The sequence below is a fragment of the Fictibacillus fluitans genome, assembly GCF_030418125.1.
Classification (GTDB): Bacteria; Bacillota; Bacilli; order Bacillales; family Fictibacillaceae; genus Fictibacillus_C; species Fictibacillus_C fluitans.
The window spans coordinates 1-57,671 of record NZ_JAUHTR010000018.1 but is presented as its reverse complement, the minus strand read 5'-3'; the positions used below and the strand labels follow the sequence as shown (position 1 = coordinate 57,671).

General features: G+C 45.3%; 58 protein-coding genes and 5 tRNA genes (1 of these 63 running past the window's edge). 19 read left to right on the top strand and 44 right to left on the bottom strand.

Features of this window, described 5'->3' with window-relative positions; all coding sequences use genetic code 11:
* Nucleotides 1-401, top strand: partial view of an endo-1,4-beta-xylanase gene (locus tag QYB97_RS21910; protein WP_301168159.1) — the 3' portion only. 763 nt of this gene lie to the left of the window's left edge; the window shows 401 of its 1,164 coding nt (coding positions 764-1,164); the start codon falls outside the window, past its left edge; its stop codon occupies nucleotides 399-401.
* Between the two features lie 788 nt (nucleotides 402-1,189).
* On the opposite strand, the gene QYB97_RS21905 is transcribed toward QYB97_RS21910, so the two are convergent.
* Together QYB97_RS21905 and QYB97_RS21900 are read right to left on the bottom strand one after the other, a co-directional pair.
* Nucleotides 1,190-1,462: a DUF3986 family protein gene (locus QYB97_RS21905; RefSeq protein WP_301168158.1), complete on the bottom strand. Its 273-nt coding sequence runs from the start codon at nucleotides 1,460-1,462 to the stop codon at nucleotides 1,190-1,192.
* 14 nt (nucleotides 1,463-1,476) lie between these two features.
* Nucleotides 1,477-1,908, bottom strand: coding sequence for a MarR family winged helix-turn-helix transcriptional regulator (locus tag QYB97_RS21900; protein ID WP_301168157.1), 432 nt, complete (start codon nucleotides 1,906-1,908; stop codon nucleotides 1,477-1,479).
* Between the two features lie 167 nt (nucleotides 1,909-2,075).
* Between QYB97_RS21900 and QYB97_RS21895 the strand changes: the two genes are divergently transcribed.
* Together QYB97_RS21895 and QYB97_RS21890 are read left to right on the top strand one after the other, a co-directional pair.
* A complete protein-coding gene (locus QYB97_RS21895) occupies nucleotides 2,076-2,477 on the top strand; it encodes a CidA/LrgA family holin-like protein (protein WP_301168156.1) in 402 nt (133 codons plus the stop codon).
* Nucleotides 2,450-3,142: an LrgB family protein gene (locus tag QYB97_RS21890; RefSeq protein ID WP_301168155.1), complete on the top strand. Its 693-nt coding sequence runs from the start codon at nucleotides 2,450-2,452 to the stop codon at nucleotides 3,140-3,142. The genes QYB97_RS21895 and QYB97_RS21890 overlap by 28 nt, the downstream gene beginning before the upstream one ends.
* Nucleotides 3,143-3,375: 233 nt before the next feature.
* Here the strand turns inward: QYB97_RS21890 and QYB97_RS21885 are convergent, their stop codons facing one another.
* Nucleotides 3,376-4,152: a 3-hydroxybutyrate dehydrogenase gene (locus QYB97_RS21885; RefSeq protein WP_301168154.1), complete on the bottom strand. Its 777-nt coding sequence runs from the start codon at nucleotides 4,150-4,152 to the stop codon at nucleotides 3,376-3,378.
* 19 nt (nucleotides 4,153-4,171) lie between these two features.
* Nucleotides 4,172-5,458, bottom strand: a complete 1,287-nt coding sequence (locus QYB97_RS21880; RefSeq protein ID WP_301168153.1) for a GntP family permease — start codon at nucleotides 5,456-5,458, stop codon at nucleotides 4,172-4,174.
* Nucleotides 5,459-5,728: 270 nt separating this feature from the next.
* Here QYB97_RS21880 and ahlS point away from each other — a divergent pair, with 270 nt between their 5' ends.
* The 3 genes from ahlS (at nucleotide 5,729) to QYB97_RS21865 (ending at nucleotide 8,948) form a co-directional block, all read left to right on the top strand.
* Complete coding sequence (ahlS, locus tag QYB97_RS21875) at nucleotides 5,729-6,577, top strand: AhlS family quorum-quenching N-acyl homoserine lactonase (protein WP_301168152.1); 849 nt, start codon at nucleotides 5,729-5,731, stop codon at nucleotides 6,575-6,577.
* Nucleotides 6,578-6,603: 26 nt separating this feature from the next.
* The gene (locus tag QYB97_RS21870) at nucleotides 6,604-7,785 is read left to right on the top strand and encodes an iron-containing alcohol dehydrogenase (protein WP_301168151.1); all 1,182 of its coding nucleotides are present in this window, start codon (nucleotides 6,604-6,606) and stop codon (nucleotides 7,783-7,785) included.
* A 131-nt stretch (nucleotides 7,786-7,916) separates the two neighbouring features.
* Complete coding sequence (locus QYB97_RS21865; RefSeq protein ID WP_301168150.1) at nucleotides 7,917-8,948, top strand: SDR family oxidoreductase; 1,032 nt, start codon at nucleotides 7,917-7,919, stop codon at nucleotides 8,946-8,948.
* Between the two features lie 95 nt (nucleotides 8,949-9,043).
* Here QYB97_RS21865 and QYB97_RS21860 read toward each other — a convergent pair whose 3' ends face one another.
* Nucleotides 9,044-10,276 (bottom strand): Fic family protein, encoded by a 1,233-nt coding sequence (locus tag QYB97_RS21860; protein WP_301168149.1) that lies wholly within the window; start codon nucleotides 10,274-10,276, stop codon nucleotides 9,044-9,046.
* A gap of 413 nt (nucleotides 10,277-10,689) precedes the next feature.
* Between QYB97_RS21860 and QYB97_RS21855 the strand changes: the two genes are divergently transcribed.
* The 4 genes from QYB97_RS21855 to QYB97_RS21840 all read left to right on the top strand — a co-directional run bounded on the left by QYB97_RS21855 (nucleotide 10,690) and on the right by QYB97_RS21840 (nucleotide 14,107).
* Nucleotides 10,690-11,028, top strand: a complete 339-nt coding sequence (locus tag QYB97_RS21855) for a PadR family transcriptional regulator (protein ID WP_301168148.1) — start codon at nucleotides 10,690-10,692, stop codon at nucleotides 11,026-11,028.
* Nucleotides 11,021-11,503: a hypothetical protein gene (locus QYB97_RS21850; protein WP_301168147.1), complete on the top strand. Its 483-nt coding sequence runs from the start codon at nucleotides 11,021-11,023 to the stop codon at nucleotides 11,501-11,503. Before QYB97_RS21855 ends, QYB97_RS21850 begins: the two co-directional genes overlap by 8 nt.
* Nucleotides 11,500-12,027: a permease gene (locus tag QYB97_RS21845; RefSeq protein WP_301168146.1), complete on the top strand. Its 528-nt coding sequence runs from the start codon at nucleotides 11,500-11,502 to the stop codon at nucleotides 12,025-12,027. The genes QYB97_RS21850 and QYB97_RS21845 overlap by 4 nt, the downstream gene beginning before the upstream one ends.
* A 151-nt stretch (nucleotides 12,028-12,178) precedes the next feature.
* Nucleotides 12,179-14,107 (top strand): DUF2075 domain-containing protein, encoded by a 1,929-nt coding sequence (locus tag QYB97_RS21840; protein WP_301168145.1) that lies wholly within the window; start codon nucleotides 12,179-12,181, stop codon nucleotides 14,105-14,107.
* A 211-nt stretch (nucleotides 14,108-14,318) separates the two neighbouring features.
* Here QYB97_RS21840 and QYB97_RS21835 read toward each other — a convergent pair whose 3' ends face one another.
* The 20 genes from QYB97_RS21835 to QYB97_RS21740 form a co-directional block, all read right to left on the bottom strand.
* On the bottom strand, nucleotides 14,319-14,597 hold the full coding sequence (locus QYB97_RS21835; protein ID WP_301168144.1) for a YggT family protein: 279 nt from the start codon (nucleotides 14,595-14,597) through the stop codon (nucleotides 14,319-14,321).
* A gap of 183 nt (nucleotides 14,598-14,780) precedes the next feature.
* Nucleotides 14,781-15,260, bottom strand: coding sequence for a 23S rRNA (pseudouridine(1915)-N(3))-methyltransferase RlmH (rlmH, locus tag QYB97_RS21830; RefSeq protein WP_289479534.1), 480 nt, complete (start codon nucleotides 15,258-15,260; stop codon nucleotides 14,781-14,783).
* 81 nt (nucleotides 15,261-15,341) lie between these two features.
* Nucleotides 15,342-15,506 carry a CxxH/CxxC protein gene (locus tag QYB97_RS21825; RefSeq protein WP_301168143.1) on the bottom strand — a complete coding sequence of 55 codons (165 nt, stop codon included), beginning with the start codon at nucleotides 15,504-15,506 and terminating at the stop codon, nucleotides 15,342-15,344.
* A gap of 101 nt (nucleotides 15,507-15,607) precedes the next feature.
* Nucleotides 15,608-16,819, bottom strand: a complete 1,212-nt coding sequence (locus QYB97_RS21820; RefSeq protein WP_301168142.1) for a S1C family serine protease — start codon at nucleotides 16,817-16,819, stop codon at nucleotides 15,608-15,610.
* A 160-nt stretch (nucleotides 16,820-16,979) separates the two neighbouring features.
* The gene (locus QYB97_RS21815; protein WP_301168141.1) at nucleotides 16,980-17,777 is read right to left on the bottom strand and encodes an MBL fold metallo-hydrolase; all 798 of its coding nucleotides are present in this window, start codon (nucleotides 17,775-17,777) and stop codon (nucleotides 16,980-16,982) included.
* A gap of 14 nt (nucleotides 17,778-17,791) precedes the next feature.
* Entirely contained in the window at nucleotides 17,792-18,592 is an 801-nt protein-coding gene (locus tag QYB97_RS21810; protein ID WP_301168140.1) for a two-component system regulatory protein YycI, read from the bottom strand.
* Nucleotides 18,592-19,980 carry a YycH family regulatory protein gene (locus QYB97_RS21805; protein ID WP_301168139.1) on the bottom strand — a complete coding sequence of 463 codons (1,389 nt, stop codon included), beginning with the start codon at nucleotides 19,978-19,980 and terminating at the stop codon, nucleotides 18,592-18,594. The genes QYB97_RS21810 and QYB97_RS21805 overlap by 1 nt, the downstream gene beginning before the upstream one ends.
* A 3-nt stretch (nucleotides 19,981-19,983) precedes the next feature.
* Nucleotides 19,984-21,828, bottom strand: a complete 1,845-nt coding sequence (walK, locus tag QYB97_RS21800; protein WP_301168138.1) for a cell wall metabolism sensor histidine kinase WalK — start codon at nucleotides 21,826-21,828, stop codon at nucleotides 19,984-19,986.
* A gap of 4 nt (nucleotides 21,829-21,832) precedes the next feature.
* Nucleotides 21,833-22,537, bottom strand: a complete 705-nt coding sequence (yycF, locus tag QYB97_RS21795; protein WP_301168137.1) for a response regulator YycF — start codon at nucleotides 22,535-22,537, stop codon at nucleotides 21,833-21,835.
* Nucleotides 22,538-22,709: 172 nt separating this feature from the next.
* Nucleotides 22,710-23,288, bottom strand: coding sequence for a glycerol-3-phosphate acyltransferase (locus QYB97_RS21790; RefSeq protein WP_301168136.1), 579 nt, complete (start codon nucleotides 23,286-23,288; stop codon nucleotides 22,710-22,712).
* A 177-nt stretch (nucleotides 23,289-23,465) separates the two neighbouring features.
* Nucleotides 23,466-23,541, bottom strand: a tRNA-Phe gene (locus QYB97_RS21785).
* Nucleotides 23,542-23,690: 149 nt separating this feature from the next.
* A tRNA-Met gene (locus QYB97_RS21780) sits at nucleotides 23,691-23,767 on the bottom strand.
* A gap of 156 nt (nucleotides 23,768-23,923) precedes the next feature.
* Nucleotides 23,924-23,999, bottom strand: a tRNA-Asp gene (locus QYB97_RS21775).
* A 77-nt stretch (nucleotides 24,000-24,076) separates the two neighbouring features.
* A tRNA-Glu gene (locus tag QYB97_RS21770) sits at nucleotides 24,077-24,151 on the bottom strand.
* Nucleotides 24,152-24,167: 16 nt separating this feature from the next.
* Nucleotides 24,168-24,243 (bottom strand) — tRNA-Lys (locus QYB97_RS21765).
* A gap of 424 nt (nucleotides 24,244-24,667) precedes the next feature.
* Complete coding sequence (locus tag QYB97_RS21760) at nucleotides 24,668-25,954, bottom strand: adenylosuccinate synthase (RefSeq protein WP_301168135.1); 1,287 nt, start codon at nucleotides 25,952-25,954, stop codon at nucleotides 24,668-24,670.
* 360 nt (nucleotides 25,955-26,314) lie between these two features.
* Nucleotides 26,315-27,679 carry a replicative DNA helicase gene (gene dnaB / locus QYB97_RS21755; RefSeq protein ID WP_301168134.1) on the bottom strand — a complete coding sequence of 455 codons (1,365 nt, stop codon included), beginning with the start codon at nucleotides 27,677-27,679 and terminating at the stop codon, nucleotides 26,315-26,317.
* 98 nt (nucleotides 27,680-27,777) lie between these two features.
* Nucleotides 27,778-28,221, bottom strand: a complete 444-nt coding sequence (rplI, locus tag QYB97_RS21750; protein WP_301168133.1) for a 50S ribosomal protein L9 — start codon at nucleotides 28,219-28,221, stop codon at nucleotides 27,778-27,780.
* Nucleotides 28,218-30,191: a DHH family phosphoesterase gene (locus QYB97_RS21745; protein WP_301168132.1), complete on the bottom strand. Its 1,974-nt coding sequence runs from the start codon at nucleotides 30,189-30,191 to the stop codon at nucleotides 28,218-28,220. Before QYB97_RS21745 ends, rplI begins: the two co-directional genes overlap by 4 nt.
* 11 nt (nucleotides 30,192-30,202) lie before the next feature.
* Nucleotides 30,203-31,147: a YybS family protein gene (locus QYB97_RS21740; protein ID WP_301168131.1), complete on the bottom strand. Its 945-nt coding sequence runs from the start codon at nucleotides 31,145-31,147 to the stop codon at nucleotides 30,203-30,205.
* A gap of 200 nt (nucleotides 31,148-31,347) precedes the next feature.
* Here QYB97_RS21740 and QYB97_RS21735 point away from each other — a divergent pair, with 200 nt between their 5' ends.
* The gene (locus QYB97_RS21735; RefSeq protein WP_301168130.1) at nucleotides 31,348-31,791 is read left to right on the top strand and encodes a YtoQ family protein; all 444 of its coding nucleotides are present in this window, start codon (nucleotides 31,348-31,350) and stop codon (nucleotides 31,789-31,791) included.
* Between the two features lie 264 nt (nucleotides 31,792-32,055).
* Here QYB97_RS21735 and rpsR read toward each other — a convergent pair whose 3' ends face one another.
* The 6 genes from rpsR to QYB97_RS21705 form a co-directional block, all read right to left on the bottom strand.
* Nucleotides 32,056-32,289: a 30S ribosomal protein S18 gene (rpsR, locus tag QYB97_RS21730; protein WP_301168129.1), complete on the bottom strand. Its 234-nt coding sequence runs from the start codon at nucleotides 32,287-32,289 to the stop codon at nucleotides 32,056-32,058.
* Nucleotides 32,290-32,347: 58 nt separating this feature from the next.
* Nucleotides 32,348-32,872 (bottom strand): single-stranded DNA-binding protein, encoded by a 525-nt coding sequence (ssb, locus tag QYB97_RS21725; protein WP_301168128.1) that lies wholly within the window; start codon nucleotides 32,870-32,872, stop codon nucleotides 32,348-32,350.
* Nucleotides 32,873-32,899: 27 nt separating this feature from the next.
* The gene (gene rpsF, locus QYB97_RS21720) at nucleotides 32,900-33,187 is read right to left on the bottom strand and encodes a 30S ribosomal protein S6 (RefSeq protein ID WP_301168127.1); all 288 of its coding nucleotides are present in this window, start codon (nucleotides 33,185-33,187) and stop codon (nucleotides 32,900-32,902) included.
* 189 nt (nucleotides 33,188-33,376) lie between these two features.
* Nucleotides 33,377-34,474, bottom strand: a complete 1,098-nt coding sequence (gene ychF, locus QYB97_RS21715) for a redox-regulated ATPase YchF (RefSeq protein ID WP_301168126.1) — start codon at nucleotides 34,472-34,474, stop codon at nucleotides 33,377-33,379.
* Between the two features lie 324 nt (nucleotides 34,475-34,798).
* A complete protein-coding gene (locus QYB97_RS21710; protein ID WP_301168125.1) occupies nucleotides 34,799-34,996 on the bottom strand; it encodes a DUF951 domain-containing protein in 198 nt (65 codons plus the stop codon).
* A gap of 75 nt (nucleotides 34,997-35,071) precedes the next feature.
* Complete coding sequence (locus tag QYB97_RS21705) at nucleotides 35,072-35,953, bottom strand: mechanosensitive ion channel family protein (protein ID WP_486599098.1); 882 nt, start codon at nucleotides 35,951-35,953, stop codon at nucleotides 35,072-35,074.
* A gap of 306 nt (nucleotides 35,954-36,259) precedes the next feature.
* Here QYB97_RS21705 and yyaC point away from each other — a divergent pair, with 306 nt between their 5' ends.
* The gene (gene yyaC / locus QYB97_RS21700) at nucleotides 36,260-36,901 is read left to right on the top strand and encodes a spore protease YyaC (RefSeq protein WP_301168124.1); all 642 of its coding nucleotides are present in this window, start codon (nucleotides 36,260-36,262) and stop codon (nucleotides 36,899-36,901) included.
* Between the two features lie 65 nt (nucleotides 36,902-36,966).
* Here yyaC and QYB97_RS21695 read toward each other — a convergent pair whose 3' ends face one another.
* From QYB97_RS21695 to rpmH, 13 genes are all read right to left on the bottom strand, one after another.
* A complete protein-coding gene (locus tag QYB97_RS21695; RefSeq protein WP_301168123.1) occupies nucleotides 36,967-37,446 on the bottom strand; it encodes a GNAT family N-acetyltransferase in 480 nt (159 codons plus the stop codon).
* A gap of 57 nt (nucleotides 37,447-37,503) precedes the next feature.
* Nucleotides 37,504-38,238, bottom strand: a complete 735-nt coding sequence (locus tag QYB97_RS21690) for a DUF554 domain-containing protein (protein WP_301168122.1) — start codon at nucleotides 38,236-38,238, stop codon at nucleotides 37,504-37,506.
* A 64-nt stretch (nucleotides 38,239-38,302) separates the two neighbouring features.
* Entirely contained in the window at nucleotides 38,303-39,148 is an 846-nt protein-coding gene (locus tag QYB97_RS21685; protein WP_301168121.1) for a ParB/RepB/Spo0J family partition protein, read from the bottom strand.
* Nucleotides 39,129-39,902 carry a ParA family protein gene (locus QYB97_RS21680; RefSeq protein ID WP_301168120.1) on the bottom strand — a complete coding sequence of 258 codons (774 nt, stop codon included), beginning with the start codon at nucleotides 39,900-39,902 and terminating at the stop codon, nucleotides 39,129-39,131. Before QYB97_RS21680 ends, QYB97_RS21685 begins: the two co-directional genes overlap by 20 nt.
* 159 nt (nucleotides 39,903-40,061) lie before the next feature.
* Nucleotides 40,062-40,916: a nucleoid occlusion protein gene (gene noc / locus QYB97_RS21675; protein ID WP_301168119.1), complete on the bottom strand. Its 855-nt coding sequence runs from the start codon at nucleotides 40,914-40,916 to the stop codon at nucleotides 40,062-40,064.
* Nucleotides 40,917-41,051: 135 nt separating this feature from the next.
* Nucleotides 41,052-41,768, bottom strand: coding sequence for a 16S rRNA (guanine(527)-N(7))-methyltransferase RsmG (gene rsmG, locus QYB97_RS21670; RefSeq protein WP_301168118.1), 717 nt, complete (start codon nucleotides 41,766-41,768; stop codon nucleotides 41,052-41,054).
* Between the two features lie 16 nt (nucleotides 41,769-41,784).
* On the bottom strand, nucleotides 41,785-43,671 hold the full coding sequence (mnmG, locus tag QYB97_RS21665; RefSeq protein WP_301168117.1) for a tRNA uridine-5-carboxymethylaminomethyl(34) synthesis enzyme MnmG: 1,887 nt from the start codon (nucleotides 43,669-43,671) through the stop codon (nucleotides 41,785-41,787).
* A 15-nt stretch (nucleotides 43,672-43,686) separates the two neighbouring features.
* Complete coding sequence (gene mnmE / locus QYB97_RS21660) at nucleotides 43,687-45,063, bottom strand: tRNA uridine-5-carboxymethylaminomethyl(34) synthesis GTPase MnmE (protein ID WP_301168116.1); 1,377 nt, start codon at nucleotides 45,061-45,063, stop codon at nucleotides 43,687-43,689.
* 234 nt (nucleotides 45,064-45,297) lie between these two features.
* Nucleotides 45,298-45,918 (bottom strand): RNA-binding cell elongation regulator Jag/EloR, encoded by a 621-nt coding sequence (gene jag / locus QYB97_RS21655; protein WP_301168115.1) that lies wholly within the window; start codon nucleotides 45,916-45,918, stop codon nucleotides 45,298-45,300.
* Nucleotides 45,915-46,688, bottom strand: a complete 774-nt coding sequence (gene spoIIIJ, locus QYB97_RS21650) for a YidC family membrane integrase SpoIIIJ (RefSeq protein ID WP_301168114.1) — start codon at nucleotides 46,686-46,688, stop codon at nucleotides 45,915-45,917. The genes jag and spoIIIJ overlap by 4 nt, the downstream gene beginning before the upstream one ends.
* Before the next feature lie 34 nt (nucleotides 46,689-46,722).
* A complete protein-coding gene (gene yidD / locus QYB97_RS21645; RefSeq protein WP_301168113.1) occupies nucleotides 46,723-46,947 on the bottom strand; it encodes a membrane protein insertion efficiency factor YidD in 225 nt (74 codons plus the stop codon).
* The gene (gene rnpA, locus QYB97_RS21640; RefSeq protein WP_301168112.1) at nucleotides 46,944-47,303 is read right to left on the bottom strand and encodes a ribonuclease P protein component; all 360 of its coding nucleotides are present in this window, start codon (nucleotides 47,301-47,303) and stop codon (nucleotides 46,944-46,946) included. The genes yidD and rnpA overlap by 4 nt, the downstream gene beginning before the upstream one ends.
* Before the next feature lie 136 nt (nucleotides 47,304-47,439).
* Nucleotides 47,440-47,574, bottom strand: a complete 135-nt coding sequence (rpmH, locus tag QYB97_RS21635) for a 50S ribosomal protein L34 (protein WP_007201576.1) — start codon at nucleotides 47,572-47,574, stop codon at nucleotides 47,440-47,442.
* Between the two features lie 756 nt (nucleotides 47,575-48,330).
* Here rpmH and dnaA point away from each other — a divergent pair.
* The 7 genes from dnaA to gyrA all read left to right on the top strand — a co-directional run bounded on the left by dnaA (nucleotide 48,331) and on the right by gyrA (nucleotide 57,417).
* The gene (gene dnaA, locus QYB97_RS21630) at nucleotides 48,331-49,683 is read left to right on the top strand and encodes a chromosomal replication initiator protein DnaA (RefSeq protein ID WP_301168111.1); all 1,353 of its coding nucleotides are present in this window, start codon (nucleotides 48,331-48,333) and stop codon (nucleotides 49,681-49,683) included.
* A gap of 211 nt (nucleotides 49,684-49,894) precedes the next feature.
* On the top strand, nucleotides 49,895-51,037 hold the full coding sequence (gene dnaN, locus QYB97_RS21625; RefSeq protein WP_301168110.1) for a DNA polymerase III subunit beta: 1,143 nt from the start codon (nucleotides 49,895-49,897) through the stop codon (nucleotides 51,035-51,037).
* A 109-nt stretch (nucleotides 51,038-51,146) separates the two neighbouring features.
* Nucleotides 51,147-51,359 (top strand): S4 domain-containing protein YaaA, encoded by a 213-nt coding sequence (gene yaaA / locus QYB97_RS21620; RefSeq protein WP_301168109.1) that lies wholly within the window; start codon nucleotides 51,147-51,149, stop codon nucleotides 51,357-51,359.
* Between the two features lie 14 nt (nucleotides 51,360-51,373).
* Complete coding sequence (recF, locus tag QYB97_RS21615; protein WP_301168108.1) at nucleotides 51,374-52,495, top strand: DNA replication/repair protein RecF; 1,122 nt, start codon at nucleotides 51,374-51,376, stop codon at nucleotides 52,493-52,495.
* Between the two features lie 8 nt (nucleotides 52,496-52,503).
* A complete protein-coding gene (gene remB, locus QYB97_RS21610) occupies nucleotides 52,504-52,779 on the top strand; it encodes an extracellular matrix regulator RemB (protein WP_301168107.1) in 276 nt (91 codons plus the stop codon).
* Nucleotides 52,780-52,832: 53 nt separating this feature from the next.
* The gene (gyrB, locus tag QYB97_RS21605) at nucleotides 52,833-54,755 is read left to right on the top strand and encodes a DNA topoisomerase (ATP-hydrolyzing) subunit B (RefSeq protein ID WP_301168106.1); all 1,923 of its coding nucleotides are present in this window, start codon (nucleotides 52,833-52,835) and stop codon (nucleotides 54,753-54,755) included.
* A gap of 103 nt (nucleotides 54,756-54,858) precedes the next feature.
* A complete protein-coding gene (gene gyrA, locus QYB97_RS21600; protein WP_301168105.1) occupies nucleotides 54,859-57,417 on the top strand; it encodes a DNA gyrase subunit A in 2,559 nt (852 codons plus the stop codon).
* Nucleotides 57,418-57,671: the final 254 nt, after the last annotated feature.

The following is a 57,671-nucleotide window of genomic DNA, read 5'->3' as shown; positions in this document are numbered from 1 at the left end:
ACGGTGTCGGACATCAGTCTCACATCCAGCTCGGCTGGCCGACTCTTCAGCAGATTGAAGACTCCATCAATTCCTTCGCGGACCTTGGCCTCGACAACCAGATCACAGAACTTGATGTCAGCCTTTATGGATGGCCGCCAAAGCCAGCGTACAAAACATACGACGAAATTCCTGCCGAAGTCTTCCAAAGGCAGGCAGAGCGCTACGATGCCCTGTTTAAGCTGTACGAAAAACTAGGCGATAAAATCAGCAATGTCACCTTCTGGGGAATTGCGGACAACCACACATGGCTTAATGACCGCGCCGAGCAATACAACAACGGTGTCGGTGTGGATGCTCCATTTGTGTTTGACCCGGATTACAATGTGAAGCCGGCGTATTGGGCGATTATTGATAAATAAGCATTATACTAGAGCTTATCCCTTTATGGGATAGGCTCATTGTATTTAAGTCACATATTAAGACAAGCTGTAAAAACCGGATATTACTACTGCAACATATAATAGCGCAGAAAATATCCATATTCTTATCCTGCCACTCCTGCCTGGAAACGGCTTAATTTGAATGTCAAACACAAAAGATAAGATGCTTAAACACACGATCATATACATAAGATTTGCAATCCAAGAAGGATGCGTTTTAAACCCAATAATTGAGGCTATGATGATGCTGCCTATTTTATAGATAATGTCTCCTTTTGAGAACTGCATGAACATCGCTCCTGCCTACCTTTGTATGGTTACCCCTAATGCATCATTTGGCCCATTAAAGAATGTAAAGACCCCTATTATAGCCAGCAATACAATGAGGATTACAGCTCCAATAATAATTCCAAGAACTATTTTTAACATTCTTCTTGTTGTAGCATCCAGTGCGATCACCTCTTTTTTATTTTAAGAACTGTCTAACCCTTGGATCTTTTCTTCCAAATAGTGGACCTAAAAGGAAAGTGTAAAAATTGTTTATTTTTGGTAACTTATAGTAATTTTTATACCCTTCGTTCTCTAAAACAAACACTATTACAATGAAATATTTACTCGTGTTCTGCTTAACAAAGCATCAATTGGAGAGCTTGACGATGAATTTTTTAGAAAAGAGGTGGTCCAACTTTTCTACCACCCAATCATTATTAGTGTTATGCATACAAAGACCCCGATAGGTATACTTATCGGGGTCTTAACCGGTTGAATTAAATGATTCCCTTTTGGAGCAGCCACTTTTCAAATGCCTCACTGCTTGTGTTATCATCGAGCTCTTTTCCGATTAAGGAAAAAATTTTGTAACCAATCTTTTCAACATAATTAAATAGTGGTTCCTTAACTTCGATTTGTTGTTCTTCTAGATCAATATAAACATCCCATATATCCTCATTCGCTCTTTTATAAGCGGTAGCTTCAATATCTTTAGAGTTTTCATAGTAACCTAAATGAAGATGTTGATTTGAGTCGTAAGCAGGTTTCATACTTTCCTCCTCCATCAATCAAAAAACGCCTCATTCATCCGCTCAAGGAGTTCCCCGAACAACTCCTTCTCTTTGCTGCTCCAGGTTTCTAGCATGTTTTGATACCGGGCGAGCCTCATTTTTTTATCCGCTTTCAATTTCTCACGGCCCAGTTCTGTAATGGTAAAGAGACTTACTCTTCCATCCGATGGATCGGAAGAACGCTCAATCAGGCCTTTTCCCTCCAGTGTTCCTGTCTGGCGTGAGAGGGTGGAGATGTCCAGCTTAAAGGACGCCGCCAGCTCTTTTACCCGGGCAGGTCCAAATTCCTCGAGCTGTCTCAAGATCAAATACGAGGCTCTCTCCAAATTTCCTATTTTATTTTCCGAGTTATCAATGTATACTGCCCGCCGGATAAAGGTGGTCAGTTCATATTCAATCCGTTCGACTGCATTCTTGTTGTTCAAAGCCATTCACTCCTGAACGCGCATATAGCCCGTATTCATTGACATTTGGCTATATGCTTGTATAATACAAATATATAATTGTATCGTACAAGTAATTATAAAAAATGTAAAGAGCAACGCTAGTCAGACAGAAGGGAGGGAGTTGTTCTATTAGAACAGCACCTTTTGTGAAAGCTATACGAATTATTCTGCAGATTGCCATTCTTTTCGCGTTTTCCCTGATCGGAGAAGGAGTTAATAACCTGCTTCATCTGCCGGTGTCAGGGAGCATCGTGGGATTGATCCTTATGCTGATCTGCTTAACCTTTAAAATTGTTCCGGTCAAGATTGTGGAAGACGGAGCAAGTTTTTTATTGTCATTTCTTCCCCTATTATTTATCCCCGCCATGGCAGGTGTTATGAATTACCCGGCACTTTTTTCAGGTAATGGCCTGGTCTTGCTGCTGATTGTCGTGTTGAGCACCCTTGTAACGATGGTCGCTGCGGGAATCGCGAGCCAGATGCTCGAGAATAATGCCAATAAGGGAAAGGAGAATGACGAGTGCAACAAGCATTTATCGCAATCATAATTATTTTACTCACCATTGCGGTGTATATCGCAATGACAAAACTATATGTGCGCTTCTCCTATCCGATCCTCATTCCTGTGCTGACCACAACTGTAGCGGTCATTGGGCTGCTGCTGGTCTTTCATGTTTCCTATGATCAATACATGATCGGCGGGAAATGGATCAATTCGCTTCTGGGACCGGCGGTTGTCGCATTGGCGTATCCGCTTTATAACCAGCGCAAAATTCTGGTTAAGTACAGCCTCCCCATTATAGGCGGCGTATTTGCGGGTCTGTTTTCCGGAATGATCAGTGGTCTTCTCTTTGCCGAAGTCTTTGGCATTGACCGGGATTTGATCTTATCCATCGTGCCAAAGTCGATTACAACACCGGTTGCCATCCAGATCGCCACCGGCATCGGCGGCGTACCTTCCATGACCGTAGTTTTTGTAATGGTTGCCGGATTCTCCGGGGTCATTTTAGGGCCAAAGATCATGAAATGGGTTCGCATCCGAAGCTACCTTGGAAAAGGCATTGCCTTTGGAAGTGCCTCGCATGCTCTTGGCACATCAAAAGCCTTTGAATACGGAGAACTGACTGTATCCATGAGTTCAGTATCGATGACACTGTGCGCCGTTCTTGGTTCGGTGTTCGGTCCGATTGTCGTTTGGATCTTTCATGTATAAGAAAAAATAGAGCCGTCCGGGTTTCCGGGCGGCTTTTTCTCTGTTTGAATTAAAGGTTACTCACCGTTTTTCGATGCTTTCTCACGAAAAAGTACGGTTTACTCACCATTTTATTGTCCTCACTCACGGAATTCCTTACTTTACTCACCGCTTTTAATCAGTCACTCACCAAACAAGTCATTTTCAAAAAAAAATCCCCCAGGCACAATGCCTGAGGGATTTTCTATATGTTCTTATTGAGCAGTATAACCGCCATCGATCACAACGGCTTGTCCTGTTACACTTTTCGCTTTGTCGCTGGAAAGGAACATAGCATAGTCTGCAATTTCGCTTACGTCAAGCAGACGTTTTTGAGGAACTAATGGGTAGATAACCTCTGCCAATACATCTTCAAGGGATACGTTTCTTGTTTTCGCAAGATCGCTCATTTGATTGCGAACAAGTGGAGTGTCCACATATCCAGGGCAAAGGGCGTTAACTGTCACGCCATGTTCAGCTGCTTCAAGTGCTGCAACTTTAGTAAGGCCAATGACACCATGCTTGGCACTGTTGTAAGCGGCTTTACCGGCAAATCCAATCAAACCGTTGATGGATGAAACGTTGATGATGCGTCCGAAGCCTTGTTCTTTCATGATTGGCAAGGCATGCTTGATGGCCACAAATGGTGCAGTCAGCATGATTTTGATCATCAATTCAAATTTAGCTGTAGGGAATTCTTCAATTGGTGAAACGTGCTGCAAGCCAGCGTTATTGATAAGGACATCAATGCGTCCGTACTGTTTATGAGCCGCTTCGATCATGTTTTTGATATCTTCTTCACTTGTTACGTCGGCTTTAAGGCCAATCGCTTCATGTCCAAAGCCTTTAAGCTCTTCAGCCGCTTTTTTAACGCCTTCTTCGTTCAAGTCGGTTAAAACGACTTTGCTTCCGTTTTCAGCAAACATTTTACCAATTTCAAATCCAATTCCACTTGCAGATCCTGTAATAACGACAACTTTATTTTCTACCATTACACTCACTCCTGAAATTTTATATAATTCCCATGGCCGCCATAATGATTCCAACAATTACGGCGATCGTTGGGATGATTAAACCAACGACAAACACATCTTTATAGGTTTCCTTGTGGGACAGCTTCGTAACCGCAAGGAGTGTCAGCAATGCTCCATTATGAGGAAGAATGGAAGCACCGGATGCAACAGAAGCCATTCGGTGAAAGGCTTCCGGACTGATGCCTGACGTATGGGCCAGGTCGGCATAGGTTCCGCCCAAGGCCTGCAGGGCAATTCCCATTCCGCCGGATGCTGAACCGGTAATCATGGCCAATAGCTGAACGACCAATGATTCAGACACAAGCGGATTGCTGGAGATGCCCAGCAGCATGTCGGTAATATGATCAAATTCCGGCACACTTGTAACAACTGCTCCGAAACCGACAGCGGCTGCGGTGTTGATAATCGCAAGAACCGAGCCCTTCGCTCCTTCGTTCATGGATGGCATAAAGGCCTTATACCGCTTCAGGTTAAGAAGAAGCAGCACGATGATGCCGGCCAATAAGGAAGCGATCGGATTCAGCTTGACGAAATCCAGCAAAATAACTACCACGATCAAAGGTACAAGCGACAATAGCCAATTTGGAAGATCTTCGTTCTCGTCATCCTCACTTACCTTGTCACCTTCCACCTCCGTAAAGGTATCCCCGGCAGCTGTCATTCGGTTTTCTCTGAACTTCAGCCAAAAATAACCGCCTACCGCCATAATTAACGTAGCGACAATTCCGATCCATGAACCTGCCATCGGACTCGTTTTGAACGTATTCATCGGAATCAGGTTCTGAATCTGCGGCGTTCCGGGAACAGCCGTCATTGTAAACGTGAATGCGCCAAGCACGATGGTCGGTGCGATCAATTTTCTGGAGATGTTCGCTTTTTTAAACAAAGCGAGCGCGATCGGATAAATCGCAAACACGACCACGAACAAGCTGACTCCGCCATAGGTAAGAACGGCTGAGGCAACCAGCACACCGAGAATCGCGCGTTTCTCTCCGATATATTTTGTAAACTGAAGAGCTACCGATTTTGCAGCACCGGTATCCTCCATCAATTTCCCAAGTACGGCACCCAATAAGAAAATCGGGAACCATTGCTTCGTGAAGTTCACGAAGCCTGTCATGTACGTATTCGTATACGCGTCAAGCAGATCCAACCCGCTCAAGAGCGCAACAATTCCGGCAACAACCGGCGCCACCCAGATGATGGACCATCCAAGGTAAGCGAAAAACATTAGTAGTGCAAGCCCTATCAAGATACTAACCAAACCTTTTCCCCCTTCTCTTTCTATAAAAACGATGCATCGTCGATTTGTGAATTTTTTATGAAAATGTGCTGCCCGAAGAGGAATTTTACTCTTAGAGCCCGGATAAGTAAAATGAATTCTCGCTATAGGTGGTATGCGAAATAGGTATAGGTAAATAGTGCTAAAAAAGGGTGCTGTTCCAGGTCACAGAGTTATGGACTGGTGCAAAAAGGGAATGGAAAGGAATGGTGTTTTGCAAGCGCTTTATCGTAAAAAAAGGGAGGAAATGAAATGGCAAATGTGATCAAACCCAATCCAAAGCTTTACGTGATGGATAATGGAAGGATGCAGATGGATAAAAACTGGATGATTGCCATGCATAATCCGGCAACAGCCGACAATCCGAATGCGCCTGCTGAGTTTGTGGAATTCCCGGTATATACCGTGCTGATCGACCATCCCGAAGGCAAGATCCTGTTTGATACGGCCTGCAATCCGGAAGCAATGGGAGCAGAGGGACGTTGGGGAAAAGCGACTCAATCCATGTTCCCGATCAACATGGGAGAGGAATGCTACCCGCATAACAGGCTTGAGGAGTTAAATGTACGGCCGCAGGATATTAAGTACGTTGTCGCATCCCATCTCCACCTCGACCATGCCGGCTGCCTTGAGCTGTTTACGAACGCGACGATTATCGTTCATGAGGATGAACTGAGCGGCGCGCTGCAAACCTATGCCCGAAATGAAAAGGAAGGCGCCTACATATGGGGAGATATTGACGCCTGGATCAAAAACAATCTCCAGTGGAAAACCATTAAGCGAAATGAAGACCAGATTCATCTGGCCGAAGGAATCAGCCTCCTGAACTTTGGAAGCGGACACGCATGGGGCATGCTTGGTCTGCAAATCAACATGCCGGAAACCGGCGGCATTATTCTGGCCTCGGATGCCATTTATACAGCAGAGAGCTTTGGCCCGCCCGTAAAGCCACCGGGCATTATCTATGACTCCCTCGGCTATTTGAATGCCGTGGAAAAAATCCGGCGCCTCGCAAATCAAACCAACTCACAGGTCTGGTTCGGGCATGACACCAACCAATTTAAAACCTTCCGGAAATCAACAGAAGGCTATTACGAGTAAAAGGAGAAGAAGGAGGACAACTGAGAATGAATGCAGCAAAGCTGGTATTTACACCATTAAGCTATATTGGCTGGGGAGCGTTAAAGGAACTGCTGCCTGAAGTTGAAAAATACGGCCCGCAAAAAATCCTAGTCGTTACGGACCCGATGCTCGCTAAAATCGGATTGACCGACAAGGTTACCGGCCCGCTTGAGGAACAGGGCTATTCTGTCACCTTGTACACGGAAGTTGTACCGGAGCCGCCGGTTGAAATCGGAGAAAAGCTCGTGTCGTTCACCCGGGAAGGCGGATTCGACATGGTGATCGGTGTCGGCGGCGGAAGTGCACTGGATTTGACCAAGCTCGCGTCCGTGCTCGCTGTCCATGAAGGTCCTGTCACGGATTATTTGAATTTAACAGGTACAAGAACAGTAGAAAAAAAGGGACTGCCAAAGATCCTTATCCCGACCACCTCCGGAACGGGTTCAGAGGTCACCAACATCTCCGTCCTCTCCCTTGAAACGACGAAAGACGTGGTCACCCATGATTACCTGCTTGCCGATGTGGCCATCATCGATCCTGCACTGACCCTGTCCGTACCGCCAAAAGTAACGGCTGCGACCGGCATTGATGCCCTGACGCATGCGGTGGAAGCCTATATTTCCGTTAATGCAAGCCCAACGACAGACGGCCTGGCACTGCAGGCGATTCGCCTGATCGCCCGCTCCCTTCGCCGGGCCGTTGAAAACGGCAATGACGAACAGGCGCGGATTGACATGAGCAACGGCAGCTATATCGCCGGCCTTGCTTTTTTCAATGCGGGAGTCGCCGGTGTTCATGCCCTTGCCTACCCGCTCGGCGGCCAGTTTCATATCTCCCATGGCGAATCAAACGCCGTGCTGCTGCCTTATGTCATGGGCTATATCCGCAGTAGCTGTGTCACGCGCATGGGGGACATTTTAAATGCTCTCGGCGGCAATTCCGCCTACCTGTCCGATGAAGAAGCATCCTACAGATGTGTTGAAGAATTGAAGCGCCTCGTCAACGATGTAGGCATTCCTGATACTCTCTCCGGTTTTGATGTTCCTGAATCAGCCCTCGAGAGCCTGACACAGGATGGCGTGAAGCAAAAAAGAATACTGGCGCGAAGCCCGCTACCGCTGCATGAGGACGATATCCGAAACATTTACCAGTCCGCCTTTGAAGGTGCCGTTGTTGAGCCTCAGTAACACTTTGTAAACCTTTAGAAGCCTGGCCAAAAGCCTGGTTTCTTTTTTATGGAATACAGGCATATATGATTGGTACGTCAGTCCATCGGGTAGAGGATAAGGTGTCTATTTTTTATGAGGAGGAAACATTGATGGGAATTTCTTTAAAGAAACTGAAGCATCAAGTTGTGGTCATTACCGGAGCTTCCAGCGGCATCGGGCTGGCAACGGCAAGAATGGCCGCCTCAAAAGGAGCAAAAGTGGTCCTCGCCGCCCGTAATGAAGCGGCTCTTCAGCAGCTGGCAGAAGAACTGAGAAGCAAAGGCTGTCCCACTGCCTATGTGGTAGCGGACGTGGGCAAAGAGGAAGATGTACGCAAAATTTCCGACACTGCACTGAGTGAATTCGGCCGCTTTGACACATGGGTCAACAACGCCGGGGTATCGATCTTCGGCAAAGCCATGGACGTCAGCACCGAAGACATGAAGCGGATGTTTGAAACAAACTTCTGGGGCGTGGTGTACGGCTCAAGAATGGCAGTCAAGCATTTTACCGAACGAAGGGTTCCCGGTGCATTGATCAATGTGGGCAGCCTGTTCGGCGACCGCGGGACCGTCGTGCAGTCCACCTATTCGGCAGCTAAATTTGCGCTGCACGGCTGGACCGAGAACCTGCGCATGGAACTGGAAAAGGAAAAAGCACCCGTCTCGGTAACCTTAATCCATCCCGGCAGAATCGATACCCCGTACAACGAGCATGCCATGAGCTATCTGGAAAAACAGCCGGCACACGTCGGCATGATGTATGCCCCTGAAGCAGTGGCTGATGCTATATTATACGCTGCATCCCACCCGACAAGGGACATGTTTATCGGGTCACAGGCGAAGCTTACCACGGTTTTGGGAAGACTCGCTCCCCGCATGATGGACAAGTGGATGGAAGGGACGATGTTCCGAACACAGCATGACAACCGACCGTCCAACCCCCGCGAGGAAAGCGGCCTGTATCAACCCGGTTACGGCATGCATGAGCGGGGCACCAATTCCGGCTGGGTCCGCAACCGAAGCTGGTACGTCAAAGCCTCCAAGCACCCGGTGCTGTCGGCGATGGCATTGACCGGCCTCGGAATGTACGTATGGAATGCGTCGAAGAATAATAAAAAAGAGCAAGTGCCTTATTCCTAAAAGAAAAACAAAAAGGAGACCGAATCCAGTGTTCGGTCTCTTTTTTTAAGAGAGATTGATTACGTATTACCTGAATTTTTCTTCATGTTAACTGCTTACACAATTAATATACTTTCTAAAAATTCATCAGTTACTTTGTATTCCTTTGGCCTTTGACTAACTAATTGAACGTATCCCGCTTCATTTAAGTTGTTCATGATTTGATTTAATTTATACCTTGATTTTTTCGACAGTTCCATTAACCGAGTCACAGGAAAATTAGCTTCAGCGTCTACAAATACGTTTAGATAGGTCATTATTTTTAATAGATCTGCTTCTTCTTCCTGATCAGACCAATTATTACTTTTAAAATAGTTTTTAATACGTTCCATTTTTGATAAATTTATTTCTAAATCATCAATTATTCCTTCTTGTCCTGCAGATAGTAATTCTAACATATCCTTCAAATAAAATGTCATATCTCCTTGATTTAATGGAGAAGGTATTTCTTCTAATGCGTTGTAGTATTTTAGTTTATTTTTGTTAACTGCATAAGAGAATGTTATTGCAGAGTATCTTTCAAGATATCTAGATAAATAACTACATACTAATAACCGTCCTGTTCTCCCATTCCCATCATAAAAAGGATGGATATATTCATAATAATAGTGAGCCACCATGTAACGGTATAGTTCGGAATGCTGTTCATCATCCAAGTAATTGATTAATGCATTGAGTGATTCAACAATTTTGCCCTCAGAACTTACACCAATATGCGTTGTATTTATTCCATCGTTTATCTCTACGTACCCTTTTCTAAATAATTCTCCATCTGGTATATCTTCTTTCGCTATTTCATCAGAGACAAGGTTATCATAAAGCTCTCTAAAGTCTGCTATTTCTGTGAAGGACTTAATTTCATCTATAAACAAATAGGTTTTCATTAATCCTTTAAAGCGCTTCTTCTTTTTTTCCGATTTCATTAAGTCACCTAGTACTTCTTTTAGTTCCTTTTTTGTACTACGTATACCTTCTATTTCATTATTACTTTGTGCTTCGTTTATAATAAGTTTATGGAAGTATGGTTCTATTACAAAGTTAGGAAGCTTACTAATCAAAGCAGATATTTTGGAACTATTTATCAATACTTTATTATTCAGAGACATTAATTTATGAATATTGACATAAAATAATTGGTAGGTTTCACTAATTTTTTTTCCTTTACGAAAACCATTAATCGTTAAAGGAGTTAAATAGCTTCCATAACTATTTTTTCTTTTACTCAGTTCGTTTTTATAGAATTCTTCATCCTTTTTATAAAAAAGCTTTGATAATTTCTCATATTCCATAAAAACCACCTCCCTTATTTAAAATTATCGTCATTTTTTTAATTATATATTCCATTCTTTGCTTAATACAAATAAAAATTACGATTTTTTTATTTTGAATTCTAGATCTTGATAAAGCACAAGAATTGGCAGACCAAATTATTAGAAAACACTTACCGAACCTTCATGACAAGAGGAATAATAGGTGTTTTATCTTTAGTACTAATTCCTAGTTGAATGAGTATTTCAAAAGCGTATAGTGTGCAACCCTTTTTCACTAATGAATAAGCCATACTAACAAGAGCATATAGAGTTCTTGCGTAGTATGGCTTATTCATTAGTGCAGACTTGTTGACTCACTACTGTTATTGACAGTATACTGTCAATAACAGTAGTGAGTCATAAAATTATTGAAAATAGGAGGATTCTTATCCATGAAACATACAGGAAGACACACTGGAGCATTTCTATTAATGTTTTTAACAGACGGAGATAACTATGGGGGGAAGCTTCTGCAAAAATGTGAGGAAGAGCTTCCCGTCAATCCCATTGACAGTGCCATATTATATCGGACTTTAAAGAAATTAGAGGAAGAAGGGGCAGTGGAATCTTACTTTGATACTAATGGTGATAAGCCGATAAGAATGTATAAAATCACAGCAGATGGCAAAAGAAAATTAGAAGATTTTCATATAGATATAGAGGAAAAAATAAAAAATTTATCGTTCTTTCAAGAGAAATATAAAGAATGGAAGACTCAAAATAATGATTAGCGGGATTATTTTGTATGCTGTTGCTACTATCTATTTGGTTATTTCTTTCATAAAGGATAAGACTAAAACGAAAAATGCCTTATTGCGTTCATGGAAAATGTTCCGCAATGTTTTACCCGACCTATTGGCTATTATGCTTTTTGTAGGACTCGTATTAACTTTATTAACACCGTCATTTATTTCTTCAATTATTGGCGAACAATCTGGTTTACTTGGCATTTTTTACTCAACCATCCTTGGCTCGATTGCTTTGATTCCGAGTTTTATCGTCTTTCCTCTCGGACGTACCCTGATACAAAATGGCGCCGCTCTTCCTCAAGTAGCGGTATTAATGTCCACATTGATGTCTGTTGGGTTTGCCACATTATCCATGGAACAAAAAACGTTTGGAAGAAGTTTCGCCTATGCCCGAAATGCTTCTGCCATTATAATGTCCCTTCTGTTTGCATTAATTATTTGGGTGGTGATGGCATGATCAAACTGAAAAGGTACTGGTTCTTTTTCGTTTTATTAATAGGACTCCTTGTTATAACTTTTATAAATCAAACTATGGGATTGAAAGCCGTTCAGCTAACGGGCAAAAGCATTTTGGATATGCTGCTCCTGCTTCCTCCCATATTTATATTGGTGGGGTTATTGGATCAATGGGTAAAAAAGGAATCGCTCATTCGATATATGGGTGAAAAATCAGGGATATATGGTATCTTATTCACCTTATTATTGGCAACAGTAGCTGCTGGCCCTCTTTATATAGCCTTTCCCATCGCTGTTCTTTTATTGAAAAAAGGAGCCAGTGTCCGCTATATCGTGTTTTTCTTAGGCGCCTGGTCAACAGTGAAACTGCCTGTTCTTTTATATGAATTCACATCATTTGGCACCAAATTCACACTGATTCACATTAGCTTTGGCCTCGTATTTTACTATTTAACAGGACTTCTTTTTGAAAAGATATATGACCAAAAAAAGATGTTAAAGAATGACATAACGATGGATGCATAAATTGACTCTATAAAGAATTACGCTTAACGTTTAAAGAAGAGCTTCAAATACTGAGGCTCTTCTTTTATCACTTTTTTCATTTTTTTGCCAATCCTACTTACATAAAATGATAAAATATAGTCACTATACTCTCCAAAGAGGTGACATCAACTTGATCATTTATGAAGCGACAAAAATGGAATTTATCTCTGATGTTACAAATGAACTTCTTGTGGAACGTCTTTATGAATCTTATCAAAATAAAATAGGCCGGACAAGTAAAAGTGAAATACAATCATGGGAGAATTCACTCCAGCGAATGTCTAATGTTATGCAGGATAAAGAGATTCCAGATGATTCAGCTGTTGCCATAGAATTTAAGATACCCAATACTTCTAAACGGGTGGATTTCTTGGTAGCTGGTCATGATGGGACTGAAGATCATGTCGTCATCGTAGAATTGAAGCAGTGGTCAGAGGTTGAGAAGATAACATCCAAGGATGCACTTGTGTCTACTTATCTCGGCGGAGGGAATCGGACAGTAACCCATCCTTCTTATCAAGCATGGTCATATGCTGCCTTAATTCATGACTTTAATCAAAATGTGCAAGATCAGCATATCCTGTTGAATCCATGCGCCTATTTACATAATTACCGTAAGTCAGAAAATGATCCTTTAATCGATCCTCACTATACTGACCATCTTGAAAAAGCTCCTGTTTTTGCAAAAGGCGAAATACAGAAATTAAGGGACTTTATTAAGAAATATGTTCGTTTCGGTGACCGTAACCAGTTAATCTATCAGATAGAACACGGGAAAATCCGTCCTTCAAAGTCATTACAGGATTCTCTTGCTAGCATGTTGAAAGGGAACGAGGAATTTGTACTGATTGATGAGCAAAAAGTATTTTATGAAGATGCCTTTCTTTTAGCGTTGGAGAGTATTAAGACTGAAAAAAAGAGGGGTATGGTCATTGAGGGCGGACCAGGTACAGGGAAATCAGTTATGGCTATAAACCTCCTTGTTAACCTTATTAATCAGGAATTAACAGCACTCTATGTATCGAAGAATTCAGCTCCACGTAATGTATATGCCTCTAAACTGAAAGGCACCATCAAGAAAACCCAGATTGATAACCTGTTTAAAGGATCCGGAAGCTTTACGGAATCCGAAAAGGATGAATTCGATGTTCTCATAATCGATGAAGCACACCGTCTAAATGAAAAGTCCGGTCTCTACAGTAATTTAGGAGAAAACCAGATAAAAGAGGTAATCCACGCTTCTAAATTTACAATTTTCTTTATCGATGAGAACCAAAAAGTCACATTAAAAGATATTGGCAGCATTGATCTCATAAGCAAGTATACAAAAGAGCTAGACGCAGAACTGATTCAAGGTAAGCTTGTCTCACAGTTTCGCTGTGATGGGTCTGACGCCTATATTGCTTGGCTGGATGACGTTCTTCAAATTAGGGAAACAGCTAACGCAAATGACCGTGGCATAGATTATGACTTCAGAGTATGTGATGACCCCAATGCTATGCTGAGGGAAATTGAAGAACTCAATAAGAAAAACAACAAGTCACGTATGCTCGCCGGATACTGTTGGGAATGGCCAACGAAAGGCAGGAAAAACACATTACATAAAGATATTGAACTACCGGAACACAACTTTGAGATTAGCTGGAATCTATCAGACAGCATCTGGGCCATTGAACAGGATTCCGTCTCAGAAGCCGGCTGCATCCATACTTCTCAAGGACTGGAGTTTGATTACGTCGGTGTCATCATAGGACCCGATATTTCCTGTAGAGATGGCCATGTCGTTACAGACTATACTAAGCGCGCTAAAACCGATCAATCTCTTAGAGGAATTAAAAAACTGGCCAAAGAGGATCTTGAGAAAGCTCAAGAATTAGCAGACCAAATTATAAGAAATACTTACAGAACGCTCATGACGAGAGGTATGAAAGGGTGCTTTATCTTTTGTACTGATCCAGAGTTAAATAAGTATTTTAAAGAGCGCCTGAAAAAGTCTGCTCCTTATGAGGACTTGTCGCCTAAAGTGGAGGTGGCTGCGGAGGAGTTGGGGAAATATTAGCATTAGCGGGATTCTGAGAAGGATGAGCAAATAAGGCTTGCTACCAAATACAGTCTTTGGAGCATACTCACCGCGATTGGTGGTCTTGGGTCACTATTTTGGCAAGCCTTCTCATGGTCCAAAGTTATCGCCTTGACCAGAAGGCTTATAAGAGGGCTGCCTAAGAAACTAAAGAAAAAAGAGCTGCAGAACAGCTCTTTTTTTCATGCATTTATGAAAACATGCCCACAACCTGGCCTAGACCAGCCAAAGCAAATCCCCCTAAGTATCGATAAGCAATTAAGGCGATGAGTACCGATATATCAATGACTCCAATCGGTGGGATAAAGCGCCGAAATAACCCAAAGTAAGGTTCCACTAGATTACCAATCCACATGCCCATCCTTGTTGCATGAAATTGAGGGAACCAGGAACCGATAATGAATATGATCATCAACCAGTAAAAAATATCGTAAATGTATTGTCCTGCTTGTAAAATGATAGAACCCACTTTTTTTCTCCCCATCTAATACAATTTTGGCTCTTTACTCTTTGTTCTTTACTGCATAAACGGATAAGACTCAAAAAAGTTTCATCTTTTTTTATTGAAAACGTCCGTGTTATGAATACTATGGGAAGATCGATAGGGTTTTGGTACGAAGGAAGAGTAAAAAGAAGAGGCCAGCCAGGCCTGCTACTTATGATACGGCTCCCCCCGATTTATCCGAAACGCCCGGTAAATCTGCTCCACCAGCACCAGCTTCATCAGTTGATGGGGATAGGTGATCCTTCCGAAGGAAATCTTCTCATTCGCCCGCTTCATTACTTCATCACTCAGTCCCAGGGATCCGCCGATGACGAAGGCCACTTTGCTTTTGCCGTAGGTGGCGAGCTGGTCGAGGTTTTTTGCCAAATCCTCTGATGAAATCAGTTTGCCTTCAATCGCCATGGCGATGACGTGGGCGTCCTGCGGGATTTTGGCCAGGAGGCGGTCGCCTTCCGCTTTTTTGACGAGCTGCATTTCCTGATCACTAAGGTTTTCGGGTGCTTTTTCATCTGGTACTTCGACAATGTCGATTTTTGCGTACGGTCCGAGCCGCTTCACATATTCCTCAATTCCCATTTTTAAATACTTTTCTTTCAGTTTGCCAACCGTTACAACTAAGATATTCACAGGGTATAACTCCTTTTATAAACAACTTATCCACAAAAGTTATCCACATATGCACAAAATCTATCCACATTTAGTATAGGATCACTCGTTCGATACTTTATATATGGCTGTTTTATCGCAATATGTACAGATTGTTGATAACTTTTCTTTTTCTGTTAATAACTCCAGGTTCGGATAAATTTCCAGTTCGTCGATCAATTCGTCGATTCCGATATCCACATGTTCATCACAGCAGTATTTTTTCAAAATGATTCTCCTTATCCACAAGATACTCTTCTGATAGTTTAACACAATGTACACCTTCGTTATTCGACAAAAAAAATCAGGAGAAAGCTCTCCTGATTTTCTTATGAGGATTTTTGCTGTGCGAGTTTCACGGTAACGTTTTTCTTTTTGCCTTTGCTGTAGTAGGTGATATCCAGTTTGTCTCCTACCTTTTTCTTATACAGTACTTTACGCAGCTCAAGCGGTGATCCGATCTTCTTGCCGTCAAACTCTGTGATAACATCCATTTCTTTAATGCCTGCTCGGTCCGCTGGTGATAATGGTGAAACATCCATCACCACGACTCCTGAATTAACGCTTGATGGCAGCTTCAATGTGGTTTGGCGGTGATAGCTGCTGACCTGAGATAGCGGAATCGGTCCTACACCAAGGAACGGACGCTTCACTTCACCAAACTTCTCAAGGTCGTTAATGATCGGCTTGGCGGTGTCGGCAGGGATCGCAAATCCGATTCCTTCGACTTCCTCCTGAGCGATCTTGCTGGAGTTAATGCCGATCACCTGTCCTGCAACGTTGATGAGCGCGCCGCCGCTGTTACCAGGGTTGATCGCTGCATCGGTCTGAATGACTTCCGCCTGCCAGTCCGGGTTGCCGTCTTCATCAATATCCACCGGCATGGTGCGGTCGGCACTGGATACAACACCCTGTGTGACAGAGCCTGGGAACGTTCCGAGCGGGTTACCGATCGCAATCGCCGGTTCACCCGGTTTCAATGAGCTGGAAGAACCGAATTGCGCCACGTCCTTCACTTTGCTTCCGTCCACTTCAACCACCGCAAGGTCCATCAGTGGATCGGTTCCGCGGAGTGTTCCTTTAAGCTTTGTTCCGTTGCTCAGTGTGACTTCGAGGCGGGAGGCATCCTTCACCACGTGGTTGTTGGTGACGATGTAAGCTTTGCCTCCTGCTTTTTTATAAATAACGCCAGAGCCTGAACCGGCAGCCTGCTGCTGCCCGCCCTGGTTCCAGAATTGGCCCTGCTGGATGTTCAGGACTTCAACTACGGCATCTCTTGTTTTCGAGACGGCATCTGTCACATTATTGGTGACATTGACCTTCACGTTTTTCGTAATGCCTGAATCTTGTACTCCGCCATTGTTGTTATTGGAACTGGAGTAATTCTCAGGCAGCAGCCCCATGCCCCCGAGAGCCGGGATTGAAAATAAGATTAGCAGTCCGCCAAGAATGGCACCCACAAGGGCAGCCAGCAAAAACCCGCCGCGGTTTCCTTTTTGCCTTTTGGGACCGGATTCATAATCGTCATCGTAATAGCCCATTTCCTGCTTCACCGTTCCTTTCGTAAATATTATAAATGCTTTGTTGTAATTTAATTATAAAAAATTAGCACCACGGCATAAAAAATATGGGTAATTTTTCACACTTTTCCACACTTATGTTATTGCCTTAAAAAACCCAGTTTAAACAGAGAAAAGCCGACTAAACTAATACAAGTTCAGTCGGCTCTGTGGCATCTGTATGCTGAAGCTTAAGATCTTCACCAATAACAAATCCCTTGCTCTCTAAGGTTTGCTTCACAGCGAGGTGGGCAATGTCCTTCATGTTATTGTCCTTGCTCAAGTGAGCGAGATAAATGCGCTTTGTCTGGTCGCCGATCAAATCGGTAAGAGCATAACCGCAGTCCTCATTGGAGATATGTCCGTGATCGCCCAGAATTCTTCGCTTGATGTTCCACGGATAGCGGCCCATCATGAGCATGTTGATGTCATGGTTCGACTCCATGACAAAGGCGTCACTGTGCTTGGTGATGCCCTTCATGCGGTCGCTGACATAGCCGGTGTCGGTCATGAGCGTCAGTTTCTTTCCTTCGTGATGGAAGACGTAGAACATTGGCTCTGCTGCGTCATGGGAAACGCCAAAGGATTCGACCTCAAGATCCCCGAACGTCTTCACGGTTTCCATTTCAAATTCAAACTTCTGTTCCGAATCGACTTCACCGATCAGTCCGTTCATTGCCTTCCACGTTTTGGCGTTGGCATAGACGGGCAATTTATACTTTCTTGCCAGAACGCCAAGCCCTTTTATATGGTCGCTGTGCTCATGGGTTACGAGAATACCGTCAAGCTTGTCCAGCTCGCAGCAGCTCGCCTTCTCAAACAAGAGTTTCATTTGCTTTGCGCTCAAGCCGGCATCCACAAGGAGACGGGATTTTCCGGTTTCCACATATATCGCATTTCCTGTACTGCCGCTTGCCAGCACGCTAAATTGCAAACTCATGGGTATAGTCCTTTCTATTGTCCTTTGTCCACTTCCTGTACTGAACTGTCTGTGGCATTGACAAAGTAATGGCCATTTTGGGTTTCAATGGACCATGTTGGTGCATATACCTGCACATTCTCCACGTTTGCCAGACTATAGTATCCAAGGACAATCTTTTGAATTTTGTCGCCGATCGACAAATAGTTGTTTCTGTAGAGCTTTTCGATGGCCTTCATTGGCGGTATGATTTCCTGCTTTGTGCCCTGACGGTAGACGGAGATAAAGGTTTGGGTGTAACCGGTCAGGTTGCCTTTTTCATTCCATTCAAACATCACCATTCCGCTAGGACGGCTTGAATCATCTTCGGTATTAAAGAAGATCGGCTTGCCCTGGTAAACCTGGGTAAACCAGATTTTACGATTCTTTGTATCTTTCTTATAAAACTGGTATTCGTTGCCGCGGTACACGTTATCCTTCAAATATTGGCTCACATCGCTGGTCAGGTCGTCTTTATCCAGCTCCAGCGGCTTCTTCAATTCAAAAATAAGCGTGGTATCCGTGCTGTTCTTGTTCAGCTTGCTTGTCTTGGACTTGATCTCATTTTCCGAGAACGGCGCCCGCTGTCCGCTGATCAAGGTCTGCTTCTCATCATAGCTCTTGGGAAGACTGCTTTTGTATTTAATGTTGTTGTCTTCAAGCTGCTTTTCAAGCGTCGGGTTGAAGATGGTATCCAGTTTGCTTTTCGCCAGTTTCTGTGACAGCTGATAGCCGAGGAAGATGTTCAAGATCAAGAACGTTAAGATAAAGATCGTTTTTGTTTTTTTCCAATCCATCAGTTATCACCCCCTGGCTTCCGGCTGTCCCGGAATAATCGCTGCCAGTCATGATTGGGGCCATAGTTCATAAACCACGCAGGCTTAAGAATATATACGTTGTCCTGGCCCTTCTCATGGGCCATCTCATATCCGACGGTCAGTTTGTTCACAAGGGACATATCATACTCTTTCAATGCCGCCTTGATCTGTTCTGCACCCTGGAGCCGGACCTCTCTTGGCTTGAATGAATTATCATCGAGCACAAGCTCAACCATGGAACGCTGATACTCGTTCAGCTGGTTGTTGGTCCAGTCCAGCCGCACCTCCATACCGCTTCCAATGATCGGGATGCCCCGCACAAAAGGAAGAAATTCAACAGAACCGCTTGAAGGATCCAGATTATAGAAATAGTAAGGATTTCCCCAGCCGGCATGGTTGTTGATGAAGTCCACACTGTTAAACAGCGGGCTTCTCGTCTGCTGGTTAATGTCCTCATCAGGTTCCTGGGCGAAGTTCGTATATTTGATGCGGTTGGTCGCGCGGTTAATATCGAGCGCCGAGTTTTCATCGGTAAAATAGTCTCCCGTATTTCCGCTTTTCACCGTGCTTGGATCCGGAAACAGCGCATTTTTGTACCGGTCGATGGTATCTTCATTCACCGTACGGGTCAAATAGCTGTAGGAATTAAGCGTGAAGCTTTGCTTAGGGAAATAGAAACGGCGGGCCACCTGTGCTCCTTCATCCGTTCCGCTTTCCACATTAAACGGTTCATATTCCAATACCCCGCTTTTCGCATCGTTAATGATGTTTTTCAGCGAATCAAACGGGAAGGTGGTGCTTGCCGTAATCATCTTTCTCTGAGAATAGGAGATGATGTGGGCTTCCACCTCATTGGTATCTTTTTTGTAAAAAATAACCCGGTCCGCTGAAGGAATGGCAAAGGAACCTCCGGATGAAGCCATGTTGAAAATCTGGCTGTAAATATCCGATGTCATGTCTGTCGGATAGACGACTTCGATGTATTCCTTTTGCTTCAATTGATCATCCACTCCGTTAAACGGGCGGGTTTTTGTATCAAAGAACTTCGTGTTATCCAGCATCTGGTTGATGCGCGAGATAAATTTATCGTTGGCCGGCATTCCCCGGTACGAGTTTTTGTCGTAAAAAATGACCTGGCTCGGGCGGATCACATCCGTCACTTTTTTCGTATCGGTCACTTCTTCTTTTTTCACGGTCCGGGTGTCCTCAATGGCGGTATAATTGGGCTTCAACGTCCAAAGGCTCCAGGTGAGAACAAGGCTCAGCGCAATGAGGAACACAAGCACAATCGACTTGATCACTTCAAAATTCTTATAGACCGACTTCACGGTAAATTTAATAGCGTTGTAGATTTTTTTCCACGGCATTGGTTACTCCCCCTTTACCTTTTTTAAAGGAAGGGTAAAATGGATCGTCGTTCCCTGGCCCCATTCACTCTCGGCCCAGATGTCCCCGCCGTGGGCGAGCACAATTTCCTTGGTAATCGCGAGGCCGAGGCCTGTCCCCCCTAAATCTCTGGATCGGGCGCGGTCTACACGGAAAAACCGGTCAAAGATTTTAGACACGTTGTTTTTCGGAATGCCGACCCCCTGGTCCGCAATGCTTACTTTTATCTTTCGGCCGTGAAGGGAGGCGGCAATCGTGATGGTGCCTCCTTCAGGCGAGTATTTAATCGCATTCGAAATGACGTTATCAACCACCTGCGTCATCTTGTCGGTATCGATCTGCACCATAATCTTACGCTCCGGCAGGTTCCGGATAAAGCGAAGGTGCTCATGCTGCAGCATTTCAAACCGGTCGATGATGTCCTGCATAAACTGGACAAGATCGGTCTGGACGAAATTAAACTTGTAATCCTTGCTGTCCATTTTGGAAAGCTGCAAGAGGTCTGTAACCAGGCGGATCATCCGCTCGGTTTCATTTTGCGTAACCTCCAAAAAGCGCGGCGCGATGTTCTCATCCTGCCATGCCCCTTCAGCCAGTGCCTCCAGATAACTCCTCATGGTGGTCAATGGCGTGCGAAGCTCATGGGATACGTTAAACACGAACTCCCGGCGCTCATTTTCAATCTGTTCCTGCTCGGTTACGTCATGCAAAACGGCGATCAGACCGTTTACCGGACCGCCTTCTTTTTGGATCACGGAAAAATTGGCGCGCAGCACGTAATGAACGTTTTGTGTGCTGAAATCGAGCAGCATGCTCTCATATTCATTGTACAGTTCGTCCCATGTATACTGGTCATTCAGCCTCAGCAGCTCCAGCAGGGAATTGCCGAGCGCATGCTGGCGGGAAATGTTCAGCATTTCTTCCGCCCGGTCGTTCATGAGGATAATGCAGCCATCCCGGTCGGTGGCGATTACGCCATCGGTCATATACGTCAGGACCGAACGAAGCTTTCGCCTCTCGCTCTCGGTAATGGCGGTTGCTTCCTGCAGCTTCCGGGTCAGGTCATTGAACGTCATGGAAAGCTGTCCGATCTCATCATCGCCATAAACCTGTACCTTCCTCGAAAAGTCGCCCCGCGCCATCACAAGTGCCTGCTTTCGCATATCAGCCATCGGGCGTGTGATCGTGCGCGCAAGAAAAATACCGAGTATCGCGGTTATTACCAGGGCAATAACGGTACCGGTCGTCAAGATTTTATTAATGTCACTGATCTGCTTATACACGCTTTCGATCGATGATTTAACATAAATCGCGCCAAGCACCTGTTTGTTCTTGTCCACCTGCTGGTCCTTGCCTACAATAATGGGCTTGGCCCAGACAATGACACGCTGATTCGTTGCCGGGTCATACATCTCGGATTGATCCTGAGTACCGTTTAACGCCAGCTTGATCTTGCTGTTTGTGGTGACCTGGCCGATCAGATTTTTGTTGTCGCTGCCAATGACCACTCCGTCTTTGTTCAAAACCAAAACAGATTTGATGTTTTCATCCTTGGTTTCATTGATCAGCTGGGCAATATCGGTTATTAAATTACTGTTGTCATCTTCCGTCGTTTCCTTCATCTGCTGGGCATCAATAATTTTCTGCTCCGCGTTAAACTCGAAGAAATCAAGATTGTTTCGCAGCGCACTGATGTAGTTTTCTTTTAAGTTGTCTTCGAGATTGTTGATGAAGTAAACGCTGATCACCTGCATGGCGATCAAAATGAGCAAAACATAGATCAATACAAATTTAACGTGTATTGATCTGAAAAAGCCTACCTTATCCATTTGTCTACTCCTGATCAGGGTTTCGTAAGTAATAGCCCACGCCGCGTCTCGTTATGATCCAGAGAGGATGGCTTGGGTTGTCTTCCACTTTTTCACGAAGACGGCGGACGGTTACATCCACGGTCCGGACATCGCCAAAATAGTCGTACCCCCATACGGTTTGAAGCAGATGCTCACGTGTCATTACCTGTCCAATGTGCTTGGCCAAATAATACAGAAGCTCAAACTCCCGGTGTGTCAGCTCAATGGACTCCCCGCGCTTAGTCACCAGGTACGCATCAGGGTGGATGGTGAGCGAGCCGATGGCAATCTCGTTGTTCTCATCCACTTCACGCTCTGTTTCCTGCTGGTGGCGGCGCAGATTCGCCTTTACACGGGCAATCAGCTCTCGCGTGCTGAACGGCTTGGTCACATAATCGTCTGCTCCAAGCTCAAGCCCAAGCACCTTATCAATCTCCGAGTCTTTCGCCGTCAACATGATAATGGGTGTATCGTACTTCTTTCGGACTTCACGGCAGACTTCCATGCCGTCCTTCATCGGAAGCATGATATCCAGAAGGATCATGTCCGGTTTCTCATTCTCTATCTTTTCGATTGCTGATACACCATCATACGCACAGGTGACCTGGAAACCCTCTTTCTCCAGATTGAACTGCAGAATATCTGCAATCGGCCTCTCGTCATCTACTACAAGAATCTTTTTGTCCATCCGGTAGTCGCTCCTTTTTTGGAAACCGTTAATTTTTAGTATCTATATATAAATGGATTGGATAATTTTTGGCATGTCTACCCTTTATTTTACCACACTATCTAAATTCTCCATAACGTCAGACTTCTAGGTCAAAAGGTAGAATCCTCTTTTTTTAAAAGGAGGACCGTGGTTATGATTTCCCCGTCAGTCGGAGGGCTAAATCCTCTTTTTGAACGTACACCACCAGCACTGAAATAATCAGGAGCAGAATAGCCAGGGTAAGAACCTGATGAAACGCGTAATGCACGGCCGGTACGGCTAGAAAGGTCCCGAGTCCCGCTACCGTCAGGCTCCTGCGCACGGCAAACAGCACGAGAAACAGGACCGCTGCAGCCGCGGCAACCCGCCAGTCAAACACAAGGATCCCTCCGATAAAGCACGCGACCCCTTTGCCGCCATGAAACTTCAGGGTGATAGGCCACAAGTGCCCCACAATTACCATAAAAAAGGAGACCAGCTGAAGGGCAGGGGAGAAGCCGAATGATTCGGCGAGCTGCACCGCGGCTGCGGCCTTGATCAGATCGCCCGCAAGCGTTAAGACGAAACCCCATGGCCCAATCACGCGCCCTGCATTCCTTGCGCCGATATTGCTGGTGCCTTCCTTTCGAAGGTCAACCCCCTTTAACCACTTGGCCACCAGATACCCCGTCATGATGTTGCCGATGAAATAACAGCCGACTGCGTACAGCACAATATACAGCGTCTCCATGCCCGTCACCCCTTTGTGCGTCTTTTCTTATTTCTAATCTATGGGCGATGCATGCTGCATGTGTAACCCTTAAAAAAATGTAGTAAAAAAGCATGCAGAACGGTAGCTGCATGCCTTTTGTGTCATGATCGTTTTAGGAATAGTAAATTGTTTTACAAGTAAGTAAAGTAAGTAAAATGGTGGCTCGAGACGGAATCGAACCGCCGACACGAGGATTTTCAGTCCTCTGCTCTACCGACTGAGCTATCGAGCCAAAATTTAGTAATACTGTCCGTCGGTTCCCTGTCTCTTCCTCTACTAGTGGAAGCTGACGACGTGAATCCGTCGAGACAACTCGCTGCTTATTCACGATGCATTGCTCGTGACTGAGCTATCGAGCCAAGAATTTAGTGTTACATTGGTTGGTTGCGGGGACAGGATTTGAACCTGCGACCTTTGGGTTATGAGCCCAACGAGCTACCAGACTGCTCCACCCCGCGATGATATGAAGGTGTTTGGACGATGTGTCCAAGTTTGAGGAACTCTTCCTCTACAAGTGATTTCTTGAAGTGTATGCGTCGAGTTTACTCGCAGCTTAATCGTGCTGTAACGCTCGTTGCTCCACCCCGCGATGATATATATGAATGGTAAAAAAATGGCGGACCCGACCGGGATCGAACCGGCGATCTCCTGCGTGACAGGCAGGCATGTTAACCGCTACACCACGAGTCCAGTAAAACAATCTATATTAAAGTGTTTTTTTCTATCGAAAAAAACATGGTATTTTCACTAACTAACATGAAAATACTTGGTGACCCGTACGGGATTCGAACCCGTGTTACCGCCGTGAAAGGGCGGTGTCTTAACCGCTTGACCAACGGGCCACTCTGTAAGAAAAAATGGTGAGCCATGAAGGACTCGAACCTTCGACCCTCTGATTAAAAGTCAGATGCTCTACCAACTGAGCTAATGGCTCTCATAAAGTTTTTTATCGGTTATTAGTCACTTCCTGATCCTATGGAAGCTGACTGTGTGCGCCTTTTGGCTGCAACATCGTTTTAACACGACAAGAGTTATCTTACCATCGTTTTATATTATTTGGCAAGCTGTTTTTTAAAAAATACTAGAAAAAAGTGTTTTTTTCTTCGTAAAAGCAGGGAAGAGGGGGGCAGAATCCCTGTTTTGGCGCTCTGAAAATTGATTTACAAGCCGGTTTGAGAACTTTTCTGGCCGAAATCGGATATTTACTGGCCGATTTTTGACTTTTACTGGACAGTTTTGAAAATTTACTGTCCAAACCCGGATTATGTCAACTACGATATTCATCACAAAACCACAAAATGCAAAAAACCCGGCTTCCGCATGAAAGCGGAGCGCCGGGCTCGCAAAATTCAGTTCGATCAAACAAACACGCCGCGGACCATGTTGGTCTGGGTGCGGTCAGGACCGACAGAGAAGATAGTTAGCGGAATACCGGTAAGCTGAGAAACACGTTCCACATAGTGACGGGCGTTTTCCGGAAGCTCATCCAGAGATTTCGCGCCTGTGATGTCTTCTGTCCAGCCAGGAAGCTCTTCATAAACAGGCTCACATTGACCAAGCACTTTAAGGCTCGCAGGGAATTCGTTGATGACTTCACCTTTGTACTTGTACGCCACACAGATCTTCAATGTCTCGATGCCTGTAAGCACATCGATGGAGTTAAGTGAAAGATCAGTGATTCCGCTGACACGGCGGGCGTGACGGACAACAACAGAGTCAAACCAGCCGACACGGCGGGGACGTCCTGTAGTCGTGCCATATTCGTTCCCGACTTCACGGATCTGATGTCCGATTTCATCGTTCAATTCAGTAGGGAATGGGCCGTCGCCAACACGTGTTGTGTAGGCTTTTGAAACACCGACAACGTGGTGGATCTTGGATGGTCCCACACCGGAACCGATTGTAACTCCCCCTGCAATCGGGTTGGATGAAGTTACAAAAGGATATGTTCCCTGGTCGATATCAAGCATAACGCCCTGTGCGCCTTCGAAAAGTACGCGGCGGCCTTCGTCAAGAGCATCGTTCAGAACAACGGAAGTGTCGCAAACATATTTGGCAAGCTGCTGGCCATATCCATAGTATTCTTCAAGAATTTCTTCTTTAGTAAAGCCTTCTGACTCATAAATTCGTTCAAACAAACGGTTCTTTTCGGCAAGGTTGCGCTCAAGCTTCTCTTCGAATACTTCCTTGTCCAAAAGATCCGCGATACGGATGCCGATACGGGCGGCTTTATCCATGTATGCCGGGCCGATTCCTTTTTTGGTCGTACCGATCTTGTTTACGCCCTTGCTTTCTTCCTCAAGCACATCAAGGCGAAGATGGTACGGAAGGATAACATGCGCACGGTTGGAGATTCGAAGATTTTCAGTATGGATGCCAAGATCATGCAAGTAAGCAAGCTCTTCCACAACTGCTTTAGGATCAACCACCATACCGTTACCAATGACACAAACTTTATCATCATAAAAGATTCCGGACGGGATCAAGTGCAGTTTATATTTCTTACCGTTAAATACAATAGTATGTCCAGCATTGTTACCACCCTGATAACGGGCTACAACTTCTGCTTTCTCAGAAAGATAGTCGGTAATTTTCCCTTTACCTTCATCTCCCCATTGTGTTCCGACAACGACTACGGATGACATTACGCCAGCACCTCCAAATAAACTTAAAAAACACTTTAATTTGCTAGTAACTTAAAAATCCATGATTAGTTTATCAATTATAATAGCAAAAGTCAATGAAACACGAACATTTTAAAATATTCATAGTTAAGCCGTTCGGTTTTGCGCACGAAAGGGCAGGAGAGAAGGCCGCTGTCCGGCATTTACCCGCCATTTTGGAGCAAATACACGCCATAATTTTAAAATACCCGCTAAAATCGGACATTTACCCGCCAAAATTCGATTATGTAAACTACGATCACGTACACGTACCCCCACAATCAGAAACCACAAAAAAAACAGACACCCTCATCCTTAGAGAGTGCCTGTTTCCAATACATTTTATGCGCCGGGCGGCATGCTGCTTTCGTCATGCCGCCGGTCGAGGTTGACGAACTTGTTGTATTCTTTCACAAATGCCAGCTCAACCGTGCCGGTCGGACCGTTACGCTGTTTGGCGATAATGATCTCGATTATATTTTTGCTTTCGGATTCTTTGTCATAATAGTCATCTCGGTACAGGAACGCCACGATATCGGCATCCTGCTCGATACTTCCGGATTCACGGATATCGGACATCATAGGACGCTTGTCCTGACGGGATTCCACGCCACGGGAAAGCTGGGACAGGGCGATAACCGGAACCTGCAGCTCACGGGCGAGCGCTTTAAGGGAGCGGGAGATCTCGGATACTTCCTGCTGGCGGTTTTCGCCCGCTCGGCCGTTCCCCTGAATGAGCTGCAAATAGTCAATCAGGATCATGCCGAGGCCTTTTTCCTGCTTCAGGCGGCGGCATTTGGAACGGATGTCCCCGATACGGACACCAGGCGTGTCATCAATGTAAATACCGGCCGCAGACAGGCTTCCCATGGCCATCGTCAGCTTCTGCCAGTCTTCCGGCAGCAGGGAGCCTGTACGAAGCCTCTGGGCATCAATATTGCCTTCCGCACAAAGCATACGCATAACAAGCTGTTCGGCACCCATCTCGAGCGAGAAGATGGCGACGTTTTCTTCCGTTTTGGTGGCAACATTTTGCGCGATATTCAGGGCGAACGCCGTTTTACCCACGGAAGGACGGGCGGCCACGATGATCAGATCGTTCCGCTGAAATCCTGCCGTCATCCGGTCTAAATCGTTGAAACCGGTCGGTATTCCAGTCACGTCCCCTTTGCGGTTATGCAGCTGCTCGATATTGTCATAGGCAGCCACCAGTACATCTTTTATAGAAATGAAGGCACCGCCGTTTTTGCGGTTGGATACCTCCAGAATAGTCTTTTCCGCTTCGTTTAAGACCGCTTCAACCTCTTCTTCACGGGCGTAGCCGTTGGCCGCGATTTCGGTCGCTGCACGGATCAAACGGCGAAGAAGGGATTTTTCTTCCACGATCTGGCTGTAGTAATCAATATTGGCCGCGGTCGGTGTGCTGCTCGCGAGGTCACTTAAATACGAGACACCGCCGATTTCGTCAAGAAGCTTCCGGTCGGCGAGCGCGGCTGTTGCCGTCACAAGATCGACAGGTTCCCCTTTTTCCGATAAATCGAGCATCACCTGATAAATACGCTGATGGGAGGCACGGTAAAAATCCTCCGGGATCAAAATTTCCGAAGCGGTAACCAATGCTTCCGGCTCCAGAAAAATAGCGCCCAGGACCGCTTGTTCGGCCTCAATGTTCTGTGGTGGGATGCGATCAACAAAAAGATCACTCATCATTCTTCCTCCTGATAAGATCATCTGCCATTTTTGGCAGAAAGACCCTGATTACAGAAGAATGAGACCGGTCAGTTCCGGTCCCATTGGCTTTCTGCTTATGCTTCAACTACGTGTACTTTAATCGTTCCTGTCACTTCCGGATGAAGCTTTACAGGTACGTTGGTGTATCCCAACGCTTTAATGGGATTCGTAAGGTCAATTTTTCGCTTGTCAATCGTTACATTGGACTTCTTCAAACCGTCTGCGATCTGCTTGCTTGTCACCGATCCGAACACGCGGCCGCCTTCACCGGTTTTGGTTTTGATTTCAACTTCCATCTTCTCGAGCTTTTCTTTGAGCTGCTTGGCTTCTTCCAAAGCGGCTGCAGATTTTTTCTCTTCGCTTTTCTTTTGGCCTTCTACCACAGAAAGGGCACCTTTGGTAGCTTCTGTAGCAAGGTTGTTCGGCAATAAGTAGTTGCGGGCATACCCTTCGGATACGTCTTTAATTTCCCCTTTTTTACCTTTTCCTTTTACATCCTTAAGAAAGACTACTTTCATTCTTCTTCTCCCCCTTCGAAGTATTCATCGATGACCGCTTTTAATTTGGTCTCTGCGCCATCGAGCGTTTCATTATCTAGCTGGCAGGCTGCATTGGTCAGATGGCCGCCGCCGCCAAGCTGTTCCATGATCATCTGAACATTTACTTCTCCGAGCGAACGCCCGCTGATGCTGATTTTTTGGTCGTGACGCTTGGCAATGACAAACGAAGCAGTCACATCGTTCATGGACAGCAGCGTATCAGCTGCCTGGGCAATGAGTACCTGGCCGCATTCCTCGCCAGGCTCTGCCTTGGAAATCACAACGCCGTTTTTATAGGTTCTTGCATTTTCAATGAGTTTTGAACGGGTCTTATACGTTTGAAGGTCTTCCTTCAAGAACCGCTGGACGAGGATGGTATCGGCGCCGTGAGCTCTTAAATAGGAGGCAGCATCAAACGTCCGGGAACCGGTCCTGAGCGTAAAGCTTTTTGTATCCACAATAATCCCCGCGAGCAAGGCGGTCGCTTCAAGCATGCGCATTTTAAGCCGCTTCGGCTGATATTCCAGAAGCTCGGTCACCAGCTCGGCGGTAGAAGAAGCATAAGGTTCCATATACACAAGCACCGGATCTGCGATAAATTCTTCCCCGCGGCGGTGATGGTCAATAACCACCACATGGTCAAGTTTCGAAAGCAGACGTTCTTCCATCACCATGGACGGCTTATGAGTGTCCACGACGACCAAAAGTGTGCCGGCCGTTGAAATTTCAAGCGCTTCTTCCGGAGTAATGAAATGCTTCCAGAGAGAATCGGTTCCTTTTATTTCATTCATCAGCCGCTGGACGCCGGTATCCAGGTCAGAAGTATCGAGGACGATATATCCTTCCTTGCCGTTCACCTGCGCAACTTTCAAAATCCCCATGGCAGAGCCCATGGAATCCATATCGGGGCTTTTGTGCCCCATGATAATGACTTTGTCGCTGTCGAGGACAAGTTCACTTAACGCATGGGAAATGACCCGGGCTCTTACCCGTGTGCGTTTTTCCACCGGATTGGTTTTTCCGCCGTAGAAGCGCACTTTTCCGTTTTGCTGCTTGATGGCCACCTGATCGCCGCCGCGGCCAAGCGCAAGATCAAGGCTCGATTGGGCCAGCTGGCCGAGCTCAGGCAGTTCAAGCGGTCCGGCTGCCACACCCACACTCAGTGTGAGGGCTACATTTTCTTTTGAAGTCGCATCTCTTACTTCATCCAGCAGCGCAAACTTGTTTTTCTCAAGCTCATGTAAAATCCGCTGGTTAAATACCGCTAAAAAACGCTCGGAAGAGGTCCGTTTTAAATAGATTCCATGATCGGTTGCCCATTTGTTCAGAATGGAAATAACTTTGGAGTTAATTCTTGAACGGAACTGGTCATCAAGCCCCTGAGTAACTTCTTCATAGTTATCAAGGTAAATGAGGCCAAGGCAGGTTTGCTCCTCCTCATACAGGTGTTCAACTTCAAGCTGTTCCGTTACATCGAAGAAATAGAGAAGGCGTTCTTCCTTTTTAAAATGCACTTCAAATTTTCTTGATTTTAAATTCACGATTTCTTCCCGTGCATCACTTTTGATATACGGCACGAGGTCCTCAGAAATAAGATTCAGAGAATGGCCGATGAACGCTTCTTCTCCGACCCAGGCTCCCATGAACGGATTGGCCCACTCAATTTTGTAATCTTCATCATACAGAATGATCCCGATCGGCATTTCCATCAATGCTTCTTCTCCGACCTTCTTGATGCGGTGGGAAAGCGTGGAGATGTAATCGCCGAGGTCCTCCTGGAATGAATTCTCGGCCCGCATCATCAAATAAAAGATCACGCCCAAGACTACAAAACTGACAGCCCCGAGGATCCACTGGTAGGACATGATGACAATTACTAAAAGGACCGATATGACGCACAAGGCTATCTGTGGATAACCATGCCACCGTTTTAATAAAAACTTAGGCATACTTTCAGCTCCTACTGTCTGGTATTTATCCGTTTCTTTAATTCGAACCCTAAGTCAATTATACCTAAGAATTTAACGACTTCCATAAGAATTGGCATATAGGAAGAAGTAAATATTACTAGCAGAGTTATAAATACGGGAACGGCCTTGGGCCAGCCCTTATTCCTGGCAAAGCTAAAGATAACGGTAAGACCCTGTACGACAAGTACAAGGGACAATATGATATATAAATTAATCGTAAGAATGTATATTCCAGACCCTTTTTCCGCATTCATGAAAGAAAGCACAAGGGCCAAAATGTAATACCACAAAAATGATTTTGGAAGCGACCAGCCGCGGAATGGCGGAAATGGCCGGTACTCGAATTTCATTCTTTTTAATATACGTGCAGCAATCCACTGGGTGATCAGCGTGGTAACGACGGCTCCGATAATGATGGCCGTCGGCAGCAGGTACGGGATCATCTCCACCTGCTGGCGCATCTGTTCGAGCTGGGGCAGATCCTGGCCCATTTCTTTATAAAATTTGCCAACCTGGCCAATCGTACGGTTCAGCTGGGTTTGGGCATCTTTTACGACATCCAGGTTCAAGAGAAGCTTTGCAAAAATCAACAGCATCAGAAAGTTAAAGATGCCAACAAGGCTTCCGCCCAAAAGAACGCCGAATGCAGAGGTCTTCCTCTTATATAAATCGCCCATAACAATCCCCAGGAGACCGGATGGGAACGCATAGATGAATCCAGCTGTTCCGCCAATCACAAAGGATAAAACGAGCGTAACCGCCCATACAAGCAGACCCGGCTTCCATCCGTGCTTATATGCAAACAGGATGAGCGGAATCGGCAGTAAAAAATATGTGAGTATGCCGAAAAGCGGCACATTAAGACTGATGAGCATGAGAATAATATAAACGCCAGCCATTACAGCTCCGTCTACGATGGTTGATGTTTTCCGCAATTGGTTCACCTCTGGCTTTATTGCCTACGGTATTTATTGTAGTAAATTATTTGCTGTAAATCCAATGATATTCATTAGCTTAACCTTATTTTACCCAATCTAACATGCACAACAGTATCTACCTTACCATGTTGTCCTTTATAATGGAATTCGAACTAGCCCGCTAGTTTTTAAATCCATAGGAAAAGAGGAGAGATACAATGGAGCTTATTGTATATTTGGCAGGACAGATTCATGACGACTGGCGCGAAGAAATCAAATCACAGGCAAGTGAGCGGAATCTTCCCCTCACCTTTGTCGGGCCAATGGAAGACCACGACCGGTCGGACAATATCGGAGAAGAAATCCTAGGCAAACAGCCTAACGCTGTTTTGAAGGATGAGGCGGCTTCAAGCATCAACAATCTACGCACGGACATCCTGATTAAAAAAGCAGACGTCGTGATCGCCTTGTTCGGCGAAAAATACAAGCAGTGGAACACGGCGATGGATGCCGCAAGAGCCACTGCCCTGCAAAAGCCATTGATCCTGATCCGTCCGGAGTCACTTCATCATCCGTTAAAAGAGCTTTCCAACAATGCCAGCCTGGTGGTTGAAACCCCCGAACAGGCAGTAAGAGCCCTCTCCTACATCTTTGAATCGTAATAAAGAAAAGCGGCAAAAATCCAGTGGATTTGGCCGCTTTTTTGTTGTTTATTTACTAATAAATTGAACTTAAGTTGATTGGAGTGTAGGATGCGAGACTCCAGTGGGAAAAGCGGGACAGCTGAGACCCCGCAGGAGCTTGCGACGAGGAGGCTCAGCGCCCGCCCACGGAAAGCGAGCATTCCGGAACGGAAATCAACACTTCCCGTACAATTAAAAAACACAGCAAAGACTGATCTTTACCGTGCTTTTTAAAACTGAAAACTATTCAGTTACATATGGTAGCAGCGCCATGAAACGTGCACGTTTGATAGCACGAGTCAATTGACGTTGGTATTTAGCAGATGTTCCTGTCACACGACGAGGAAGAATCTTACCGCGTTCTGATACGAAACGCTTAAGAAGATCCACATCTTTGTAGTCGATGTAAGTGATTTTGTTTGCAGTGAAGAAACAAACCTTACGACGCTTTTGGCGTCCACCGCGACGTCCAGCCATGTTTATTCCCCTCCTTCTAGTTGGATTTTTGTATGTTGTCGTTCAATATATGCTTGTCTTAGAATGGCAAATCGTCATCAGAGATGTCGATTGGAGTGCCATCGTTAGCAAATGGGTCATCATTAAAGTTACTGCGCTTTTGGTTCTGGTTTTGATTCTGGTTTTGGTTCTGTTGCTGCTGCCCATAACCGCGGTCACCTGATGGCCCGCCAAAGTTGTTTCCGCCCTGGCTTTGGTACTGCTGACCTCCGCCCGCATTCGCATTCTTCGGCTCAAGGAACTGGACACTCTCAGCCATAACCTCAGTCACGTATACACGCTGTCCCTGGTTATTGTCATAAGAACGTGTCTGGATGCGTCCGTCTACTCCGGCAAGTGAACCCTTCTTCAAGAAGTTGGCCACGTTTTCAGCCGGCTTACGCCAGATTACACAATTGATAAAATCTGCTTCGCGCTCACCCTGCTGATTTGTAAATGCACGATTTACTGCCAAAGTAAAGTTTGCAACTGCCACACCGGTCGGGGTATAGCGCAATTCCGGATCCTTCGTTAAACGTCCAACAAGGACTACACGATTTAGCATTAGAACCTCTCCTTCAACGTTAAAAAATTATCTCTCGTCTGCAATTGTCATGAAACGAAGAACATCTTCGTTAATCTTCATAAGACGGTCGAATTCATTGATCGCTTCTACAGGAGAATTGATGGTCAATAGCGTGTAATATCCATCACGGTAGTCGTTGATTTCATAAGCTAGACGCTTTTTACCCATTTCTTTCTCGTTAGCAATTTCCGCACCATTATCAGTAAGGATAGTCTTAGCTCTTTCTTTAACAGCTGCAAGAGCATCCTCTTCAAGATTTGGACGGACGATGTACATGATTTCGTACTTTTTCATTCCGGTCACCTCCTTTTGGTCTAAACGGCCCACAACGGGGCAAGGAGTAAACTATCAACATTTCTTTACAATCGATAATTAACTCACAATAATGAATTATAGCAAATACCCGTACAAAACACAAGGCCCTGCAATGATTAATAGAAAAAAGGAAAAGCATGAGCGCTTTTCCTCTAAAAATGTATGATATTAAACGTTGAAACGGAAGTGGACTACATCTCCGTCTTTCATTTCATATTCTTTACCTTCAAGACGCACACGGCCTTTTTCCTTGGCAGCTGCCATGCTGCCGGCGCTCATCAAATCATCATAAGCAACCACTTCAGCACGGATAAATCCGCGTTCGAAGTCCGTATGGATGATACCCGCACACTGTGGCGCCTTCATGCCCTTGCGGAACGTCCATGCACGCACTTCCTGCACACCGGCTGTAAAGTATGTTGCCAATCCAAGGAGAGAATAAGAGGCACGAATCAGCTGATCAAGACCCGCTTCCTGAATGCCAAGCTCTTCAAGGAACGCACTCTTTTCGTCACCTTCAAGCTCTGCGATCTCCTCTTCGATCTTGGCACAAATCACAATAACTTCAGCATGCTCGCGGGCAGCATATTCCCTTACTTTCTCAACATGCTCATTTCCGCCTTCGAGCAAATCCTCTTCGCTGACGTTCGCTGCATAAAGGATCGGTTTCGCTGTAAGCAAGTGAAGGCCGTAAACGATTTTAGTTTCTTCTGGCGTCAATTCAACACTTCTTGCAGGAAGTTCATTCAGCAATGCTTCTTTAATTTTCAAAAGCACGCTGTGTTCCGCAACCGCTTCTTTGTCTTTTGACTTGGCTAATTTTTCGACCCTGGAGATCCGCTTATCAACGGTTTCCATATCGGCAAAGATAAGCTCAAGATTGATGACTTCGATATCATCGATCGGGTCGACTTTTCCGGAAACGTGGGTGATGTTCTCATCCTCAAAGCAGCGTACAACCTGAAGGATCGCATCCACCTGGCGGATGTGGGACAGAAACTTGTTGCCCAGACCTTCCCCTTTGCTTGCACCTTTAACGATACCGGCAATATCCGTAAATTCAAATGCTGTCGGAACCACTTTTTTAGGCTGAACCATCTCAGTCAGCTTGTGCAAACGGTCATCCGGCACTTCAACAATCCCTACGTTCGGATCGATCGTACAGAACGGATAGTTTGCGGATTCCGCGCCAGCCTGTGTGATGGCATTAAAAAGCGTCGATTTCCCTACGTTCGGAAGACCGACAATTCCAGTTGTTAAAGCCATTTATTCCACTCCTCATTGATTACAATCATCATATATTTTTCGTTCCATTACTTGTTAGCACATCTTTCATCATTATAGGGTGTTGGCAGGCAAAAAACAAGTTATACAAAAGCGGTTGCTTCCGTTACAGGATGCTCGCTTTCCGCGGGCGGGCGATGAGCCCATCGTCGCAAGCGCCTACCTGGTCTCATCTATCCCGCTTTTCCCGCCGGAGTCTCGCACCTTTCACTCCAATCAATTGGTGCCTGAACAAAAAAGCAGAACCAGCGCTTGAAATACGCCGGTTCTGCTTTTGTTTCACGTGGAACACAAAGATATCTTTTTTTATTCCTGGTTGGAGACCAGGACCTTTTTCATTTTCTTCGTAAAGTCTCTTCTGGGAATTAGAACACTGTGCTGGCATCCCATGCATTTAATCCGGATGTCAGCCCCCATGCGGATAATTTTCCAACGGTTGGTTCCGCACGGGTGAGGTTTTTTCATTTCCACTTCATCATTTAAAAAGAATTCTTTTCCTTCCAAGTCCATCACTCCCCAAACGCTTTGCTTTTATATTATTCTATAGAGAAAATTGTAATGGCACAATGGGTATTATGTTTATTCATGTTCTGCAAGTGTTGTCTTGTGATAAGAGACAAGCTTTTGAAAGGGAAGTTCAATACCTTCTTCATCCAAGCGGATTTTAATCGCTTTCTTCAGTTCTCTTGTGATTTTAAAGTGGGTCATGGGCAGCACTTCAGCTGTCACCCTGATCACGACTTCTGTGGCGCCGACTGACTGAATACCGAGAACTTCCGGCTCTGCCACCATTTCTGGATACTCGACGGTTTTTTCCTTCACTACTTCTTCAATGATAGCCTGTGCCCGGTTCACATCCTCTTCGTACGCAATACTGACATCCACGACAGCAATACTGTTATTAACGGAGAAGTTTGTAACTTCTGTGATGGATGAGTTCGGTATGATATGAAGCTCACCGGTCCACTGCTTGACTTTCGTTGTTCGCAGTCCGATTTCTTCCACCGTTCCCTCAAACGAGTTGATTCTTACCGTATCCCCTACGGAAAATTGCTGCTCAAATATAATAAAGAAACCGGTGATAATATCCTTTACCAGACTCTGCGCACCAAAACCGATAGCCAGTCCGACCACTCCGGCTCCTGCAAGAAGGGCTTTAACATCTATGCTAAATTCGGTCAGCACCATAAGAAGCGCAATAAAATAAATAAGGTAAGCAGCCACATTATCGAGAAGCCGGATCAGCGTGTTCTCACGGCGCTCCGACATCCGCAACGGACTTTTCATCCTTATTTTAAAAATATTGGTAATGGCCGCTCTTACGATTTTAACAACGATCGCAGCCCCAAATAAAATGGCGACAATCTTAAGCACTTTCATGCCCAGGTTAATCCATAAGTCGCCATCACCTACCTGCTTGTATACTTCCTCTGCCTGCTGGACTACACTGAGTAATTCCACTCCGCCCCAACCTCCAAATAAATCTCAACTAAGCCTTAATGTACCCAACTTCGGCTGAATTTTCAACGATTAACACATCCTGGTGGAAACAGAGGGCTTAAAATTTGGAGGAAGGGGGTATAAAACATTTAACTGAAGGTAATTAAAAGGCGTTACGGGACCAGAAGCACAGCCTGCTCCGACTAATAATAGACCATACTCGTTCTGGCGCGTTCCAAAAAATGATGGCAGCTAAGTCCTTACTCGATGTATAGTATTGCCAATTAGTCCGTATACTGGTAGTAACATTTTAAAGGAGTGGATTTTATGTTCCTTAAAAGGAAGCTCGTTCCCGATAAACCTTTTCTATATAAAATGCACCATGAGGAAAAAGAAGCTTGCATGATCATCACAGAAAAAATTGGGAACCTTCTTCCTAATACGCAAACCACTCCAGTCGTCGTGGTTTGTATAGGGACAGATCGTTCCACTGGGGATGCGCTTGGCCCTTTGGTGGGCACCAAGCTTCACGCTATCAAAGCTTTTCCGTTTCACGTTTACGGGACACTGGATGATCCAGTACACGCGGTTAACCTGAAAGATAAGCTTAAAATGATCGAACAAAAGCATCCGGATGCTTTTATCATAGGAATTGATGCGTGTCTCGGGAAACTTAACCATGTGGGAATGGTCTCCATTGGAGATGGACCCGTTAAACCAGGTGCAGGGGTCAATAAAGAGCTTCCGCCGGTTGGCGATATGCATTTAACCGGTATTGTGAACGTCAGTGGATTTATGGAATATTTCGTTCTTCAGAATACAAGGTTAAGCGTTGTTATGAAGATGGCCGAATTAATCGCGGATTCCCTCTATTTCGCCTCCATGAGCCAGCGGGTGAAAAAGAATATCACGCCACTTCCCATTAAAGAAGATTTGTACAGCATCAATAAAAAGAAGCCCGCTTTTTAACGTTCCTTGATTTATTGCAATCAAAAACGACCAGATTCCATTCTGGTCGTTTTCTTATGCCCCTATCATTTGATCATGTTATACCAGCTGACTCCGCCATGTTTGGATTCAGATATCCCATGGCTGACAAACCCCAGTTTTTCATAAAAAGAAACCAGTTCCTGTTTACAGGTTAAGGTGATACCTTTTCTTTCATTCTCATGAACAAGCTCTTCCATTTTCTCCATTAACAGCGTGGCAATCCCCTGGTTTCTTGCCTGTCTGGAAACGGCCACTCCTAAAATGCTCTGATACCCTCCAGTTTTCGGATTCTCCTGGATTTCTTTGAAAAGATCATCGGTTATGTAGGGGTGAGGAATAACAGGACCATTAATATACCCGAGTATCTTTCCATCCTGTTCAGCCACAATAAAGGTATCAGAGATCACTTGAATCCTTTCTATAAAAACTTCTCTTGTTGCGGCTTCATCTTTGGAGAAGCCCTCATTCTCAATAACTGCCAGCCCTTCTAAATCTCCTGGCTGTACATTTCTTAAAGAGATCATGTTAACGATAGCTCCTATTCTTTAAAAAAAGAGCTGGCCTGCTAAAGCCAGCTCCTTTTATAGTATTCCTCCTGCAAAAGCAGAAAGGCTGTCCCAATAATAAATGATGCAGACGATCAGGATGGTAAACAGCAAAGCAGGGAGCAGGTTGGCTACCCGGATCGTCGTGAGCCGGAGAATGTTCAGGCCGATAGCCAAGATCATGATCCCGCCTGTTCCCGTTATTTCAACGATGATCTGCTGCATCAGCGCTTCCGGCACAAACCGGTCAATCTGGGTGGCGAACAGGGCAACCAGCCCCTGATAAAGGACGACAGGAACAGCAGAGAAGATTACGCCGACTCCAAGTGCTGAAGTGAAGAAGATTGCACAAAAGCCATCAATCATTGACTTGGTATAAAGCACGGCATGATCATGCCGCAGCCCGCTGTCGAGCGCTCCCACAATGGACATGGCGCCGATAACAAAAACGAGCGTTGCCGTTACAAAGGCATTGGCAATGCCGCCTTTTTCCTTGCCGCCGAGTTTGGCTTCCAGCCAGTGACCCAGCTGCCCAAGCTTTCCTTCCAAATCCAGTTTTTCCCCAAGTACGCCTCCAATCGCCAGGCTGGCGATGACAATTAAAAATTGCTTGCTCTTTAAGCCCATCCCGATTCCAAGAATAATAACGGCCAGGCCCATTGCCTGCATGATGGTCGTTTTTGTTTTTTCGGGAATGTTTCTCCAAAAAAGCCCCAGCAAGCTCCCGATAACGATGGCCAGACCATTGACCAGTGTCCCTAATAATGCCACTTTTTCTTCCCGCCTTTATCCAAGATGTAAGAATCCAAAAAGAAAAACCACCGTTTCGATGGTTTTACTGCTTTCCGATCAGGTCCAGTATCCGTTCCAGATCTTCATCGGAGAAAAATTCAATTTCTATTTTGCCTTTTCGTTTGGTCCGTTTAATAGAAACTGAAGTGCCAAAATGGTCTCTGAGAGTTGATTCCTTTTCGACGATGAATACACTCTTATCTTCAATTTTTTTCTTTGTTTCACGTGGAACGTTGAGATTCACCTGCTGGATCAGCTTTTCAAGCTGGCGGACATTGAGCTTTTCATTCAAGCATTTCTCCACAACCGCCTGCATCTTTGCTTTCTTTTTCAATCCGAGCAGCGCACGTCCGTGCCCCATGGAAAGTTCTCCCCTGGACATCATATCCTGGACAGGATCCGGCAGCTGAAGCAGACGCACAAAATTGGCGATATGCGGTCTGCTCTTGCCCACCCGGCTTGAAAGCTCTTCCTGGGTAATCTTAAGATGCTCCATGAGCTTCTGGTAGGCCTGGGCTTCTTCAATCGGATTCAGATCTTCCCGCTGAAGATTTTCAATCAGGGCGATTTCCATCATCTTTTGCTCTGTAAATTCCCTGACGATCACCGGCATGAGCTCCAGACCGGCTTCCTTCGCGGCCCGGAACCGGCGCTCCCCGACAACGATCTCATAACCCTTAATGCTTTTTCTTGCGATAATCGGCTGCAGAACCCCATGTTCCTTGATGGACTCTGTCAATTCTGCAATGGCCGTTTCATTGAACACTTTCCTCGGTTGATAGGGATTGGGACGCAGTTCGGATAATTTGATTTCTGAAACCGTATCTTCATTTTCAAGATCCGTACCCGGAAAAAATGCGTTAATGCCTTTACCTAACCCTTTCGCCACTGCCAATCACTTCCTTCGCTAATTCTAAATAAACTTCTGCACCTCTGGATTTAGGGTCGTAAATAATAATTGGTTTACCATGGCTTGGCGCTTCAGAAAGACGAACATTTCGAGGAATAATAGTGGTATAGACTTTATCCTGAAAGTACTTTTTCACTTCTTCAATAACCTGGATTCCCAAGTTGGTTCTGGCATCGAGCATCGTGAGCAGAACGCCGTCAATGGTCAAATCTGTATTTAAATGCTTTTGTACGAGGCGGACCGTATTCAGAAGCTGGCTCAGCCCCTCAAGCGCGTAATACTCGCACTGTACCGGTATGATGACGCCATCCGCTGCTGTGAGTGAATTAATGGTCAAAAGTCCGAGAGAAGGGGGGCAGTCGATAATAATATAGTCGTACTGGCGTTCAACAGACGACAGTGCCCGTTTCAGCCTTACCTCCCTGGAAATGGTCGGAACCAGTTCAATTTCTGCACCAGCCAGCTGAATGGTTGACGGCAATATATGTAATCCTTCGCAAATCGTTTCCATAATGATGTCTTTTACTTCTGCGTCGTCAACAAGCACGTTATAGATGCATTGATCCACATCGCCTTTGTCGACGCCAACACCGCTCGTAGCATTCCCCTGAGGGTCTATATCAACAAGTAAAACCTTTTTGCCGAAATAAGCTAAACATGCTCCGAGGTTTACGGATGTCGTTGTTTTACCAACACCACCCTTTTGATTGGCAATTGCAATGGTTTTAGCCACGATGACACCTACCTCAATTCTTTACGAGAGTTCATTTCTTTCATCATATCATGAATTCCTCTTTTTTCTTACGGAAAATTCATAAAAAGAGGCATAAAAATCTTTCGTTTTACCCACAAAAAAAGCTCCCTTCAGGATGGCTGAAGGGGGCTTCAATGATTATTTTTTCGGAATGCGTATGGTGAACTGGTAGAATTCTTCATGGTCCTCTTCTTCCGTATCAATGGTAAGACCGGTTTGGAGAACCATATCCACGGACTGGCGGACGGTGTTGATGGCCAGCCGTGTGTCCTTGCTGTAGGATTTTCTTTTTGACACAGGTTTCTTTTCCTGGTTTTCTCCCTCGATCAGCTTTTTCACACGGTCTTCCGTCTGTTTGACGTTCAGGTGTTTTTCAAGAATTTCATTCAGAACCGCTTCCTGCTTATCAGGTGTTTTCAGGATAATGAGCGCCCTAGCATGACGTTCGGTGATTTGCTTTTGCAGAAGCGCATCCTGGATGGGCTGTGGAAGCTTCAGCAGGCGGAGCTTATTCGCAACCGTTGACTGCCCTTTGCCAAGCTTCTGTGCCAGACCTTCCTGTGTAAGGTTATGAATCTCGAGAAGTTTGGCATAGGCCATCGCTTCTTCAATGGCTGTCAGCTCTTCCCGCTGCAGATTCTCTATAAGGGCAACAGATGCCGTCTGTCCGTCATCAAATTCCTTAATGATAGCCGGGATCGTTTCCCAGCCGAGCTTTTGAACAGCCCTCCACCGGCGTTCTCCGGCAATAATCTCAAAGGAACCATTTTCTCCTGTCCTCACCACAATAGGCTGGATAATTCCATGCGTTTCAATCGTTTGGGATAATTCTTCAATTCGTTCATCTATAAAAACGGTACGGGGCTGGAATTGGTTCGGGTGAATATCCTTCACCGGGAGCTGCACAATTTCTTCGTTATCGTTTTTCTCTTCAACTTCAGCTGTCTGATTCTTTTCGCCGATGCCGAATAAACGTGAAAAAGGATGTTTCATATGAATGACACCACCTTTTGTTATCTATCTTAGATTTTCGCTCTGCCCATCTGTTTTCCTGCCAGTCTTTGAAAAATTCTTTGGTACCGGCGTATGTATGATGCCGATGTTTCACGTGAAACATCGGCTTACAGATTATGAAAGAGGACTCTTGTTGGGTGTCCCTGGCTTTCTTGGATATTTTTTTGGCGTTGCTTTTTCTTTATCCACCAGTACGATGAATCTGTCGCTGTTTTCTTCCGGGAGCTTGAAGGAGAAAACGTCGTTTACTTTTCCGCCCAGGAGCTGGACGGCCTTTTTGCTGTCTTTCATTTCTTCCGGAAGCTGAGCGCCCTTCATCGCGAGAAAGTGTCCGCCCTTTTTGGCAAGAGGGAGACACAGTTCACTTAAAACAGACATCCTTGCTACTGCACGGGCCATTACCAGATCATAAGCCTCTCGTGTATCGGGACGGTGTCCGAAGGTTTCTGCCCTGTCATGATATAGTGTCACATCACTTAACTCCAGCTTTTGTGTTAAATGCTCCAAAAAAGTAATCCTTTTATTCAATGAATCGCAGATGGAAAGCTTGAGCTGCGGAAAACAAATCTTGAGCGGGATGCCAGGGAAACCAGCTCCTGCACCAACATCGCAAACAGACAGTTCCTGATTAAAATCAAAAAAGAAGGAAGCTGACAGTGAGTCATAAAAATGCTTCAGGTAAACTTCCTCTTTGTCCGTGATGGCGGTCAGGTTCATTTTCTCGTTCCATTCCACCAGAATGTGAAAATAGTCTTCAAACTGCTGAAGCTGGCGGGAAGAAAGGTGAATTCCCTTTTCCCCCAGCTTTTCTTCAAAGGTTGTTATATCCATTTCGTCCTCCAAACGCTTAATCTGCGGTTTTGGCCAGTTTCCCCTGCTCTAGGTAAACAAGCAAAATTGAAATGTCTGCAGGATTCACACCGGAAACCCGGGAAGCCTGGCCAACAGACAATGGACGGACTTCAAGCAATTTTTGCTTCGCTTCGGTTGCCAGTCCGTTAATGGCCTTATAGTCCAGATCAACTGGCAGCTTTTTGTTTTCCATTTTTCTCATTCGTTCCACTTGTGCGAGCTGCTTGTCGATATATCCGGCGTATTTGACCTGGATTTCCACCTGTTCGGCAATCACTTCGTCCACAGCCGGCTCGGCAGGATGAATTTGCGCTACCACATCATACGTAATTTCCGGACGTTTTAGCAGGGTAGCTGCCGTCATTGGTTCTTTTAGCGGCGAACTTTTTGCTCCCGCAAGAACTTCCTGTACTGCAGGTGTAGGCTTCACGGTCACATGCTCCAGGCGTTCAATCTCCTGGCGCACATTTTCTTTCTTCGCCAAAAACCGGTCGTACCGTTCCTGAGGAATCAGGCCGATTTCGTAGCCTTTTTCCGTGAGCCTCAAGTCCGCATTGTCATGGCGGAGAAGCAGACGGTATTCCGCACGTGATGTAAGCAGGCGGTAAGGCTCGTTTGTGCCTTTTGTAATCAGGTCATCGATGAGTACACCAATATAAGCTTCGGAGCGGTCTAGAATGAGAGGATCTTTGTCCTGCACTTTCAACGCTGCATTGATCCCTGCCATAATTCCTTGTCCGGCCGCTTCTTCATAGCCGCTTGTACCGTTAAGCTGTCCGGCTGTAAAGAGTCCGTCAACAAGTTTTGTTTCAAGAGACGGCCACAGCTGGGTAGGAACGATGGCATCATATTCAATCGCATATCCGGCACGCATCAGCTCGGCTTTTTCGAGGCCGGGAATGGTGGCAAGAATTTTTCGCTGCACGTCCTCCGGCAAACTTGTAGAAAGGCCCTGCACATAAACTTCCTCGGTATTTCTTCCTTCAGGCTCAAGGAAAATCTGATGGCGCGGCTTATCGTTAAAACGAACCACTTTATCCTCAATGGAAGGGCAGTACCGTGGACCGGTTCCTTCGATCATTCCTGAATACATCGGGGAACGGTGAAGGTTTCCATTGATGAGCTCGTGTGTTTCAGGACTGGTATAAGTCAGCCAGCATGGAAGCTGGTCTGTAATATACTTCGTTGTTTCATATGAAAAAGCACGGGGTACCTCATCACCTGGTTGAATTTCTGTAACAGAATAATCAATGGTTTTGCTGTTAACGCGCGGAGGGGTACCGGTTTTAAAGCGGACCATTTGAAAACCAAGCTCCTGAAGATGATAAGAAAGGTTAACAGATGGCTGCATGTTGTTAGGACCGCTCTCATAAGAAAGCTCACCAATGATGATTTTTCCTCTGAGGTAGGTTCCTGTTGTCAAAACAACCGCAGATGCGCGGTATTCTGCACCCGTTTTGGTGACCACACCCTTACAGACGCCATCTTCAATGATGAGGCGTTCTACCATTCCCTGCCTCAAAGTGAGATGTTCCGTGTTTTCCATGGTCTTTTTCATTTCGTTCTGATATAAAAATTTATCGGCCTGGGCCCTCAGCGCACGAACGGCAGGTCCCTTTCCGGTATTCAGCATACGCATTTGAATGTGCGTTTTATCAATATTGCGTGCCATTTCGCCGCCGAGCGCATCAAGTTCACGCACTACGATCCCTTTGGCAGGACCGCCGACAGACGGGTTGCATGGCATATAAGCAATGGTATCCAGGTTAAGGGTTAAGCAAAGGGTTTCAGCGCCCATTCTTGCGGAAGCAAGTGCGGATTCAACCCCTGCGTGACCGGCTCCAACGACAATAACGTCAAATTGGCCTGCATCATATCCCATTATTTCTTCCTCCTTTTATTTCCCTAAACAGAACTGGGAGAACAATTGGTCGATCAGACTCTCGGAAACGGTGTCTCCAATAATTTCACCGAGAATCTCCCAAGCTCTTGTAATATCAATTTGAACCATGTCGACAGGCAGACTCATCTCAATCCCGTTCAACGCCTCATCGATATGGCGGATGGTCTGCTGCAGGAGAGCAATATGTCTTGAATTCGAAACATAGGTGATGTCCTGCGCCTCAATGCCACCCTGGAAAAACAACCGGGCAATCCCCTCTTCAAGATGGTCCACTCCTTCTTCATGAAGAAGGGAGGTGGTGATTACAGGATGAGGTCCTGCCAGTTCCTTTACACGGTTCATATCTATTTTCGGGTCCAGGTCCGTTTTGTTGACGATCACAATAACGTCAAGACCTTTTACCGCTTCAAACAGGTTTTCATCCTCAATGGAAAGCGGCTCATTGTTGTTAATGACCAGCAAAATCAAATCTGATTCTTTCAGCACTTTCCTGGATTTTTCAACCCCGATTCGTTCCACGATATCTTCGGTTTCCCGAATTCCTGCGGTATCCACTAGGTGAAGGGGAACACCTCTCACATTTACGTATTCCTCGATCACATCGCGGGTGGTGCCGGCAATTTCCGTAACAATCGCTTTATTTTCATGAACGAGCGCATTCATCAAGGAAGATTTCCCTACATTCGGTCGGCCAATAATCGCGGTTGAAAGACCCTCACGCAGTATTTTACCCTGCTGTGCCGTTACCAGGATTTTTTCCACTTCGCTTTTTACAAAGCCAAGCTTTTCGTTTAAAAGTGCGTGAGTCATTTCCTCGGCATCATACTCGGGATAGTCGATGTTCACTTCGACATGGGCAATGGTTTCAAGCAGTGTCTGCCTTAATTTGCCCACCAGCTTGGAAAGCCTTCCTTCCATCTGGTTTAATGCGACATTCATGGCCCGGTCCGTTTTGGCACGGATCAAGTCCATAACCGCTTCAGCCTGGGACAGGTCAATACGTCCATTTAAAAAGGCCCGTTTTGTAAATTCGCCCGGTTCCGCAAGTCTGGCACCGTGATTTAAGACCAGCTGCAGCACCCGGTTTACTGAAACGATTCCGCCGTGGCAGTTGATTTCAACCACATCTTCTCTCGTGAAGGTCCGCGGGCCCCGCATAACGGAAACCATTACCTCTTCTACGGCTTCTTCCGTTTTTGGCTCGATGAGCTTTCCGTAATGAATCGTATGTGACTCTGCATCCTGCAGATTAATTTTCCCCTTATATATGGAATCGGCAATGGACACCGCCTCACTGCCGCTTAACCTGACAATGGCGATGGCGCCTTCCCCCATCGGTGTGGAGATCGCCGTAATTGTATCGTATTCCATCCTTCTCACCTCTCTTTGAAACCCAGAACTTACTGTATCTATACTATTATTTCCGTTATTTGCATTTCTAACTATCCACAGTGGATAACTTTATGGCATACGAAGACATATTTATCCACAATACCTTTTAGTTTAACTTAGTTTGACTGCAAAAGGCAATGAAAAAACCCGCCTCCTTTTGTAAAAATAAAGGGCGGCGGGCAAACACAGCGGGCGATGGCCACTGCTTGTATCTTAGTTTTTCGCGGGGCGGATGATAACCTTTCGGAACGGTTCTGCCCCTTCTGAAGATGTTTCGATTTTTTTGTTGTTTCGAAGTGCCATATGTATGGCTTTTCGCTCATTGGATGGCATAGGGTCAAGGGCAACTCCTTTTCCTGTCGCCACCACTCTCTGGGCCGTATGCATGGCCAGCCGTTCAAGCGACTCGCGGCGCCGCTCTCTGTAGTTTTCAGCATCGAGTACGATCCGGAGATAGTTGCTCGAATGATTATTGGCTACGAGATTGGTCAAGTACTGCAGAGAGTTTAGAGTTTGTCCTCTTTTTCCAATCAGAATGGCGATTTTTTCACCTGCAAGCTCAAAAATCGTTTCTTCGCGGTTTTCTTTAAGTGAAATGGTAACAGGCACACCCATTTTCTCGGTGACTTCCTGTAAAAAAGCAACAGCGGTCTTGATTGGATCCGGCTTGATGGAAACCTCGATGAGCGCCGGCTTGCCGCCAAAACCCAAAAAACCTTTTTTCGATTCTTCAAGAACTTTTACCTCAACCTCTTCTTTGGAAGCCTGAAGTTCGGCCAGTGCTGCTGAAACTGCTTCTTCAACTGTTTTTCCCGTTACCTGGATCTGTTTCACTTTTTAGCTCCCCTATCCAATTGGTTTGTCTTTTTCCTGTTCGGGGCTGTAATAAAATATGTCTGTACAATCATGAACATGTTCCCAATTACCCAGTAAAGCGATAACGCTGCCGGGAAGTTAATCGCAAAGACAACAATCATGACCGGCATGATGTAGAGCAGCATTTTCATCTGTGGGTTTGGATTGTTTGTTCCGCCCATCATAATCTTCTGCTGAAGGAAGGTTGTGATTCCGGCAATAATCGGCAAAGCATATACAGGATCTGGATTGCCAAGGTCAAACCATAAAAAGCTGTGGTTTTTGATTTCCTGCGTACGCATAATGGCATGATAGAAACCAAGCAAAATCGGCATTTGGATCACCAAAGGCAGACAGCCCGCAAGCGGGTTTACACCCTGGGACTGGAACAGCTCCATCGTTTCTTTCTGCAGTTTTTGCTGAGTCGTCGCATCTTTTGAACTGTATTTTTCACGAAGCTTTTGCAGTTCAGGCTGAATGTCCTGCATTGCTTTTGAGCTTCTGGTCTGTTTGATCATGAGCGGCAATAGCGCCAGGCGGATCAAAATGGTAACCACCACAATGGACAGCCCGTAATTGTTCCCCATCATCTCGGCAAATTGAGTAATTACCCAGGATAACGGATAGACAATATACTCATTCCAGATTCCAGTACTTTCTGCTGTAATTGGTTTGTTTACAGAACTACAGCCAGACAATAGAAGCATTAAACTGGCCAGAGCAAACGGTATTCCTAATTTCTTTCGCACTCCTCATCCTCCTTAAAGCATTGTTTCTATATTTTCAGCGCTTCTTCTTTTCGGGTACCGGGTCGATCCCTCCCGGATGGAAAGGATGGCATTTTAAAATCCTCTTTAATGTAAGCCATGTTCCCTTAATGGCACCGAATCGTTGAAGCGCTTCAATTCCATAATGCGAGCATGTGGGATAAAAACGGCAGGTCGGCGGGGTCAACGGTGATATAAACCGCTGGTAGAAACGAAAAATCAGGATCAAAACCCGTTTCATTTACGCTTATCCCTTGACTGTCTGAACAAACCGGCACGCTGCAGCACATGCAGAAGGCTTTTTTCCATCTCAAAGTAATCCATGTCAGCTGTTGGATTCCGGGCAATAACAATATAATCCCTGTTGGATGCAATCTCCTCTTCGTGCTTCATAAATATTTCTTTCACTACTCGCTTGATTCGGTTGCGGGTTACGGCTTTTCCCACCCGCTTGCTTACTGACAAACCCAATCTTAAATGAGGCTGATCGTTCTTTTCCAGCGCATATAGTACAAATTGGCGGTTGGCAGACGATTTTCCTCTTTTAAATACTTCCTGAAACTCTTCATTCTTTTTTAAGCGCTTTTGCTTTTCCATCCGGCAACACTCCACCTGGATCTCAATACTTCTTTAATGTATTTCATTATTAGTAACAGTATCGGCTACTTCTTTTAATTTAAACAAGTATCTACTTTCCTTAATATCAGAAAAAAGACCACTGATTGTCAGTGGCCTATGCAGATAATACTTTTCTTCCTTTTTGGCGGCGGCGAGCTAGAACTTTACGGCCGTTCTTTGTTGCCATACGCGCACGAAAACCGTGTACTTTCTTACGTTTACGATTATTTGGTTGAAACGTTGGTTTCATTATATATTACACCTCCCTGAGGATATATCAAAAAGACAGTCTAAGTAAGTATAAGGAGTGTACCCTCTGTTTGTCAAGGCTTCTTGAAATTTAATTGAGGAACAAGGAGATTCCTCTCCCGGATCTCTTTCCCCCGATCTTCACCTTACTTTTTGATTTCGACAAGCTGTGGATAGTTTTTTCGACACGTTTTTCATTATCCACACCCTTTATCGACAAGTTTTACACAAAATCTTGTGCTGTGGACAACAGATTTACACAAGGTGTTGGGGTTGTGGATAAGTGGGAGAAACTCATTGCATTCATGGGATTTTTTTGTTATGATTGTTGTGTTTTAACTCGTTGATAACTTCATGTGACAATATTTTTATCCACATGCTGTGGATAAAGTTGTGGACATTTAAAATAATGTGTTTATAAGGTTGTCCACATCCTCTGTATGAAACGCCTTATACTGACTTTCTACTATATTAATAGATTGTGCACGTTTGCTGTGAATAGTATATTTATGCGTACGTATACATATGGCTGTACAACGCTTATACATCATGGTGCATTCATCCGCAAATGTGCCCTCATTAAAAACCTCAAGATCCATTTATGCCAAAAGAGCTTTTTTATGTTGAACATCGCTTTCGATTTTCATTCGCTAAAACGGCCTTTGACGTAATCTTGAGGTTTACTTTCGCTCCATCAATAAAATAGAGCAGACATGGAACGTCTTCATTTAGATAAATTACTTAGGAGGTACTGTTGGTGGAAAATATTAATGACCTATGGAACAAAGCATTGGCTGCCATGGAAAAGAAGGTCAGCAAACCCAGCTTTGAGACATGGTTGAAGTCCACAGCGGCGCACGCATTGCAAAATGACACACTCATCATTACAGCACCGAACGAGTTTGCCCGTGACTGGCTGGAATCCCGTTATTCCACCTTGATTTCCGAAACTCTTCAGGATGTGACAGGAGCTGCGCTGGATGTCAAATTCATTATTCCGCAAAACCAGATGGAAGAAGAAGTTGACTTTGAAAAAGTGTTAAAAAAAACGCAAAGAGTAAACGTTGAGCAGCAGGAGGAAGTTCCTCAAAGCATGCTTAACCCAAAGTATACCTTTGACCGGTTCGTTATCGGATCGGGCAACCGTTTTGCCCATGCGGCCTCTCTGGCTGTAGCAGAAGCGCCGGCCAAAGCATACAATCCGCTCTTTATTTACGGAGGAGTCGGCCTGGGAAAGACCCACTTGATGCATGCGATCGGTCATTATGTCGTTGACCATAAGCCAAATGCAAAAGTAGCTTATCTGTCGTCTGAAAAGTTCACAAATGAATTCATTAACTCGATTCGTGATAATAAAACAGTCGAATTCAGAAATAAATTCAGAAGTGTCGACATTCTTCTTATCGATGATATTCAATTCCTTGCCGGAAAAGAACAAACGCAGGAAGAATTTTTCCATACATTTAATGCGCTTCATGAAGAAAGCAAGCAAATTGTCATTTCAAGTGACCGTCCTCCCAAGGAGATCCCGACGCTTGAGGACAGGCTCCGTTCCCGTTTCGAATGGGGGCTGATCACTGACATTACGCCGCCTGATCTTGAAACAAGGATCGCCATTCTGCGCAAGAAGGCAAAAGCCGAAGGACTGGATATACCTAATGAAGTAATGCTGTATATCGCCAATCAAATTGATACGAACATCCGTGAGCTGGAAGGGGCTTTGATCCGCGTGGTCGCTTACTCTTCGCTCATTAATCAGGATATGAACGCGGACCTGGCAGCCGAGGCGCTTAAGGATATTATTCCTTCCTCCAAGCCGCGCATGATTACCATTCACCATATCCAGGAGATTGTCGGACGGCATTACAACATCAGACTTGAAGATTTCACAGCGAAAAAGAGAACAAAATCAGTTGCCTTCCCGCGCCAGATTGCCATGTATCTTGCAAGGGAATTAACCGACAATTCTTTGCCGAAGATCGGGGAAGAATTTGGAGGAAGAGACCATACCACTGTGCTTCATGCTCATGAGAAAATATCGAATCTTATGGTTTCTGACCAGCAGCTGCAAAAAAGTATCAAAGAAATTCACGATCAGTTAAAATCGTAATATTGGTCCTATGTCTTTTTGCTGGGGATTATGTGAATAACCTGCTCACTCTTATGCACAGTCTGTCCACATGTGGATAGGCTGTTATTCCTTGCATTTCACACACTTATCCACAGATCCACAGGCCCTACTATTACTACGACTGTTTTTTATTTAAAAAAAATTAATAATATAACCGAATTCAATTAAGAAAATGTTCAGGGGGATGATCATGAAATTTCAGATTAACCGAAGCCAGCTAATTGAAGGTGTGCAGGATGTAATGAAGGCCGTATCTTCAAGAACAACAATACCTATTTTGACGGGTATAAAAATGGTAGTTCACAGTGAAGGAATGACACTGACGGGAAGTGACTCCGATATTTCCATCGAACGCCTGATTCCTATGGAAGAGAACGGTGAAGTCAATCTTGAGATCCAAAAACCCGGCAGCATCGTCCTTCAGGCAAGATACTTTTCCGAAATCGTAAAAAAACTGCCGAATGATACCGTGGAAATTGAAGTCGGAGAACGTTTTGAAACCAAACTCCGGTCAGGAGCTTCTGAATTCAGCCTTGTCGGACTGGATCCTGAAGAATATCCTCGCCTTCCACAGATTGAAGAACAAAACGTGTTCAGCATCCAGGGAGATCTGTTCCGCCAGATTATCAGACAAACTGTCTTTGCGGTGTCCACGTCAGAAACACGCCCTATATTAACCGGTGTGAACATTAAGCTTGAAGACAATATTCTCAGCTGTGTGGCAACAGACAGCCACCGCCTGGCACAGCGTACTGCAAGAATTGAAACGGACACAGAAGGGCTTTCGTTCCAAAACGTAGTCATTCCAGGAAAGAGCTTGAATGAATTGTCCAAAATTGTTGAAGAATCTGCTGAGCTTGTCCAAATCGTCGTTACTGACAACCAGGTTTTATTTAAAACAAAAAATACATTATTCTTTTCAAGACTGCTCGACGGAAACTATCCGGATACGAGCAAATTGCTTCCAAGCGAAAGCAAAACGACATTGGTATTATCGACAAAGGATTTTCTTCAGGCGATCGACCGTGCGTCCCTGCTTGCCCGTGAAGGACGAAACAATGTGGTGAAGCTCGCGACCATCGACAGCCAGACGGTTGAAATTTCATCCAACTCTCCGGAAATTGGTAAAGTCTATGAGCATGTCGCCACGCAATCCATGGAGGGAGAAGAACTTAAAATTTCCTTCAATGCGAAATATATGATTGATGCACTAAAAGCAATGGACTGTTCAGAGATTAACGTTCTGTTCACAGGTGCCATGAGGCCGTTCCTTATCACTCCGGTGGACAACGAGATCATTAAGCAGCTCATCCTGCCTGTTCGAACATATTAAAATTTCAAGCAAGACATTAGACATAAAAGCTGCTGGTTTTCCGGCAGCTTTTATGCCTTTCATAAAGGCTCCAAAATGGAGAATACTAGTCTTAAAAAGGAGTGTTATGATGGATAACGTGCAAATCACCACTGAATACATTACGCTGCAGCAGCTGCTCAAACATGTAGATGCCATCTCAAGCGGCGGAATGGTAAAATGGTATTTAGAAGAAAATGAAGTGCTGGTTAATGGTGAGCGGGAAAACCGCCGGGGAAGAAAGCTTTACGCGGGAGACAAAGTTTCTGTTCCCGAAATGGGCGAGATCACTGTTTCCAGATAGATGGGGGTATCCCGTTGTATATTGAACAATTGGACATAAGAAATTACAGAAACTATTCATCCCAGCATCTTGATTTCGAAAACAAGGTCAACGTGTTTTTGGGTGAAAACGCGCAGGGAAAAACAAATGTGATGGAAGCCATCTATGTTTTGGCCATGGCAAAGTCCCACAGAACGCCCCGCGATAAAGAATTAATCTATTGGGACGAAGAATATGCTAAAATAGAAGGACGGGTTCAAAAAAGGACCGGACCATTCAGTTTAAGCCTGGTCGTTTCACAAAAAGGCAAGAAAGCAAAAGTCAATGGACTGGAACAGCGGAGATTGACTGACTATATAGGGGCGTTAAATGTCGTCATGTTTGCACCTGAGGATTTGAATCTTGTCAAAGGGAGTCCGCAGGTGCGACGTCGTTTTATTGATATGGAGATCGGGCAGGTTAATCCTGTTTATCTTCACTATCTGTCGCAATATCAAAAGGTTCTGGCCCAGCGCAATTCTCTTTTGCGGGATATGCAGCGCAGCCGTTCCAAAGAAAATACAGTGATGCTTGATATTTTGACAGAACAGCTCATACAGGCGGCGGCACGGGTAACAGAGAAGCGGCTGAGTTATATGAAACTCCTGCAAAACTGGGCTGATCCCATACACCACGGCATCTCCAGAGGGCTGGAACGCCTGGAAGTGATATATAAACCGACCGTAGAGGTATGTGAAGAGCAAGAATTGTCGAAAATGATAGAAGCATACGAGCAAAAGTTTGTTAAAATAAAAGATAGAGAAATAGAACGCGGCACTTCTTTGTTCGGTCCGCACCGTGATGATCTGCTTTTTCATGTAAATGGGAAGGATGTACAGACATTCGGTTCACAGGGCCAGCAGAGGACCACAGCGCTGTCGATCAAACTGGCAGAGATTGATCTTATTCATTCAGAAGTCGGAGAGTATCCGCTGCTCCTGCTGGATGATGTGTTATCAGAGCTTGATGACTACCGGCAATCTCATCTGCTGAATACCATACAAGGCAAAGTACAAACCTTTGTCACCACAACAAGCGTGGAAGGCATACACCATGAAACGCTTGATAAAGCAGCAACGTACCATGTTGAACAAGGTGCGATTGAACGGATAAGGTGAGGTGGACTATGTTATTGCACATTGGTGAAGAAGCGGTTATTCAGCAAAAAGACATTGTGGCTATTCTGGACTACCGCGCGCTAGAGAGCTCGGAATTAATGAGTGCCTTTTTAAGACAGCACAAGGAAAAGAAAAGCATGGTTAATTTATGCCATACCAATCATCATCCCAAATCCGTCATCGTTACAAAAGAACATGTTTATATCTCCCCTTTATCCTCAATCACGCTAAAAAAGCGGGCAGGAGAACGGATTGATTTTGCCCATAGCTGGTACGTCAAGTAAGACAGGAAATCGTTTAAAATTGTTCCCGAAACCGAAATGTAGGTGAAGAAAAAATGAGTACTGATCAACAATTAGAACAGCATTATGATGAAAGTGATATTCAGGTATTAGAAGGACTGGAAGCTGTCCGCAAACGCCCGGGTATGTATATCGGCTCCACCAATGTGAAGGGGCTGCACCATCTCGTATGGGAAATTGTCGACAACTCCATCGATGAGGCCCTTGCCGGATACTGTGACGAAATTACAGTAACGATCGAAAAGGACAACAGCATCACCGTAACCGATAACGGACGCGGAATTCCGGTCGGAATCCAGGAAAAAATGGGCCGTCCGGCCGTAGAGGTTATTATGACCGTTCTTCATGCCGGCGGTAAATTCGGCGGCGGCGGGTACAAAGTATCCGGAGGTCTGCATGGTGTTGGTGCTTCTGTTGTTAACGCCTTGTCCAGTGAAATGGATGTGACAGTTTACCGTGACGGCAAGATCCATTACCAGCAGTACCACAGAGGTGTTCCTGCCGCTGACCTTGAAGTGATCGGCGAAACGGAAGACAGAGGTACAAAGATTCATTTTGTGCCGGATACAGAAATTTTCACAGAGGTAACCGAATTTGATTTTACGACCTTGTCCCAGAGGATCAGGGAACTGGCGTATCTCAACCGCGGCATTAAAATCGTCGCCATCGACAAACGTGAAGAAGAGCCTGTTGTGCAGGAATATCACTACGAAGGCGGAATCAAATCCTACGTAGAGCATATCAACCGCTCACGTGAAGCCATTCATGAGCCAATCTTTATTGAAGGCGAAAAAGAAGGCATTTCCCTTGAAATCGCCTTGCAGTATAACGACAGCTATACAAGCAACATCTACTCGTTCGCCAACAACATCAATACACATGAGGGCGGAACCCATGAATCCGGTTTTAAAACCGCGCTGACCCGTGTGATTAACGATTACGGCCGCCGGAACAATATATTTAAAGACAGCGATACAAACCTTTCCGGTGACGATGTGCGTGAAGGATTAACGGCTATCATCTCCATTAAGCATCCGGATCCTCAGTTTGAAGGACAAACGAAAACAAAGCTCGGCAACTCAGAGGCACGAACAATCACCGAGTCGCTGTTTTCCGAACAGTTTTCCACCTTCATGCTTGAAAATCCCGATGTGGCACGCAAAGTCGTGGAAAAAGGAATGATGGCGCTCCGTGCCCGTGTCGCCGCCAAAAAAGCGCGTGAATTAACCCGAAGAAAAAGTGCGCTGGATGTTTCTTCTCTTCCAGGAAAGCTTGCCGATTGCTCCTCCAAGGATGCGAGCATTTCGGAGCTGTACATTGTTGAGGGTGACTCCGCCGGCGGATCGGCCAAACAGGGGCGTGACCGCCACTTCCAGGCGATCTTGCCATTGCGCGGTAAAATCATCAACGTGGAAAAAGCGCGTCTGGATAAAATCCTTTCAAACAATGAAATCCGCGCCATGATTACAGCACTGGGCACCGGGATCGGAGAGGACTTCGACATATCCAAGGCCCGCTATCATAAAGTCATCATTATGACTGATGCCGATGTCGACGGTGCGCACATCCGCACACTGCTTCTGACATTCTTCTATCGTTACATGCGGCCGATCGTGGAAAACGGATATATCTATATTGCCCAGCCGCCTTTATACAAAGTGCAGCAGGGAAAACGGATCGAATATGCTTATAATGATAAAGAAATGGAAAGAATTATGGGTGAGCTTCCGCAGAATCCAAAACCTGGCGTTCAGCGCTATAAAGGTCTTGGAGAAATGAATCCTACACAGTTATGGGAAACCACAATGGATCCGGATACGCGGACATTGCTGCAGGTTGAACTGAAAGATGCGATTGAAGCGGACCAAACCTTTGATATCCTGATGGGAGACAAGGTTGAACCCCGCCGCGATTTCATTCAGGAAAACGCCCATTATGTAAAAAACTTAGATATTTAACATCAGCGGAAACAGGGGACATCCCTGTTTCTCTTACCGTTTTTATAGATCTTTATTGAAGTAAAAAGTTAATGGAACATGCAGTAAATGGAGGTTAGAATCAATGTCTGAAGCAGATCAATCCCGGGTGAAGGAAATAAATATCAGCTCGGAAATGCGTACTTCTTTTATGGATTATGCGATGAGTGTTATTGTCAGCCGTGCTCTTCCGGATGTCCGGGATGGCCTGAAGCCAGTTCACCGGCGTATCCTTTATGCGATGAACGACTTGGGCATGACCGCTGATAAAGCGTACAAAAAGTCAGCGCGTATTGTCGGGGAAGTAATCGGTAAGTATCATCCGCACGGCGACTCTGCCGTGTATGAAACCATGGTCCGAATGGCGCAGGATTTTAACTACCGCCACATGCTGGTTGATGGACATGGTAACTTTGGATCCGTCGACGGCGATGCCGCAGCGGCCATGCGTTATACCGAAGCAAGAATGTCCAAAATTGCCATGGAAATTGTCCGTGACATCAATAAAGACACCATTGATTACAAAGATAACTACGATGGCTCGGAAAGAGAACCTGTCGTTATGCCTGCCCGTTTTCCAAACCTGCTTGTTAACGGTACATCGGGAATCGCGGTTGGTATGGCAACGAACATTCCCCCGCACCATCTTGGGGAAGTCATTGACGGCGTACTCGAACTGAGCAGAAATCCTGAGATCACGATTCCTGAGCTTATGGAATTAATTCCTGGCCCTGATTTCCCGACAGCAGGTGAGATCCTCGGCCGTGAGGGAATCCGGAAGGCCTACCAGACAGGCAGGGGCTCCATCATTATCCGCGCCAAAGCGGAAATCGAAGAGCAGTCGAATGGCAAAAACTTCATTATTGTCAGCGAACTTCCTTATCAGGTCAACAAAGCCCGCCTGGTGGAAAAAATCGCTGAATTGGTGCGGGACAAAAAGATCGACGGCATTACAGACCTTCGTGACGAATCCGACCGTAACGGTATGCGTGTAGTCATTGAAGTCCGCCGTGATGCCAATGCCAATGTACTGTTGAATAACCTGTATAAGCATACGGCATTGCAAACAAGCTTCGGAATTAACATGCTTGCTCTTGTCGATGGCCAGCCTAAAGTACTTAATCTAAAAGAATGTCTGCATTATTATTTGAAACATCAGCAGGTAATTATTCGCAGAAGAACTGAATTTGACCTCCGCAAGGCTGAAGCCAGAGCTCATATCCTCGAAGGTCTGCGCATCGCACTGGACCACCTGGATGAAGTTATTGCGCTGATCCGCGGATCACGCACAACAGATATTGCCCGTGAAGGCTTGATTGAAAGGTTTGGCCTGAGCAATGAACAAGCCCAGGCTATCCTGGAAATGCGCCTTCAGCGTTTAACCGGTCTTGAACGGGATAAAATAGAAAATGAATATAAAGAGCTTGTCGCTTTAATTGCCGAACTTCGTGCGATTTTAGCAGACGAAGAAAAAATTCTCGAAATCATTCGTGAGGAGCTCATCGAAATCAAAGAGCGTTTTGGGGATGAGCGCCGAACCAACATCACGGTCGGCTTTGATATGATCGAGGATGAAGATTTGATCCCGAAAACAAATGTGGTTATTACCTTAACCAACAACGGTTACATTAAACGTCTTCCGATCTCTACTTACCGCTCACAGCGCCGGGGCGGCAGAGGCATCCAGGGCATGGGCACAGGAGATGAGGATTTCGTGGAACACCTGTTTACAACGATTTCCCATAACACGATTCTGTTCTTTACGAACAAAGGGAAAGTATACCGTTTAAAAGGATACGAAATCCCTGAAATGAGCAGAACGGCAAAAGGGATTCCGATTATCAATATGCTCCAGGTGGAACGCGGGGAAACCATTTCCGCCGTTATCCCGGTGGAAGAGTTTGAAGATGACTGGTATCTCAACTTCATGACCCGCCACGGAATCACCAAGCGTTCACCACTTTCTCAATTTGCCAATATCCGCAAAGGCGGCTTGTTTGCCATCACCTTGCGCGATGAGGACGAATTGATGGGCGTCAAACTGACCGATGGCAACAAGGATATCATTGTCGGAACCAGCAAAGGAATGGCGATCCGATATAATGAGAACGATGTGCGCTCCATGGGCCGTACAGCTGCCGGAGTAAAAGCAGTAACCCTTGGTAAGGACGATTATGTAGTCGGTATGGAAGCACTGGGTGAAGGGCATGATGTCCTCATCGTAACGGAAAAAGGCTTCGGCAAACGGACGCCGATGGAAGAATACCGACTGCAGTCCCGCGGCGGTAAAGGAATTAAAACCTGCAACATTACTGAAAGAAATGGCGATATCACTGCCCTCAAAACCGTTACCAGCGATCAGGATGTTATGATCATTACGGCAGACGGCATCCTTATCCGTATGAGCGTGGAAGGCATATCCTCCATGGGCCGGAATACACAAGGCGTGAAGCTGATCGCCATGCAGGAAGGCAATCACGTGGCGACGATCGCTGTCGTTGATAAAGAAGAAGAAATAGATGAAGCCATTGAAGAGGCTATTGATGAAACACTGGAAACAGACGGAGACGAGCCAGAAGTAACAGTAGATACAAATGAAACAAACGTACGTGACGAAGACGGCGATACTGATCCAGAAGAATAAAGATATAATGAAAGAAGCAGCCAAAAGTGACTTCACTTTTGGCTGCTTTTTTCTTTCCTTCTATTATTAATTATAGAAAAACAGTTTTTTTATAAAAAACCCTTGTAATGTATAAAAATAGATGGTATATTTATTTAGCTTCTTGTTAAGCCTGTTCGGCAGGCGAATCTCTGAAAAAACTTTTTAGAGAAAATGGTTGACTTGATAGATGCTAATATGGTATTCTAATAAAGTCGCCAAAACGAGCGGCACAA

Excerpts from the sequence above, each read along its gene's own strand:
- yyaC (WP_301168124.1), top strand. The coding sequence starts at position 36,260 with ATGTTCCTTAAAAGGAAGCTCGTTCCCGATAAACCTTTTCTATATAAA.
- rplI (WP_301168133.1), bottom strand. The coding sequence starts at position 28,221 with ATGAAAGTAGTCTTTCTTAAGGATGTAAAAGGAAAAGGTAAAAAAGGG.
- QYB97_RS21790 (WP_301168136.1), bottom strand. The coding sequence starts at position 23,288 with ATGGAGACGCTGTATATTGTGCTGTACGCAGTCGGCTGTTATTTCATC.
- QYB97_RS21695 (WP_301168123.1), bottom strand. The coding sequence starts at position 37,446 with ATGATCTCTTTAAGAAATGTACAGCCAGGAGATTTAGAAGGGCTGGCA.
- yidD (WP_301168113.1), bottom strand. The coding sequence starts at position 46,947 with ATGAAACGGGTTTTGATCCTGATTTTTCGTTTCTACCAGCGGTTTATA.
- QYB97_RS21865 (WP_301168150.1), top strand. The coding sequence starts at position 7,917 with ATGGGAATTTCTTTAAAGAAACTGAAGCATCAAGTTGTGGTCATTACC.
- QYB97_RS21735 (WP_301168130.1), top strand. The coding sequence starts at position 31,348 with ATGGAGCTTATTGTATATTTGGCAGGACAGATTCATGACGACTGGCGC.
- QYB97_RS21905 (WP_301168158.1), bottom strand. The coding sequence starts at position 1,462 with ATGAAACCTGCTTACGACTCAAATCAACATCTTCATTTAGGTTACTAT.
- ychF (WP_301168126.1), bottom strand. The coding sequence starts at position 34,474 with ATGGCTTTAACAACTGGAATTGTCGGTCTTCCGAACGTAGGGAAATCG.
- QYB97_RS21815 (WP_301168141.1), bottom strand. The coding sequence starts at position 17,777 with ATGAGTTTGCAATTTAGCGTGCTGGCAAGCGGCAGTACAGGAAATGCG.
- mnmE (WP_301168116.1), bottom strand. The coding sequence starts at position 45,063 with ATGGAATACGATACAATTACGGCGATCTCCACACCGATGGGGGAAGGC.
- yaaA (WP_301168109.1), top strand. The coding sequence starts at position 51,147 with ATGGATAACGTGCAAATCACCACTGAATACATTACGCTGCAGCAGCTG.
- QYB97_RS21885 (WP_301168154.1), bottom strand. The coding sequence starts at position 4,152 with ATGGTAGAAAATAAAGTTGTCGTTATTACAGGATCTGCAAGTGGAATT.
- ssb (WP_301168128.1), bottom strand. The coding sequence starts at position 32,872 with ATGCTAAATCGTGTAGTCCTTGTTGGACGTTTAACGAAGGATCCGGAA.
- remB (WP_301168107.1), top strand. The coding sequence starts at position 52,504 with ATGTTATTGCACATTGGTGAAGAAGCGGTTATTCAGCAAAAAGACATT.
- rpsR (WP_301168129.1), bottom strand. The coding sequence starts at position 32,289 with ATGGCTGGACGTCGCGGTGGACGCCAAAAGCGTCGTAAGGTTTGTTTC.
- QYB97_RS21845 (WP_301168146.1), top strand. The coding sequence starts at position 11,500 with ATGATCAAACTGAAAAGGTACTGGTTCTTTTTCGTTTTATTAATAGGA.
- QYB97_RS21760 (WP_301168135.1), bottom strand. The coding sequence starts at position 25,954 with ATGTCATCCGTAGTCGTTGTCGGAACACAATGGGGAGATGAAGGTAAA.
- QYB97_RS21805 (WP_301168139.1), bottom strand. The coding sequence starts at position 19,980 with ATGCCGTGGAAAAAAATCTACAACGCTATTAAATTTACCGTGAAGTCG.
- rpsF (WP_301168127.1), bottom strand. The coding sequence starts at position 33,187 with ATGAAAAAGTACGAAATCATGTACATCGTCCGTCCAAATCTTGAAGAG.
- noc (WP_301168119.1), bottom strand. The coding sequence starts at position 40,916 with ATGAAACATCCTTTTTCACGTTTATTCGGCATCGGCGAAAAGAATCAG.
- rsmG (WP_301168118.1), bottom strand. The coding sequence starts at position 41,768 with ATGGATATAACAACCTTTGAAGAAAAGCTGGGGGAAAAGGGAATTCAC.
- ahlS (WP_301168152.1), top strand. The coding sequence starts at position 5,729 with ATGGCAAATGTGATCAAACCCAATCCAAAGCTTTACGTGATGGATAAT.
- QYB97_RS21810 (WP_301168140.1), bottom strand. The coding sequence starts at position 18,592 with ATGGATTGGAAAAAAACAAAAACGATCTTTATCTTAACGTTCTTGATC.
- yycF (WP_301168137.1), bottom strand. The coding sequence starts at position 22,537 with ATGGACAAAAAGATTCTTGTAGTAGATGACGAGAGGCCGATTGCAGAT.
- rpmH (WP_007201576.1), bottom strand. The coding sequence starts at position 47,574 with ATGAAACCAACGTTTCAACCAAATAATCGTAAACGTAAGAAAGTACAC.
- dnaB (WP_301168134.1), bottom strand. The coding sequence starts at position 27,679 with ATGAGTGATCTTTTTGTTGATCGCATCCCACCACAGAACATTGAGGCC.
- mnmG (WP_301168117.1), bottom strand. The coding sequence starts at position 43,671 with ATGGGATATGATGCAGGCCAATTTGACGTTATTGTCGTTGGAGCCGGT.
- rnpA (WP_301168112.1), bottom strand. The coding sequence starts at position 47,303 with ATGGAAAAGCAAAAGCGCTTAAAAAAGAATGAAGAGTTTCAGGAAGTA.
- QYB97_RS21855 (WP_301168148.1), top strand. The coding sequence starts at position 10,690 with ATGAAACATACAGGAAGACACACTGGAGCATTTCTATTAATGTTTTTA.
- walK (WP_301168138.1), bottom strand. The coding sequence starts at position 21,828 with ATGGATAAGGTAGGCTTTTTCAGATCAATACACGTTAAATTTGTATTG.
- gyrB (WP_301168106.1), top strand. The coding sequence starts at position 52,833 with ATGAGTACTGATCAACAATTAGAACAGCATTATGATGAAAGTGATATT.
- QYB97_RS21820 (WP_301168142.1), bottom strand. The coding sequence starts at position 16,819 with ATGGGCTATTACGATGACGATTATGAATCCGGTCCCAAAAGGCAAAAA.
- QYB97_RS21860 (WP_301168149.1), bottom strand. The coding sequence starts at position 10,276 with ATGGAATATGAGAAATTATCAAAGCTTTTTTATAAAAAGGATGAAGAA.
- dnaN (WP_301168110.1), top strand. The coding sequence starts at position 49,895 with ATGAAATTTCAGATTAACCGAAGCCAGCTAATTGAAGGTGTGCAGGAT.
- QYB97_RS21870 (WP_301168151.1), top strand. The coding sequence starts at position 6,604 with ATGAATGCAGCAAAGCTGGTATTTACACCATTAAGCTATATTGGCTGG.
- QYB97_RS21745 (WP_301168132.1), bottom strand. The coding sequence starts at position 30,191 with ATGCCTAAGTTTTTATTAAAACGGTGGCATGGTTATCCACAGATAGCC.
- QYB97_RS21850 (WP_301168147.1), top strand. The coding sequence starts at position 11,021 with ATGATTAGCGGGATTATTTTGTATGCTGTTGCTACTATCTATTTGGTT.
- gyrA (WP_301168105.1), top strand. The coding sequence starts at position 54,859 with ATGTCTGAAGCAGATCAATCCCGGGTGAAGGAAATAAATATCAGCTCG.